This window comes from Bacillus sp. NEAU-242-2 (genome assembly GCF_027853835.1).
Lineage (GTDB): Bacteria > Bacillota > Bacilli > Bacillales > Bacillaceae > Bacillus > Bacillus velezensis.
Map to the genome: position 1 here is coordinate 167782 of NZ_JAPNNY010000006.1, position 57671 is coordinate 225452.

Annotated in this window: 45 protein-coding genes and 1 pseudogene (2 of these 46 only partly in view); 17 read left to right on the top strand and 29 right to left on the bottom strand. The window is 49.6% G+C overall.

The features are described from left to right. Positions 1–859, top strand: the 3' portion of a protein-coding gene (gabR, locus tag OWN49_RS17220; RefSeq protein WP_077721799.1) for a MocR-like transcriptional regulator GabR. The gene continues 551 nt to the left of window position 1, outside the view; 859 of the gene's 1410 nt are visible here — the last part of the coding sequence; its start codon lies beyond the left edge, outside the window; the stop codon is at positions 857–859. A gap of 27 nt (positions 860–886) precedes the next feature. Here the strand turns inward: gabR and OWN49_RS17225 are convergent, their stop codons facing one another. Continuing rightward, positions 887–1201: an ArsR/SmtB family transcription factor gene (locus OWN49_RS17225; protein ID WP_003156322.1), complete on the bottom strand. Its 315-nt coding sequence runs from the start codon at positions 1199–1201 to the stop codon at positions 887–889. Between the two features lie 141 nt (positions 1202–1342). Here OWN49_RS17225 and OWN49_RS17230 point away from each other — a divergent pair, with 141 nt between their 5' ends. The 4 genes from OWN49_RS17230 to OWN49_RS17245 all read left to right on the top strand — a co-directional run bounded on the left by OWN49_RS17230 (position 1343) and on the right by OWN49_RS17245 (position 4871). Beyond that, positions 1343–1630, top strand: coding sequence for a putative quinol monooxygenase (locus OWN49_RS17230; protein ID WP_003156323.1), 288 nt, complete (start codon positions 1343–1345; stop codon positions 1628–1630). A 16-nt stretch (positions 1631–1646) separates the two neighbouring features. Continuing rightward, positions 1647–2393: an oxygen-insensitive NADPH nitroreductase gene (gene nfsA, locus OWN49_RS17235; protein ID WP_016937252.1), complete on the top strand. Its 747-nt coding sequence runs from the start codon at positions 1647–1649 to the stop codon at positions 2391–2393. A gap of 160 nt (positions 2394–2553) precedes the next feature. Next, positions 2554–3429 carry a TetR/AcrR family transcriptional regulator gene (locus OWN49_RS17240; protein ID WP_003156326.1) on the top strand — a complete coding sequence of 292 codons (876 nt, stop codon included), beginning with the start codon at positions 2554–2556 and terminating at the stop codon, positions 3427–3429. A 17-nt stretch (positions 3430–3446) separates the two neighbouring features. Next, positions 3447–4871, top strand: a complete 1425-nt coding sequence (locus OWN49_RS17245; protein ID WP_063636989.1) for an MDR family MFS transporter — start codon at positions 3447–3449, stop codon at positions 4869–4871. A 41-nt stretch (positions 4872–4912) separates the two neighbouring features. Here OWN49_RS17245 and OWN49_RS17250 read toward each other — a convergent pair whose 3' ends face one another. Genes OWN49_RS17250 through OWN49_RS17265 form a run of 4 tightly spaced genes read right to left on the bottom strand, consistent with a single transcriptional unit; the run spans position 4913 to position 8521 of the window. After that, the gene (locus OWN49_RS17250) at positions 4913–5857 is read right to left on the bottom strand and encodes a siderophore ABC transporter substrate-binding protein (protein ID WP_003156329.1); all 945 of its coding nucleotides are present in this window, start codon (positions 5855–5857) and stop codon (positions 4913–4915) included. A 21-nt stretch (positions 5858–5878) separates the two neighbouring features. Further along, positions 5879–6637: an iron ABC transporter ATP-binding protein gene (locus OWN49_RS17255; RefSeq protein WP_022552588.1), complete on the bottom strand. Its 759-nt coding sequence runs from the start codon at positions 6635–6637 to the stop codon at positions 5879–5881. Further along, positions 6631–7578 (bottom strand): iron chelate uptake ABC transporter family permease subunit, encoded by a 948-nt coding sequence (locus OWN49_RS17260; protein ID WP_007410274.1) that lies wholly within the window; start codon positions 7576–7578, stop codon positions 6631–6633. The genes OWN49_RS17255 and OWN49_RS17260 overlap by 7 nt, the downstream gene beginning before the upstream one ends. Further along, complete coding sequence (locus OWN49_RS17265; RefSeq protein ID WP_003156332.1) at positions 7568–8521, bottom strand: ABC transporter permease; 954 nt, start codon at positions 8519–8521, stop codon at positions 7568–7570. The genes OWN49_RS17260 and OWN49_RS17265 overlap by 11 nt, the downstream gene beginning before the upstream one ends. A gap of 414 nt (positions 8522–8935) precedes the next feature. Here OWN49_RS17265 and OWN49_RS17270 point away from each other — a divergent pair, with 414 nt between their 5' ends. Continuing rightward, positions 8936–10300 (top strand): aspartate kinase, encoded by a 1365-nt coding sequence (locus OWN49_RS17270; protein WP_176283117.1) that lies wholly within the window; start codon positions 8936–8938, stop codon positions 10298–10300. Positions 10301–10379: 79 nt separating this feature from the next. After that, the gene (locus tag OWN49_RS17275) at positions 10380–10490 is read left to right on the top strand and encodes a YjcZ family sporulation protein (protein ID WP_369719092.1); all 111 of its coding nucleotides are present in this window, start codon (positions 10380–10382) and stop codon (positions 10488–10490) included. A gap of 149 nt (positions 10491–10639) precedes the next feature. Here the strand turns inward: OWN49_RS17275 and OWN49_RS17280 are convergent, their stop codons facing one another. The 4 genes from OWN49_RS17280 to OWN49_RS17295 form a co-directional block, all read right to left on the bottom strand. Continuing rightward, positions 10640–10759, bottom strand: a complete 120-nt coding sequence (locus OWN49_RS17280) for a PhrC/PhrF family phosphatase-inhibitory pheromone (protein ID WP_003156334.1) — start codon at positions 10757–10759, stop codon at positions 10640–10642. Beyond that, positions 10743–11891, bottom strand: coding sequence for a Rap family tetratricopeptide repeat protein (locus tag OWN49_RS17285; RefSeq protein WP_003156336.1), 1149 nt, complete (start codon positions 11889–11891; stop codon positions 10743–10745). The genes OWN49_RS17280 and OWN49_RS17285 overlap by 17 nt, the downstream gene beginning before the upstream one ends. A gap of 152 nt (positions 11892–12043) precedes the next feature. After that, positions 12044–13477, bottom strand: a complete 1434-nt coding sequence (locus OWN49_RS17290) for a sensor histidine kinase (RefSeq protein WP_161941456.1) — start codon at positions 13475–13477, stop codon at positions 12044–12046. Then, positions 13464–14147 carry a response regulator transcription factor gene (locus OWN49_RS17295; protein ID WP_094247243.1) on the bottom strand — a complete coding sequence of 228 codons (684 nt, stop codon included), beginning with the start codon at positions 14145–14147 and terminating at the stop codon, positions 13464–13466. Before OWN49_RS17295 ends, OWN49_RS17290 begins: the two co-directional genes overlap by 14 nt. A gap of 212 nt (positions 14148–14359) precedes the next feature. Between OWN49_RS17295 and OWN49_RS17300 the strand changes: the two genes are divergently transcribed. After that, a complete protein-coding gene (locus tag OWN49_RS17300; RefSeq protein ID WP_176283116.1) occupies positions 14360–15796 on the top strand; it encodes an ABC transporter permease in 1437 nt (478 codons plus the stop codon). Positions 15797–15810: 14 nt separating this feature from the next. After that, positions 15811–16494 (top strand): ABC transporter ATP-binding protein, encoded by a 684-nt coding sequence (locus tag OWN49_RS17305; protein WP_176283115.1) that lies wholly within the window; start codon positions 15811–15813, stop codon positions 16492–16494. 103 nt (positions 16495–16597) lie between these two features. On the opposite strand, the gene OWN49_RS17310 is transcribed toward OWN49_RS17305, so the two are convergent. The 10 genes from OWN49_RS17310 to gerKA form a co-directional block, all read right to left on the bottom strand. Further along, a complete protein-coding gene (locus tag OWN49_RS17310) occupies positions 16598–17944 on the bottom strand; it encodes an MmgE/PrpD family protein (RefSeq protein WP_176283114.1) in 1347 nt (448 codons plus the stop codon). Next, the gene (locus tag OWN49_RS17315) at positions 17941–19092 is read right to left on the bottom strand and encodes a M20 peptidase aminoacylase family protein (protein ID WP_176283113.1); all 1152 of its coding nucleotides are present in this window, start codon (positions 19090–19092) and stop codon (positions 17941–17943) included. Before OWN49_RS17315 ends, OWN49_RS17310 begins: the two co-directional genes overlap by 4 nt. Before the next feature lie 17 nt (positions 19093–19109). Next, complete coding sequence (locus OWN49_RS17320) at positions 19110–19859, bottom strand: amino acid ABC transporter ATP-binding protein (protein WP_003156349.1); 750 nt, start codon at positions 19857–19859, stop codon at positions 19110–19112. 13 nt (positions 19860–19872) lie between these two features. Continuing rightward, on the bottom strand, positions 19873–20547 hold the full coding sequence (locus OWN49_RS17325; RefSeq protein ID WP_003156350.1) for an amino acid ABC transporter permease: 675 nt from the start codon (positions 20545–20547) through the stop codon (positions 19873–19875). Positions 20548–20569: 22 nt separating this feature from the next. Beyond that, positions 20570–21361 carry an amino acid ABC transporter substrate-binding protein gene (locus tag OWN49_RS17330; RefSeq protein WP_024084882.1) on the bottom strand — a complete coding sequence of 264 codons (792 nt, stop codon included), beginning with the start codon at positions 21359–21361 and terminating at the stop codon, positions 20570–20572. 28 nt (positions 21362–21389) lie between these two features. Further along, the gene (locus OWN49_RS17335) at positions 21390–21881 is read right to left on the bottom strand and encodes a GNAT family N-acetyltransferase (protein WP_115996110.1); all 492 of its coding nucleotides are present in this window, start codon (positions 21879–21881) and stop codon (positions 21390–21392) included. A gap of 13 nt (positions 21882–21894) precedes the next feature. Further along, positions 21895–23220 carry an LLM class flavin-dependent oxidoreductase gene (locus OWN49_RS17340; protein ID WP_102422332.1) on the bottom strand — a complete coding sequence of 442 codons (1326 nt, stop codon included), beginning with the start codon at positions 23218–23220 and terminating at the stop codon, positions 21895–21897. Between the two features lie 168 nt (positions 23221–23388). Further along, a complete protein-coding gene (locus tag OWN49_RS17345) occupies positions 23389–24507 on the bottom strand; it encodes a GerAB/ArcD/ProY family transporter (protein ID WP_025853768.1) in 1119 nt (372 codons plus the stop codon). Positions 24508–24531: 24 nt separating this feature from the next. Then, positions 24532–25758, bottom strand: a complete 1227-nt coding sequence (locus OWN49_RS17350; RefSeq protein ID WP_103527155.1) for a Ger(x)C family spore germination protein — start codon at positions 25756–25758, stop codon at positions 24532–24534. Next, positions 25745–27385 (bottom strand): spore germination protein GerKA, encoded by a 1641-nt coding sequence (gene gerKA, locus OWN49_RS17355; RefSeq protein WP_025853770.1) that lies wholly within the window; start codon positions 27383–27385, stop codon positions 25745–25747. The genes OWN49_RS17350 and gerKA overlap by 14 nt, the downstream gene beginning before the upstream one ends. A 121-nt stretch (positions 27386–27506) precedes the next feature. Between gerKA and OWN49_RS17360 the strand changes: the two genes are divergently transcribed. Next, complete coding sequence (locus tag OWN49_RS17360; RefSeq protein ID WP_063174352.1) at positions 27507–27728, top strand: hypothetical protein; 222 nt, start codon at positions 27507–27509, stop codon at positions 27726–27728. 92 nt (positions 27729–27820) lie between these two features. On the opposite strand, the gene OWN49_RS17365 is transcribed toward OWN49_RS17360, so the two are convergent. After that, on the bottom strand, positions 27821–29566 hold the full coding sequence (locus tag OWN49_RS17365) for a right-handed parallel beta-helix repeat-containing protein (RefSeq protein WP_176283112.1): 1746 nt from the start codon (positions 29564–29566) through the stop codon (positions 27821–27823). Positions 29567–29844: 278 nt separating this feature from the next. Between OWN49_RS17365 and OWN49_RS17370 the strand changes: the two genes are divergently transcribed. After that, entirely contained in the window at positions 29845–31323 is a 1479-nt protein-coding gene (locus tag OWN49_RS17370) for a peptide MFS transporter (protein WP_003156366.1), read from the top strand. A 42-nt stretch (positions 31324–31365) separates the two neighbouring features. Here the strand turns inward: OWN49_RS17370 and OWN49_RS17375 are convergent, their stop codons facing one another. Genes OWN49_RS17375 through OWN49_RS17390 form a run of 4 tightly spaced genes read right to left on the bottom strand, consistent with a single transcriptional unit; the run spans position 31366 to position 34110 of the window. After that, complete coding sequence (locus tag OWN49_RS17375) at positions 31366–31827, bottom strand: hypothetical protein (RefSeq protein ID WP_025853774.1); 462 nt, start codon at positions 31825–31827, stop codon at positions 31366–31368. Continuing rightward, positions 31827–32054 carry a non-oxidative hydroxyarylic acid decarboxylases subunit D gene (locus OWN49_RS17380; RefSeq protein WP_016937281.1) on the bottom strand — a complete coding sequence of 76 codons (228 nt, stop codon included), beginning with the start codon at positions 32052–32054 and terminating at the stop codon, positions 31827–31829. The genes OWN49_RS17375 and OWN49_RS17380 overlap by 1 nt, the downstream gene beginning before the upstream one ends. Before the next feature lie 17 nt (positions 32055–32071). Then, entirely contained in the window at positions 32072–33493 is a 1422-nt protein-coding gene (gene bsdC / locus OWN49_RS17385; protein ID WP_003156369.1) for a phenolic acid decarboxylase BsdC, read from the bottom strand. Positions 33494–33495: 2 nt separating this feature from the next. Continuing rightward, a complete protein-coding gene (locus tag OWN49_RS17390) occupies positions 33496–34110 on the bottom strand; it encodes a non-oxidative hydroxyarylic acid decarboxylases subunit B (RefSeq protein WP_088005476.1) in 615 nt (204 codons plus the stop codon). 93 nt (positions 34111–34203) lie between these two features. Here OWN49_RS17390 and OWN49_RS17395 point away from each other — a divergent pair, with 93 nt between their 5' ends. From OWN49_RS17395 to OWN49_RS17420, 6 genes are all read left to right on the top strand, one after another. After that, complete coding sequence (locus OWN49_RS17395; protein ID WP_063174349.1) at positions 34204–35076, top strand: LysR family transcriptional regulator; 873 nt, start codon at positions 34204–34206, stop codon at positions 35074–35076. A gap of 128 nt (positions 35077–35204) precedes the next feature. Beyond that, entirely contained in the window at positions 35205–36002 is a 798-nt protein-coding gene (gene tcyA / locus OWN49_RS17400) for a cystine ABC transporter substrate-binding lipoprotein TcyA (protein WP_003156373.1), read from the top strand. Next, positions 35989–36693 carry an amino acid ABC transporter permease gene (locus OWN49_RS17405; RefSeq protein WP_003156375.1) on the top strand — a complete coding sequence of 235 codons (705 nt, stop codon included), beginning with the start codon at positions 35989–35991 and terminating at the stop codon, positions 36691–36693. Before tcyA ends, OWN49_RS17405 begins: the two co-directional genes overlap by 14 nt. Before the next feature lie 12 nt (positions 36694–36705). After that, complete coding sequence (gene tcyC, locus OWN49_RS17410; protein ID WP_129092000.1) at positions 36706–37449, top strand: cystine ABC transporter ATP-binding protein TcyC; 744 nt, start codon at positions 36706–36708, stop codon at positions 37447–37449. Positions 37450–37530: 81 nt separating this feature from the next. Beyond that, on the top strand, positions 37531–38178 hold the full coding sequence (locus tag OWN49_RS17415) for a YczE/YyaS/YitT family protein (RefSeq protein ID WP_077723128.1): 648 nt from the start codon (positions 37531–37533) through the stop codon (positions 38176–38178). A gap of 98 nt (positions 38179–38276) precedes the next feature. Then, positions 38277–38951 carry a 4'-phosphopantetheinyl transferase family protein gene (locus tag OWN49_RS17420; RefSeq protein WP_146276099.1) on the top strand — a complete coding sequence of 225 codons (675 nt, stop codon included), beginning with the start codon at positions 38277–38279 and terminating at the stop codon, positions 38949–38951. Between the two features lie 35 nt (positions 38952–38986). Here the strand turns inward: OWN49_RS17420 and OWN49_RS17425 are convergent, their stop codons facing one another. The 5 genes and pseudogenes from OWN49_RS17425 to srfAA form a co-directional block, all read right to left on the bottom strand. After that, positions 38987–40297, bottom strand: a complete 1311-nt coding sequence (locus OWN49_RS17425) for an aminotransferase class I/II-fold pyridoxal phosphate-dependent enzyme (RefSeq protein WP_176283111.1) — start codon at positions 40295–40297, stop codon at positions 38987–38989. A 121-nt stretch (positions 40298–40418) separates the two neighbouring features. Continuing rightward, on the bottom strand, positions 40419–41150 hold the full coding sequence (gene srfAD / locus OWN49_RS17430; protein ID WP_077721776.1) for a surfactin biosynthesis thioesterase SrfAD: 732 nt from the start codon (positions 41148–41150) through the stop codon (positions 40419–40421). A 19-nt stretch (positions 41151–41169) separates the two neighbouring features. After that, on the bottom strand, positions 41170–45006 hold the full coding sequence (gene srfAC, locus OWN49_RS17435) for a surfactin non-ribosomal peptide synthetase SrfAC (RefSeq protein ID WP_172614437.1): 3837 nt from the start codon (positions 45004–45006) through the stop codon (positions 41170–41172). A 34-nt stretch (positions 45007–45040) separates the two neighbouring features. Then, positions 45041–55804 (bottom strand): surfactin non-ribosomal peptide synthetase SrfAB, encoded by a 10764-nt coding sequence (gene srfAB, locus OWN49_RS17440; RefSeq protein WP_212102596.1) that lies wholly within the window; start codon positions 55802–55804, stop codon positions 45041–45043. A 21-nt stretch (positions 55805–55825) separates the two neighbouring features. After that, a pseudogene (srfAA, locus tag OWN49_RS17455) lies at positions 55826–57671 on the bottom strand (surfactin non-ribosomal peptide synthetase SrfAA) (its annotated part continues 1237 nt past the right edge of the window); the annotation flags it as partial.

Below are 57671 nucleotides of genomic sequence, written 5' to 3' on the forward strand. Positions count from 1 at the left end.
GCAGCTGCTGACGGAACTGCTGCCAAAAGACGCGCTGTACGCCATGGAGAACCCGGGATATATGAGGATGTACCGGCTGCTGCAAAACCTCGGGAAAAAGGTTGCGACGATCAGCCTTGATGAAAAAGGCATGTCCATGGCCGAAATCGAAAAACGCCGGCCCTGTGTATTGATCACCACGCCTTCCCATCAATTCCCCTCAGGCGTGATCATGCCCGCTTCCCGGCGGATTCAGCTTTTAAACTGGGCCGCCGAACAGAACGGCCGCTTCATCATTGAAGATGATTATGACAGTGAATTTAAATATGACGCCGATACGATACCGGCGCTTCAAAGCCTTGACCGGTTTCAAAATGTCATCTACATGGGGACCTTTTCAAAATCCCTTTTCCCAGGTCTGCGCATCAGCTATATGGTTCTGCCGCCCGGGCTTTTGCGGACGTTCAAAGAGAGAACGTATGACCTGCATACGTGCAGCACGCTTGCCCAGCTCGCGCTGAAAGAATTTATCGACTCAGGTGAATATCAGAAACATATTAAAAAGATGAAGCAGCATTATAAGAACATGCGGGAACGCCTCATTTCGGCTTTGGAAGAAACATTCGGAGAAAGAATCAGTGTAAAGGGCGCCAATGCGGGGCTTCATTTTGTCACTGAGTTTGACTGCGCCCGTTCAGAAAAAGAGATATTGGCACGGGCGGATGCAGAACAGCTCGATCTGTTTGCGATGAGCCGGTTCCGTCTGAAAACGGGAGGCGATTCAAATAAGCCGCAGCTCATTCTGGGGTTCGCCCGCCTGAAGGAGAGCGATATTCAAGAAGGCGTCCTCAGGCTTTACCGGGCGGTTTTCGGCGCATAAAAAAACCCCCGGAATTCGGGGACTTATTTACCAGCGGTCCGGTTCTGTCTGCAAAATCGCCTCCAGCAGGCCGGGAAACGCCGCTTGTAAATCATCTTTGCGCAGGGAATAATAACGGTGCTTCCCGTCTATGCGCACTTGGGCGATCCCCGCTTCCCGCAGCACTTTGAAGTGATGGGACAGCGTTGATTTAGCGACCCGGACATCAGCGCAGGTACCGCACGTTTTTTCTGTTGTTTCCGCCAATTGTTTGACCAGCTCTAAGCGGAGCGGATCACTCAGAGCATGAAGAACCTTTGTCAGCTGTAAGCGGTCGGTTTCAGGATGGTTTGGAATGTTCATGAGTCAAATGTAACACATAAAAGCGGCGGGTGACAATTTAGGCGGTGAGGGTTTTTCCTTTACCATTCACTGCGAAACATGTTACAGTTAGTTCGATAATATTCGAACTATAACAAATAAACCCAATCAGGAGGAATAACAATGATCGTCTTACAGGCTTACATGAAAGTAAAAGCGGATAAACGCGAGGAATTTTTAGGAGAAGCGCAATCACTTGTTCAGCATTCACGCGCGGAAGAAGGAAATGTGCAATACGATCTTTTCGAAAAAGTCGGTGAGGAAAATACATTCGTTATGCTTGAGCAATGGAAAGATGAAGAAGCGATGAAATTCCACAACGCAACTGACCATTTCCAAGGATTCGTGGCAAAAGCAAAAGAAGTGCTGAGTGCGCCGCTTGACGTCGTCCGCACAGAACTGTCAGAGTAACGAAAGGATGAATGACATGAACGAAGTCCTTCAAATATTAACAGACCACCGTTCCATCCGCAGCTACACAGATGAACCCGTATCGGATGAGCAGCTGGACCTTATCATCCAAGCAACTCAGGCAGCGCCGACTTCCATTAATGGCCAGCAATTTACCGTTATTGCGGTGAAAGATAAGGAGCGGAAGAAAAAAATATCCGAATTGGCCGGCGGCCAGCCGTGGATTGACCAAGCGCCGGTTTTCCTTTTATTCTGCGCTGATTTTAACCGCGCCAAAATTGCGCTGGAAGAATATAATGATACACCGCTTGAGATCACGAACGGTTTAGAGTCCGTTCTAGTCGGAGCCGTAGATGTCGGGATTGCGCTGGGTACGGCAACGGCTGCGGCTGAATCAATGGGACTCGGCACTGTGCCGATCGGCGCCGTGCGCGGCAAGCCTGACGAACTCATTGAATTGCTGAAACTTCCGAAATACGTTTTCCCGGTTTCCGGTCTCGTCATCGGCCATCCGGCAGACCGCTCCGCGAAAAAACCGCGTCTGCCGCAAGCAGCCGTTCTGCATCATGAAACGTATCAAGAAGAAGATTTAAGAACCCATATCGAGGCCTATGACAAGCAGATGTCCGAATACATGAAAAAACGCACCGACGGACAGGAAACAAGAAACTGGTCACAAGGCATCACTTCCTACTATAAGCAGGTTTATTATCCTCACATTCGTGAAATGCTTGAAAAACAAGGATTTAAGACGGATAAATAAACGTATCAGCCTGCCGGAACACTCCGGCAGGTTTTTTCTATTTCTCAAACAAAAGCGTTGACACTATGTAAAAATTTTTGTTAATATTTTCATCATATACTCATTGGTTTTCTGTGAACCGATGGGTTTTCTATTGTGACGAAAGAAGGAATCTGGGCTTATGAATGATAAGAAAACGGATATTCTGCTGGCGGCAAGGAAGCTTTTTTCCGGGAAAAGCTTTTCGTCGGTTTCGATGCAGGCGATCGCAGAGGAGTGCAAAGTCTCCAAAGCATCTTTATATAAGCTGTTTGAATCAAAGGAAGACCTGCTCCTGGAGCTGCTCGATTTTAACCAGAAACAGATGGTAGCGGCCGCTTCATTATTGAATGAAGAAACGAGCCTCTCCCCTGAGGAACGGTTTGCCAAAAAACTGATGGCTGAGCTTGAAGGCTTCAGGCGCAATCAGCAGTTTTTTAATATGCTGATGTACGGAAGCCCCTCTTCCATTAATGAGCGGGTAAAACGGCATATTCACAGGGCCCGCTCCACCTTTATCTGCTGGCATCGCGATTCACTGATTCAGACGTACGGCGAAGACATTATTCCTTATGTATGGGAGCTGGTGATCGTCCTGCAGGGGCTCCTGAGAGAATGCATCACGCTGATTAAGCTGGAAAAAGAACCGCTCGCTCTGGAGCCGCTCACGGACTTTATCATCCGCCATCTCAATCTCATCGTCGAAAACAGGAAAACCGAAACGGCTTTGCCTCAGGAGATGATTGACCTTTATACCGCCTCCGCTTCCTCATTTGAGCCGAAAGACAAAACCGTATTGCTGGCTGAAAGCCTGAAGGAACTGAAAGAAGCCGTCTCAGCCCTTCCGGAGGAAAAATATGATGCCGCAGGACTCGCTTCCGCGGCGGTTATGCTGGAGAAAGAATCAGCGGACAAACAGCCGCGGGATTTTCTTATAAAAGCGCTCATCGGTTATTTGGAGCAGGCCGGACCGCTGCACCAGCCGCTTGCAGCCGTTAAAACATTGCTCAAACTATAAAGAAAGAAGGAATCAGCTTGAATAAGAGTATTGAAACTGCACCATACAACCGCTCTGTCATTGTCGGGATTCTTTTGGCGGGAGCGTTCGTCGCCATTTTGAACCAGACACTGCTTATCACGGCGCTGCCGCACATTATGAATGACTTCAATATAGACGCCAACAAAGCGCAATGGCTGACAACATCGTTTATGCTGACGAACGGGATTTTAATCCCGATTACCGCATTTTTAATAGAGAAATTTACGAGCCGCACCCTCCTGATTTCCGCTATGAGTATTTTCACGGCGGGCACCATTGTCGGCGCATTCGCCCCGAACTTTCCGGTGCTCTTAACGGCCCGGATTATTCAGGCGGCCGGCGCCGGAATTATGCTGCCGCTCATGCAGACGGTATTTCTCACGATTTTCCCGATGGAAAAGCGCGGCCGCGCCATGGGTATGGTCGGCTTGGTTATTTCGTTCGCGCCGGCGATCGGCCCGACGCTTTCCGGATGGGCGGTCGAAGCATTCTCTTGGCGGTCTTTGTTTTACATCATCTTCCCGATCGCAGTCATCGATTTGCTTTTAGCGATTATTCTGATGAAAAACGTCACGACATTACGAGAAACACAGATTGATATTTTATCCGTGATCTTATCGACCCTCGGATTCGGCGGGCTGCTTTACGGCTTCTCAAGCGCCGGTTCCTCAGGATGGACCAGTACTGAAGTGCTGACTTCGCTGCTTGTCGGAGCGGCCGCGCTGATTTTCTTTATCGCAAGACAGATGAAGCTCAAAAAACCGATGCTGGAATTCCGTGTGTTTTCTTTCGGGATTTTCAGCCTGACCACCCTGCTCGGAACGCTTGTTTTCGCGCTGCTGATCGGAACGGAAACCATTCTCCCGCTTTACACGCAAAAGGTCCGGGGCGTATCCGCGTTTGATACCGGATTAATGCTTTTGCCGGGCGCGATTGTGATGGGGATGATGTCTCCGTTTATCGGCCGGGTGTTTGACAGAATCGGAGGAAAAGGCCTTGCGATGACCGGATTCTTCATCATCCTGCTCACGTCCCTGCCGTTTATGAATCTGACGGACTCGACGTCTCTCATTTGGATTGTCGTCGTTTATACCGCGCGGCTTTTGGGAACAGCCATGATTATGATGCCGGTGACGACCGCGGGAATCAATGCCCTGCCGCGCCACTTAATTCCGCACGGCACAGCTATGAACAATACCGTCCGCCAAGTCGGCGGTTCTATCGGTACGGCGCTGCTGGTTTCCGTGATGAGCAGCCAGGCCGCGCACGCCAATGCGTCAACTCCGGCAAACGCTGCCCTGCACGGCATGAATGCGGCATTTGTCGTAGCCGCCTGCATCGCGCTGGCCGGCTTCCTCCTATCTTTTACATTGAAGAAAAAACCGCGTCAGCCCGAGCAGCAGCAGGCCGTGACGCGGTAAACCAAAAAGAACCCGATCACGTATGTGACCGGGTTCTTTTTTTACTTCTCGATTCCGTCTTTTACTTCTTTCACCATTTGCGCCATGGATTCCAGGCCGCCTCCTGATAAATACCATGTAGCTGAATCAAGGTAGACAACATGGTTGTTTTTCACGGCTTTCACCGATTTTACATAATCATTTTCAACCACTTGTTTTGTTGAAGATTTTGTGCCGATCGCTGTTCCGCGGTCAACGACAAACATGTAATCAGGGTTTGTTTTGGCGATATATTCATAGGAAATGCTTTGTCCGTGCAGTGAGGCTTCGATGTTTTTGTCAGCCGGTTTGACGCCGAACACATCATGAATGAAGCCGTATCTTGATTTAGATCCGAACGCGCTGATTTTGCCGTCGTTCGCCATCACCACTAACCCGTTTTTATCCGTGCTGCTTGTCTTTTTCTTCAGATCGGCAATGGATTTGTCGATTTTCGCAAGCTTATCTTTCACTTCATTTTCTTTGTTAAAGATTTTGCCGATCACTTCAGTGTTTTGCTTGAATCTGTCAACGTAGTTTGTATAGTCATCATCAAGATAAATCGTCGGCGCGATTTTTGAGAACTCTTTATAAGAATCAGATTGTCTGTGGGCGATAATGATTAAATCCGGATCAATATCCGCGACTTTTTCAAAATCCGGTTCTTTTAAACCGCCGGTATTGGCGTATTTATCACTATTATATGAAGATAAGTATTTTGGAAGGTTTTGTTTCGGAAGTCCCGCCACGTGATCCTGTAAACCGAGTTCATCCATCGTGTCCAGCATTCCGAAGTTGAATACGACGACTTTTTTCGGATTCTTCGGCACTTTGACTCCTTCTTTGTTCAGATCATCTTTGATTGTGATTGTTTCTTTTGATTTGCCTGATGTTTTGTCCCCGTTTCCGCATGCAGAAACAACAAAAATCGTAACTAGCGCAATGAATAGCAATGCGAATTTTTTCATGACTTTCACCTCATCTGGTTTTTAAGAAAAGTACACACCGATCCGCTGACTGTCAATCTCTTGAATCGGGATGGTCATATCATAAATATCTTCAAGCACGGAGGTTTCAATGATCTCCTCCGCCGGCCCTTCTTTGACGATCCGGCCGTTTTTCAGTGCGACGATATGGTCTGAATATACGGATGCGAAGTTGATATCGTGAATCACTACGACGACCGTTTTTCCGAAGTCTTCCACAAGCCGCTTCAACAGCTTCATCATTTCAACGGAATGCTTCATATCTAAATTGTTCAGCGGCTCATCGAGAAAAATATAGTCCGTATCCTGAGCGATGATCATCGCGATAAACGCCCTCTGACACTGGCCTCCGCTGAGCTGATCGAGGTATTTATCCTTTAAGTCATCCAGCTTCATATAACTGAGGGCCTGATTGATATGCACCCAATCTTCATCCGTCAGTTTCCCCTGGGAATACGGAAATCTGCCGAAGCTGACCAGGTCTTTAATCGTCAGTCTTATATTGATTTGGTTCGTCTGCTTCAGGATGCTGATTTTTTTCGCCAGATCGTTGCTTTTACAGGCCCCGATCTCTTGCCCGTCGACCGTGATTTCTCCGGAATCCGTCTTAATCAGCCGGCTCATGATAGACAGCAGCGTGCTTTTTCCCGCGCCGTTCGGACCGATAAACGAGGTGAGCCTGCCCTTTTGAATGGATAGAGACGTTTTCTCAAGGACGACTTTCCCTCCGTATTGTTTGCTTACATTTTTGACCTCTACCATGATTTATTCTCCTTTAACAGCAGATAGATAAAATAAATCCCGCCGGCAAAATTAATGATGACGCTCAGCGTCGTGGAAAACGTGAACACTTTCTCCACGACGAACTGACCCCCGACGAGCGCGACGATGCTGATCAGGACGGAACCCGCGATTAAATACGTGTGCCTGTAGGTTTTTAAAAACTCTCTCGCCAGATTGACGACAAGCAGTCCTAAAAACATAATCGGCCCGACAAGAGCTGTAGAGACAGACACAAGAATGGCAACGACGATGAGCATCTGTTTCACAAGCTTATCGTAATCAATCCCAAGGTTGACGGCGTGCTCCCTGCCGAGCGACAGCACGTCAAAAAACCGCGTGAACCGCCAGACATAAATGCCTGTCAGAAGAAAGACAGCACCGGCAAATCCTAAAAGATCGGTGTTGATATTGTTAAAGCTGGCAAACATTTTGTCCTGAACAACCTGGAACTCATTCGGATCAATCAGCATCTGCATAAAGGATGACAGACTGTTGAACAGCGTGCCGAACACGACGCCGACAAGCAGAAGGAAAAACACGTTCCGCCCCTCGCCTTTAAACATGAGCTGATACAAAACGAGTGACAAGAGCACCATCAGCCCGACGGAGATGACGAAATTAAGATTTTTGTTCATCATGACGATATTCATTGAACCGAACAGGAACACGATGACGGTCTGAATGAGCATATACAGGGAATCGAGGCCTAAAATGCCCGGTGTCAGTATGCGGTTATTTGTAATCGTCTGGAAGATGACCGTTGAAAACGCGATCGCTCCCCCTGTGAGCATCATGGCAAGCACTTTGAAGCATCGTCTCGGCAGGGAGTATTCCCAATTGCCCAGTCCGTAGAACAGAAAGAATCCGATACATATCATGGCGAGCGCCGCCAGCAGCGTAATTTTTTTATTATGACTCATATGCTTTTCTCCTTAACAGCATATACAGGAAGATGCCGCTGCCGATAACACCGACCATCAGGCCGATGGAAATTTCGTACGGGAAGATGATCACCCTTCCCAAAATGTCGCAAAACAGCACAAAAACAGCGCCCAAGAGAGCTGTGTGAGGCAGGCTGCTCCTCAGGTTGTCCCCTTTGTAAATCGACACCATATTGGGAATGATCAAACCGAGAAACGGCAGCATCCCGACGGTCAGGATCACCAGTGAAGCGATGAGCGACACGATAATCAGACCGATATTGACGACGCGTTTGTATTTCAGGCCGAGATTGACGGAAAAGCTCTCTCCCATTCCCGCCACCGTAAATTTATCCGCATAGACATAAGCGATGATCACCAGCGGGATACTCAGATATAAAAGCTCATACCTGCCTTTGACAACCAGTGAGAAATCTCCCTGCAGCCAAGATGACAGGTTTTGGATCAGGTCGTATTTATATGCGATAAACGTGGCGATTGAGCTGACGATATTCCCAAGCATTAAACCGACGAGAGGAATAAAAATCGCATCATTGAACTTGATTCTCTCGAGGATTTTCATGAAAAGGAAATTTCCCGCCAACGCAAAAATAAAAGCGATAGACATTTTCACAAGCGGACTCGCTGACGTAAAAAGCATTAATGAAATCAAAATTCCGAGCCTTGCCCAGTCCATCGTTCCCGCAGTCGTCGGCGATACAAATTTATTCCGGCTGATCTGCTGCATGATTAATCCGCAGATGCTCAGGCTCATGCCGGCGATGATAATGCTCACCAAACGCGGCAGCCGGCTGTCAAACAATGTACCTGCCTGTTCTTTATTTAAATGAAAAATATCCAGCGGCGACAAATCTTCTACACCGATAAATATAGAAGTACACGCCAAAACCGCCAGTAGCAAAAGTAAGTAACGTAGCTTCATGCTGCCTCCCTGCACCCATCACAAACGGTATGACTGATTGCCAAACAACTCCCATATATCCCCACTCGTAATGATTATCATTATCAACGACAACTATAATCTTATCATCTTTCCAAGCGCAGTCAATACAGTTTTGCTTTCAAAAGCGGTCATCCGCGGGCCGTACACTAAATTGTTTTACAATCAGTCTATCAAGAATTTGCAGGATTTTCTATAACCTTCATTTGGCTGCTTATCATTTTTTGCACATGATGACACGCTTGAGGGAAAAAAATCTGACAAACAGCGGCAAAATTCCTCCAGGAAAATACAAATGTTCTCCCTACGTAGAAAAAATCCTTGATTTACATGTTTGAAAGAGAGATAATAAAAATTAAATTTGTGAGAAAATTTAAATATTAGGGGATGTAAATCATGAAAGTTGTAAAATTCGGAGGCAGCTCTCTTGCGTCAGGAGCCCAGCTTGAGAAAGTGTTTCAAATCGTGACGGCTGATCCCTCGCGGAAAGCCGTCGTCGTATCGGCGCCGGGAAAACGCTTCTCGGACGATACAAAGGTGACGGATCTGTTAATCCGCTGTGCGGAGCATTATTTGCAAAAAGGTGCAGCGCCCGAGCTTGCCGAACCGGTCATTGAACGGTACGCCGCCATCGCGCGTGAGCTGAACCTGGATTTCTCTATTATAGAAAGAATCCGCAGTGACCTATTCGCTCTCTTAAACAGCAGCAAAGCCAATCCCGATCAGTATATGGATGCGGTGAAAGCGAGCGGTGAGGACAACAACGCGAAGCTGATCGCGGCCTACTTCCGCCGGCAGGGCGTGAAAGCCGAATACGTAAGCCCGAAAGAAGCGGGGCTGTTTGTGACGAATGAACCCGGAAGCGCGCAGGTGCTCCCTGAATCTTATGATCATTTGTACCGTCTGAGAAACCGTGAAGGCTTGATCATTTTTCCGGGATTTTTCGGTTACACGAAGGAGCATGAGATTGTGACGTTTTCCCGGAGCGGTTCTGATATTACCGGCTCCATTCTCGCCAGCGGCTTAAAAGCCGACCTGTACGAAAACTTTACTGATGTGGACGCCGTCTATTCCGTCAACCCGTCGATCGTGCGGCACCCGAAAGAAATTAACGAACTGACGTATCGGGAAATGCGTGAGCTCTCCTATGCCGGGTTTTCCGTTTTTCATGATGAAGCGCTGATTCCCGCTTTTCGGGCCGGCATCCCCGTTCAGATTAAGAATACGAATAATCCGGATGCGAAAGGAACGCGCGTCGTCAGCAGCCGTGACAATACGAACGGGCCAGTCATCGGCATCGCAAGCGACACGGGCTTTTGCAGCATTTACATAAGCAAATATTTAATGAACCGGGAAATCGGTTTCGGCCGCAAAGCCCTTCACATTTTGGAGGAAGAAGGATTGACGTATGAACATGTTCCATCCGGCATTGACGACATCACGATCATCCTTCGGCACGATCAGATGGACTCAGAACTGGAACACAGGCTCGTCACCCGTCTGAAGCAGGAACTTCAAGCAGATGAAGTCACAGTCAGGCACAACCTGGCGCTGATTATGGTCGTCGGGGAAGCGATGCGCCATAATGTCGGCACAACCGCCAGGGCATCCAAAGCACTGTCCGAAGCCGGCGTCAACATCGAGATGATCAATCAGGGGTCATCGGAAGTCAGCATGATGTTCGGGGTGAAAGAAGAACAGGAAAAACACGCGGTGCGGGCGCTGTATGACGAGTTTTTTGCCGGAGTCTTACTCTCATAGGACACCGCCTCTTTTTTCTCTTGTCCACTAATATCCCTTACAAAGCAGCTTCTTTTACATATTGTATGGTATAGACAATATGGAGGTGAAGCTCATGTCAGGATATTCTGGAATCAGCTCTTTCGCTTTGATCGTTGTTTTATTTATCCTGTTGGTTATTGTAGGTACTGCCTATGTTGGCGGTTTCTAAGCATCACTCCGTCTATATGAGGACGCTGCGGGTTTTGACCTGCGGCGTTTTCTTTTGTTTTCCGCCGCTGTCCAAGTCCGGCCGCGCAAAAAAAAGACTGCCGGGAACATTCCCGGGCAGTCTTTTCCTTTGTTCAGGTTATTTTCTTCTCACGTCATTCCTCTTTCAGCTACATGGAATTCAGCCTGATCTGTCTGGCCTGCACCTGTCACTGTAAAAATCGCGGCGGCTGCTAAACAAATAACAAACCATTTAGATTTCAATTTCATACAAACCCTCACTCCTTTGTATTTGTTTCCTTGCCTCTTCGACTTTCAGAAAATAGTCAGAAGAAATCTTAAAGCAATTTTGTTCATAGTAATATTTAGCTGCTTCTAGTGCTAAATCCTCTATATCGGCGTATAAATTTTTATCTTCCAGGTAACGGAAACATGCGCTGATTTTTTCCTCATCCGGTTTCGCCTGATACAGAGCCTGCAGCCATTCGAATTTTACCGTGTAAACGGGATCGTCTGTTTCTTTAGCATATTCATATCCCCGCTTGTGATATTCCGACGCTTTTTCTTTTTTTCCGAGTTTAAAGTAAATGAGTGTGATTAGGAAATATGCTTGAGGAAGAGAATTGACGATTCTTTGTGATTCAAATGTATCAACCGCCCGTTCAAAGTACGGAATCGCTTCGCCGATGCGGTCCTGATTGTAGTAGCACAGTCCGAGGTTATACAGCGCCCTCCCGACAAGCTGCGCTTTTTGTTCTTTTTCGGCCATTTGCAGAGCGTGCTGAAAATGTTTGGCCGCCTGTTCAAAGCGCCTTTCATCCATTAAATTGACGCCGAATACAAAATGGCATTGAATGATCCGGACGTTATATGTGTCTTGCTCTACGTAAATTTCATAAGCGTTTTTTATATGTATCAAAGAAAAATACGTTTGTTTCATATGATAATAAGCTTCGGCCACTTTAAAATAAAACTCCGCCCGTTCCACGTGGTCCGATACGAAGGCCAGTTTTTTCTCAGCTTGTTTATAATACGTAATCGCTGAGATAAATTCTCTTTTATCAAATTCAAACATGCCTTTGAAAAAGTTGACGTAATAATCGAGAAGCCCTTTGAGGCCGGCCTGGCTGTTATCAATGTTATCAAGAATTTCCGACAGGGTCGGCTGGTCTTCTATCTTCAGTTTTTCCAGCGGCTCCAAGTAGTCCAGCATCAGCTGATGGCGAAATTCCATGAGGGAATAATAAAGCACTAAGTTTGAATCAGGCTCCATACGGTCAAGCTCTTGTTTGATCTCGGCCTTCAAGATCTCCGCATCCGGCACGCTGAATGTTCTGATGTATCGATACCACTCGTTAATTTTCTGCCCGACTGCTGAAGAAGGAATTAACCCGCTCTTCATTCCTTCACCCTCCCCATCCAAGACCTGTTTACCAGTTATTTTATCACGTTTCCGTGTCTTTCCATCCCGAAAAACACGCAAACTTTGTTTCGGCAGAGCGCAATTTTCCGAGTGAAGATAAAACAGCCGGCAGCCAGACGGGACTGCCGGTTTCAAGATGATTCATGTTTCGTATTCAGCGGAAGGCGGATTGTAAAGGTCGTGCCTTTTCCTTTTTCGCTGTCAATATCTATCGTGCCCTTGTGCATTTCGACGAGCTGCCTGACGATGGACAGGCCGAGTCCGTATTCGCCGTATGCCGTATTCGTCCGGGACACGTCCGCCTTATAAAACCGCTCCCATATATGCTCAATTTCCTCTTTGGAGATGCCGATTCCGGTGTCTTCGATCTCAATCACCGTTTCTTTATAGCCTTCATACCCGCGCAGCGTGATGTCTCCGTTTTGCGTAAATTGAATGCTGTTTTTCGTGATATTGACGAGAATCTGGATCAGCCTGTCATAATCGGCGAACACTTTGACGCCGTCCTCCGCCTGAATCCGCAGCTGATTTTGTTTTTCCTCCGCCTGCTGATTGAGATGCTCTTTAATAATTTCAAACACCTCGATGAGCGGCAGACTGAGCTTGTCCAGTTTGATTTGCTGGGATCTGATTTTTTCATAATCCAGGTTTTCTTTCACGAGCCTGAGCATCCGCTTCGTTTCTTCGCTGATCAGAGAGAAGCATTTCTCTTTATCTTTTTCCGGGATGGTGTTGCTGTTAAGCCCCTCCACAAGTCCGTTAATGGTCGTCAAAGGCGTTCTCAGCTCATGGGAGACATCGGCGATAAATTGGCGCCTCCGTTTTTCCAGGCGGTCAATCTGCTCTCTCGATTGCTTCAGATTTTTGGCCATGATGTTGAAGTCGGACGCCAGCATGCCGATTTCATCGCCGCCGCTGTTCTTGAGCGAAATATCGTAATCACCGGACGCCACTTTTCCGGTCGCATCCCGCAATGTCTGAATCCGCTTGACGTGAAATTTAGATAAAAGCCAGCTCAGCAGAATCGTGATGATAAGGGTGCTGATGATCGCGTAAATCATATAGCGGTTGACCTGGCTGATCATCTGCTCGACCCCTCTGACGGGAGACACGAGCAGCACCGCGCCTTTAAATTGATTGTTGATCAAAAGCGGTTTTGCGACAAGCGACACTTCCAAGCCTTCCGTATTAAAACGGTTCATCTCCGCTCTGATCTGAACGGTTTTCCCTTGCTTCAGCAAGTGCCACTCTTTACTTTTCAGCTTCTCGCGCGGCGGCATATCGTCAGGAAAAAAGTACGGCCGCTGATGTTCATCAAAAATAATAAACCTGGTCTCGCGCGTTTTTAACATGTCCTGATACGGATACAGGCGGCGCAGATCAAGATCGCGTCCGTTCAGCTCACTTGTGATCTGCTGGGCATAAGAAGACAGCTCATCCACTTTATTTTGATACGCAAAATCTTTCACAAAATGCGAAAACAGGGAAATGATGATGAAAAAGGCCAAAATCAAAATGCTGACATGGCTTAACAGCAGCTGATATAAGTATTTAATCCTCATCAAATTTGTATCCTACCCCCCACACCGTGTATAAAAACGGTTTTTCCTCACTGGACAGTTTTTTGCGCAGCCGTTTAATATGAACATCAACCGTACGTTCATCGCCGTAAAATTGATACCCCCACACCTGCTCAAGCAGCTGCTCTCTCGAAAAGACCTGGCGCGGATTTTGTGCGAGATAAAAGAGCAGATCGAATTCCTTCGGCGTCAGATTCTCGACAGGCTTTCCGTGCAGAAACACTTCCCGCGTCTTCTTATTGATTGAAAAACACGCCGTTTCGATCAAGTCGTCGCTTTTTACGGTCTGCCCCGTCGCCCGGTATCTTCTGATCACCGCTTTAATCCGCGCTACTAGCGTCAGCGGGCTGAACGGCTTGGTGACATAGTCGTCGGCCCCCATTTCAAACCCGATCACCTGATCAGACTCCGTGTCCTTTGCGGTCAGCATAATAATCGGCACACTGCTCGTCTCTCTTATTTTCCGGCAGATCGTCACTCCGTCCATAGATGGAAGCATAATATCCAGAATGACCAAATCCCAGTCCTCTTCCGTGAACCGCTGATAGCCTTCCACTCCGTCATGGACAAATTCGGCTTCAAATCCTTCTTTAAAAAAGAACATTTCCGTCATGGTGCATACGCTTATATTGTCTTCTATCATTAATATCTTCATTGGTTCCTCCGCTTATCTTGACGCTTTTACTTATAATAGCACCATTTTACCCGGATATTTTCGGGTTTCACAATTGTTAGTTTTTATTTCATCACCCGGAAATAGTTTGTTCATATTTTTTTCACACATTTCTCCTACTATATACATATCGGATAACCGGTTCTAAAGAAGGTCGGTTTTACAAGATCTGACACCCACACGGAGGAACAGACATGAACTTTATAAAAAGAGCCTTTTGGAGCATGAAGGCAAAAAAGGGAAAAACGTTTTTGCAGCTGGTTGTGTTTTCAGTGATTTGCATTTTTGTCCTGTCCGGTCTTACGATCCAGTCAGCGGCAAAGAAATCAAGCGAACTGGCAAGGCAGCAGCTCGGCGGGAGCGTCACACTCCAGGCTGACCGCCAAAAGCAAATGGCGCAGCAGCAAAAAGACGGTGAAAAGAGGACGTTTGAATCAGCGCCGATTTCCGTCTCGGATGCCAAGAAACTTACATCTTTACAGCACGTTAAAAATTACAACTTCCTCACGACAGCGTCAGCAAACGCAGAAAGCTTTGACGCGATAAAAAGCTCAGGCGACTCAGCCGATAACAGTTCCGGCGGAAGCCGTTTTCAAGGCGGCGGAAGACAGATGATTTCAGCGGACATTTCGGTCGAAGGCGTGCTCTCTACGGCGCTGCTTGATGATTTCACAGGCGGAAGCTCAAAAATCACTGACGGCCGCGCCATCACAAAAACAGATTCGGACGCAAAAGTCGCAGTGATCAATGAAACGCTGGCAGATCAAAACAAGCTGAAGGTCGGCGGCTCCATTACGGTTTCCTCAGCAGCGGATGATTCAGTGAAAACGAAGCTTAAGATTGTGGGAATTTATAAAACAACATCATCAGGAGACGATCAGGCAGAGCATTTTTCATTCTTAAATCCTGACAATAAAATCTATACGCCTTACACCGCCGCGGCGGCGTTAAAAGGGTCTGATAACAAAAACAAAATCAGCTCAGCCGTTTATTATATGGATGATGCAAAATATATTGACTCATTCGTTGCGGCTGCGAAAAAAACATCTATAGATGATAAAACCTACACGCTGACGACAAATGATCAGGTGTATCAGCAAATGGTCGGCCCGATTGAAAATGTCGCGTCATTTTCTAAAAACGTGGTGTACCTTGTATCCATCGCGGGGGCGGTCATTCTCGGGTTGATCGTGATGATGTCGATCAGGGAACGCAAGTATGAAATGGGTGTCTTAATGGCGATCGGCGAAAAGCGCTGGAAGCTCATCGGACAATTCTTAACGGAAATTCTGATTGTCGCGGTTATCGCCATCGGGATCGCATCCGTCACGGGCAGCCTTGTGGCGAATCAGCTCGGAAATCAGCTTCTTTCCCAGCAGGTCAGCTCAGCCGATGATTCACAGCAGCAAACAAGCGGCTGGGGCGGAGGAGAAATGCCGCGGGGAGGCGGCATGTTCGGTCAGCATTCATCCGGTGCAGATGTCATCAGTACAATGCAGGTAAACGTTTCGCTGAATGACCTTCTGATTCTCGGCGGGATCGGCGTCGCAATTGCCGTCATCGCCACATTACTGCCGTCTGTATCAGTCATGCGGCTTCACCCTAAAACGATCCTGACCAAGCAGGAATAAGAGGAGGCAGCATAATGAGCCTATTAACCTTTCAACAGACCGGCTACTGGTACCAAGATAAATCACAGCCGCTGTTTCAGGATATAACGATCAGCTTTGAAAAAGGGAAGTTTTATACAATTGCCGGCGCCTCCGGGACGGGGAAAACCACGTTTCTGTCTCTGGCGGGCGGTCTTGACACACCTAAAGAGGGAAGCATCCTTTATAACGGAGAAGACATCTCCAAAATCGGATTAACCAAATTCAGAAATCAATATGTCTCTATCGTCTTTCAATCTTATCATCTGATCCCGTATATGACGGCGCTCCAGAATGTCACAACGGCGATGGAGATTACCGGATCTAAGGAGAACAACAAAGATGCGTTCGCGCTCAGCATGCTGGATAAAGTCGGCATCACCGAACAGCAGGCCCGTCAGCGGGTGCTGACATTAAGCGGCGGACAGCAGCAGCGCGTTTCAATTGCGCGGGCTTTCTGCTGTGACACGGATTTGATTTGCGCGGACGAGCCGACGGGAAATCTCGACGAGGATACGTCAAAGGAAATCGTCCGGCTCTTTCAGGATCTGGCGCATAAAGACGGCAAATGCGTCATCATGGTTACGCACGACGAACAAATTGCCAAAGTGTCTGATATCAACATCCGCTTATCAAGAGGAAGTTTCACGGTCAAAGAAAACGGCACGGCCGTTTCCTGATACCGCGCCCCTGCCAGCGCAGACAGGGGCGCACCCTATATCCCCCTATTCAATAGAAGTGAACGTAAAAAGAGCGTGGGCTGCATCCCCTCGCTCTTTTTATTTATATCAGCTGTAAATAACGGTCCATATTTGATTGTCCGGCTGCTTTGATCAATTCTTCCGCCTTTTTCTCTTCTCCCGGCAAAGCGAGCCGGAGCTTGTCTTCAATGTCTTTTTCAGAAAGACCGTTTCCCGGCGCTCCCTTCGGACAGTCGATACGTGCTTCATAGACATGACCGCCGGAAGCCGTGACCCGTACAATTGTAAAACGGCCCTTCGGAACGGCGTTGTCAGCTGGCTGAATTTGGTCATCGCAGCTACGGTGAATCCGCTCAAATCCTTTTTGAAGGGATTCCGGAATCGGCTCGGATGTGAAATGTTCAACTGAAAAATCCTTACCGTGCAAAGCCAAGGTGATCACATATTCTACGCTGAACCGGCCCGCTTCGCCTGTTTTCGGACGCTGTTCTGTCAATGCGGCGTCCCCTCCCGGCGGATAAATCACGTCAATCCGTTCCGTTTGGCCGAAAGTGAGACCATGTTCGGCCTTCAGCTTGAGAATGGCGTCCGCCGCATGATGGGCCGCCGAGCAAAACGGATAAACCTTAAACCAAAGTCCCGGGCTCACGATCCGCCAAGGGTTTCCCCACCCATTTACAAGCAGGGTTTCTGCCCGTTCAAGATCGCCGTACAGTCCGAAAAAACCTTTCTCCCCGTCGAGCGCATGAGCTGAGCCGCCGAAACCGGCCTTTGCAAGCTTTACGGCGAACACCCCGGCTTGAGCGGCCAGGCCGGCGTGGAGCGGCTTCATTTCTGTCCCGAATTGCATTCTCATGCCTCCGGAACGGGCAGCCGCAAACCCGATTGCTTTCTGCAATTGGGTTTGATTCAGATTCTCCGCGAATCCGACGGCGCATGCGGCCGCAATGGCACCTAACGTTCCTGTATTGTGCCAGCCTTTCTCGTAATGATGCCTTCCAGCTGACTCGCCGAGCCGCGCCATCACTTCGATTCCCGTCACATAAGCACCGAGAAAACGGCTCTTGTCTATCCGGCCGGCTGATGCGGCTGCAATCAAAGCCGGAAGGATGACCGCGCTCGGATGTCCTCTTACATCAGAATGAACATCGTCAAAATCAAGCGCATGGGCAATGAATCCGTTAATGAGCGCGGATTGGGAAGGCGTGGTTTTTTGATTTCTGCCGATAAGCGGCGCTATCGGCACCCCGCCTTCTTCTTCGGCCAGTTTTACCAGCTTTTCAACGCCTTTATCCCGTCTCCCCGCAAAAGCCGCCGCTGTAAAATCAAGCAGTCCTTTGCGCGCTTCTTTCATCGCTTCAGCGGATGTTTCCGGCACAGACGACATGACGGCCTGAGCAAGTCCGGCCGTCAGATGTTCCGTATTCATTCCGTCTGCTCCAATACATTGACGGCAAGCCGGGCGAAAAACTCAGCCGCTTTCGAAAGCGCTTTTTCGTCGAGTGTAAAGGCGGGATGGTGCCATTCTTCTGTTCCGTTTGTTCCCATCCAGACGAAGAAGCCGGGGATTTTTTCTTGATATAATGCGAAGTCTTCGCCGCCGGGCGACTGTTCTGCCCGAACGGTTTGAAGTCCGAGGCTTTCAGCCGTTTGTTCCGCCGCCTGTATGAAACGGGCGTCGTTCATCACTGACGGCAGGTAAGGATACCAGCGGAAGTCAGCCTCTGCCCCGAATCCGGCCGCGATTCCTTCGGCAACCCGCTTCATATGTTTCGGAACAGCGTCCCGCGCTTCCTTTTGAAACGTCCGGACGGTTCCTTCCATTTCAACATGGTCCGGGATGACATTCCAAGAGCTGCCCCCTTGAACTCTTGTGATGCTGACGACGGCATTATGAAGTGAGCTGATGTTTCTGCTGACAACCGATTGCAGGCCGCCGATGATCTGTCCTGCCGCCTGAATCGGGTCAATGCTGTTGTCGGGGATTCCGGCGTGGCCGCCTTTTCCTTTCACGGTGATTTCAAAGCGGTCGACACTCGCCATAAGCGGGCCTTCTTTCAGACCGACCGTGCCGACGGGGAGGTCAGGTTTGTTATGCATGCCGAATATCGCCGATACACCGTCAAGCGCGCCGGCTTCAATGACCTGTCTTGCTCCGGCGGCGATTTCTTCCGCGGGCTGAAAAATAAACCGCACCGTTCCTTTCAGCTCATGCTTTCTCTCATTTAATAAGAAAGCCGTGCCGAGAATAGATGCCGTATGGAAATCATGGCCGCATGCGTGCATCACGCCGCTGTTTCGCGAAGCAAACGGAAGGTTTGTTTTCTCTTCGATCGGCAGTGCGTCGATGTCCGCTCTGACGGCGATGACAGGGCCGCTTTTATCTCCTTTGATTTCAGCGATCACTCCGGTTTGAAGTTTCGGCACATCAAGAACCGTGATTCCTTCTTCCTCCAGCCAGCGGCGGATTTTATTCGTCGTTTCGAATTCCTCGCCTGACAGCTCAGGGTGTTCATGAAGGTCGCGGCGGATATTGATTAAACGTTTGTTTAATGATTCATACGTTTCATTTGCCATTTCTTCTTCTTCCCTTCTTAGACAAGTTCGGCAGGCTCTCCCACTTGCTTAATGAATTTTTTCGTCCGTTCGTTCTGCGGATTGTCAAACAGCTCCTCCGGCGTTCCCTGTTCGATGATGCGTCCGTCCGCCATAAAAATAACTTTGTCGGCTACTTCACGCGCAAAAGCCATCTCATGCGTGACGATGATCATGGTTGTCTGTTTTTCGGCAATTGATTTGATGACTTGGAGCACCCCGGCTACAAGCTCAGGGTCAAGGGCTGAAGTCGGTTCATCGAGTAAAATCGCGTGAGGATCAACGGCCAAGGCTCTCGCAATCCCGATCCGCTGCTGCTGCCCGCCTGACATCGTAATCGGGTAGCTGTCCGCTTTGTGTTCTAAACCGACTTGCCGCAGCAGGTCCATACCGATCTGTTCCGCTTCTTTTTTCGGTTTCTTTTGCGCGGTGATCAGCGCCTCTGTCACATTTTGCAGGGCGGTTTTGTTTTTGAACAGGTTGTAATTCTGAAACACCATCGCCGTCTGCTGGCGAAGCTTGTGTACGTCTTTGCGCGAATAGGACGCTGCATTCAGCTTTGCATCGCCGATTTCAATGATGCCGTCATCCGGGCGCTCCAGCAGATTCAGACAGCGGAGGAGCGTTGATTTTCCCGAGCCTGACGGGCCGATGATGGCCGTGACTTCGCCGCTTTTGATCTCAAGATCGATCCCGTCAAGTACGGTAAGGTCTTTAAATGCTTTTCGAATATGTCTGACTTGTATCATCCTGAGCCTCCTCCTATGTGCGATAAGGCTTGCTGATCGCCCGTTCGAGCAGATCCTGCAGCACACTGTAAATAATCGTAAGAATCCAGTACATGACCGCGACGGCTAAATACGTCTCAAAATATTTGAGGTTGCCTGATGCGTACATTTTTCCTTGGGCGAACATCTCCATCACACCTAATGTAAAAGCGAGCGATGTTTCTTTTAACAGGCCGATAAACGTATTTCCCGTCGCGGGAAGCGCGTTTCTGACGGCTTGCGGGAAAATGATCCGTCTGTACGCCTGGGATTTTGTCATCCCGACAGACAGACAGGCTTCAAGCTGCCCCTCATCGACTGAGTTGAGCGCAGCGCGGAAGATTTCAGCCAGGTAGGCGGCATTTTTCAGGCTTAACCCGATAATCGCCGCAGTTAACGCCGTCATCTTGCTCATCCCGGGAAAGAGCTGAGGCAGGCCGTAATAAATTAAGAAAAGCTGCACGAGCGTCGGCACGCCCCGGAAAAATGAAATATACACCTTTGACAGCTGGTGAAGCACAGGAATACGATTTTTTGTGATAAGCGCTAATATAAGGCCGCCGATCACGGCAAATACCATGGCCGCGACGGCCATTAGTAATGTGATCGGCAAGGCTTCGATTAACGCGGGAAAAGCTGAAAACATAAATCCCCAATCAATGCTGTTCATTCTCGATTTTCACCGCCGTTTCTTATTGCTTTGCTTCCTTTGTGATATCTTCGTTAAAGTACTTTTCAGACAGCTTTTTCAGCGTGCCGTCTTTCCGCAGGTCTTCAATGGCTTTGTTTACTTTTTTGCGGATTTTATCGTGAGCCGCATCTTTCGCAAACGGGAAAGCGACTTTTTCATAAACAATCGGGTCTCCTGCTAATTTCAGAGGCAGACCGGTCTTTTTGATCTGGGCGATCAGGACGCTGCGGCTGTTTACATAAGCGTCAACCCGTCCGTAAGCCACGTCTTTCAGCGTACCTTCTTGTGTTTCATATGTTTTTATGTTGATTTTTTTATCCGGGTCCTTGCTCTCAAGGTTTTTCGCGTGGTTTGAGCCCAGAACGGCCGCCACTGTTTTTCCTTTCAGATCATTGACTGATTTGATGTCTTTGTTATCGTTTTTGACGACGATTTGAGTGCCCGCATACGAATACGGTTCTGTGAAGTTATACGTTTTCTTGCGTTCGTCCGTGACAGCGACCTGGTTTGAAATGGTGTCGAGTTTGCCGGTCTGGAGCTCGCCCATCAGTCCGCTGAATTCAAGCAGCTTCCAGTCCAGTTTCATGTTGATTTTTTTCGCAACGGCTTCCATGACATCCACGTCAAAGCCTGTCAGCTTGCCGTTTTCTTTATATGCGAACGGATAGCTTTGTCCCGTGGCGCCGACATGCAGCACGTTATCGCCGCCTTCGCTTTCTTTTCCGTTTCCGCATGCTGTTAAGACCGCCAAAAGCGCGGCAGACAGCAGCAAAGCCCATGTTTTCTTCTTCATTGAAATCCCGCCTTTTCCTATTAAAATGTTAATCCTGCAATTGTTTTTTTAAATAGATGGTGATGTGCCCTTTTCCTAAATCCTTTTCGCCTGCGCGGACGTAGCCTTTCCGCTCGTACATGCCGATCAGCCACGGATGCTTGTCCGCTGTGCCCAGTGACACGAAAGGCGCTTTTAATGTATCGCGGAGCACTGTGTTCTCCAGCCACGCCAGCATGTCTGAGCCCGTCCCTTTTTTACCGGTTTCAGGATCGACGGCGAACCACCAAATATGAGGGACACCGTACGGCCCGGGATTCGGCCCCCACGGCATCCGCAGAGAAATCGTCGCCAGAATCCGTCCGTCTTCCTCCAAAACGTAACAGGCGTTTTTTTGTATGTTAGTTAATACGAGTTCTTTATCCGCCGTGGCAGCGGCAAAATTGATGCCGAGCTTGCGGATCGGTTCATACGCCCTCAGTGTCAGTGAAAGCAGCTCATCAGCGTCTGCCTCCGTTGCGAGCCGGTATTGTCTTGACATGATGAGCCCTCCTTTAGTCGGCATATCGGTTTGCCGGTTTTTCCAGTCCGAAATGTTCTCTGAGCGTCGTTCCTTCATACTCTTTTCTGAACACGCCCCGTTCTTGTAAAATCGGAATCACTTTGTCTACAAAAAGAGTGAGACCTTCAGGCAAAAGCGGCGGCATGATGTTGAAACCGTCACAAGCTTGTTTTCCGACCCATTCTTCCATCTTATCGGCAAGCTGTTCAGGCGTTCCGACAAAGATATGATGGCCTCTTGACCCCGCCACATATTTGTACAGCTCGCGGATGGTCATGTTATCGCGTTTGGCCATCTCCTGAACGAGCTTGAACCGGCTTTTAACGGCATTCGACGCATCCGCATCCAATTCAGGCAGCGGGCCGTCAAGCGGGCAGGCGGAAAGGTCGACGCCGCCCAGATAGTTTTGCAGAATGTTCAGGCCGACAGACGGAATGATGAGGTCTTGGAGCTCTTCATATTTTGCCTGCGCTTCTTCTTCGGTATCGGCGATAACGGGAAAGATCCCCGGCATGATCGCGATTTTTTCAGGATCACGGCCGAAAGAAGCCGCTTGTTCTTTAATAGATTGATAGAATTCCTGCGCGGACTCCAAATGATTTTGCGCGGTGAAAATGACCTCCGCCGTTTTGGCGGCCAGCGCTTTTCCGTCTCCTGATGATCCGGCCTGAATAATGACCGGGCGCCCTTGAGGTGTGCGGGCGACATTTAACGGCCCTCTCACGGAGAAATATGTTCCTTTATGGTTCAATTCATGCATTTTGTCTTTATCGAAAAATGCTCCTGACTCTTTGTCACGGATAAAGGCGTCTTCCTCCCACGAATCCCATAATCCTTTGACGACTTCCACGAATTCTTCCGCGCGCTGATATCTGAGATGGTGCTCAAGATGCTTTTCGCCGCTGAAATTAAGCGCGGTCGATTCAATCGAAGATGTGACGACATTCCAGCCCGCGCGGCCGTTGGAAAGATGATCAAGCGATGCAAATTGTCTCGCGATATGGAACGGTTCGCTGTATGTGGTAGACGCGGTCGCCGCCAGACCGATGCGGGATGTGACCTGAGCGAGCGCCGACAGCAGCGTAAACGGCTCAAAGCGCGTCAGCACATTCGGATGTGATTTGCCGTCTATTGATAAACTGTCCGCCAAAAACAGCATGTCCAATTTCCCCCGCTCAGCCGTTTTCGCCAGTTCTTTGAAATAATCCAAATTCATGCTCGCGTCCGCCGGTGCCTGAGGATGTCTCCAAGAAGCGACATGATGGCCGGTGCCCGCGAGAAACACACCGAGTTTGATTTCTTTTTTCTTTGTCATGATGGATCTCCTTCTATTCTGAAATACGGTTCAGAAAATATTAACACCACTAAACCTATATTTCCTAGTAATTTTATAAGAATAAATCAAAATGTACAATTGTCACGCAAGTTTGTCAATGCATTAAGACAAAAATCATGATTTTTAAAATAACCCGGCGCACCGGCCGGGTTATTTCTTCGAAACTGTATAGACGGTCCCTTTGACCTTTTTCTTAATAACAGCAATGATAAGCAGCAAAACGGGGAACAGCACTTGAAACGGAAGATGAATATAGATCGGCACAATGTTTAAGCCTTCATTCATGTGTTCCGAAAAATTGCTTGCGATGCTGATGGAGAGAATCAGCACCCCCAATCCGACTGGAAAGGCCAGCTGGGACGGGTTTTTTTCTTTAAACAGCGTGGACACGCCCACGACAACCGCATATGTAAAAAGGCTGACTTTGAAAAAACCGCCGATGACAAGCACGAGCATGAAAAAGACATCCAGCCGGTCTAAAAACTCTTCTACTTTAATCGTCTGTATAGTGCTCAGCAGCGGAAATTGAGAGCGGAGCATTAAGTTGACGTCCAGCACACAAATATTAATCGCCACTGACATCGCCAAAAACAGCCCGCTGATGATAATCGCCAGAAATCCGGTTTTCTTCACCTTTTTCCGATCTTTTAAATAAGGGAAAATCATGACAAACACGATTAATTCACCGAATGGGATGAACATCGTCTGTTTAAACACGGAATAAATGACCGTTCCTGCACCCTCAGCTAAAACGGGCTGGAGAAATCTGAGGTTGATCGTGCCTGAGCTGATAATGAGGATCAGCCCGACGGCTGTCAGAAAATACATAATGCCAAACAGCAGCTCGCCGGCCCTCGCTATCACTTCAATTCCCTTTCTGACCGCAAATATCGCGGCGATCATCAGCATGGCATTCACAATTAAAAGCGGCGTGTCCTGGTAGGCGAAGGTGACAAGCATTTCGCCAAAATCCCGCAATACGCGGGCCGCGATATAAGAAAAATAGAGAATATAAAGAAGCGAGACCGCCCAGCTCAGATGTCTGCCGATCAGTTCGTTCATGTAATCTCTCGGTGAAGACTCAGGAAAAAATTGATACAGGGCCTGATAAACGTAGAAAAGTCCGAGACCGGTAACGCACCCGAGAAGCACGGACAGCCACGCATCCCGCCCGGCCATCGTGCCCGGCGGGATCAATAACGAACTGCCCAATTCAAACAAAATGATCATAATAAACAGCTGACGCGTGCCGATTTTCGCATTTTCCATACGCTTCGCTCCTTTCCCCTCACATCAATCATGCTCAAGCTTGTCTGAGAGAGGATTATTCCGCAAGCCCGTTCTTCTGATAATGACTTCCGTTTTGACATCTACGGGGAGATTGGGGAAATATTCTTCCTCCCACTTCCCTTTGAACTTTTTCCATTTGTCCGGATGCTTCCGATAGATCAGGTCTCCGAAGCCGACGAAGTCATTCTTACGGGCTTTTATATCTTCAATTGATTTGGTGATATCTTTGTCAAGCTGCACGCTGAGCGCCTTTTGCATCGTCATCAGCACTTGCGGATCAGACAGATGGAAAGGGTATCTGACAGCGTCCACCAGCCCCTCGACCTGAGCATGCACGTGAATATGCGGTTTTCCGTTCGGAAAAGTGGCCGTCACCTTTGTATTCTGGCGGGTGACCTGCAGACTGATTGCATGCTTCACGTTCTTCCAATCCGCATTGATGAACGTATGCTTGATCCTATTGAGCAGCCATACAGCCCCCACACTGTCGTCATCCTCAATCCAGTAATCCAGCCTCCCATCCTTTTTGAACACCGCCAATCCGTCCGCTGACAGCACTGCTTTCGGTTCAGTCGTCTGCGTATTTTCCATTGTAGGGCCGGCTTTTTCGTCTCCGTGCATTTCATAACCCGGTATAAACGGCGACCCGGTCGGAGAAGCGAGATCAATCAGAACGTCCTGAAGGCTGGTTTTAATGACTCTGCCGTATTGTTCCTGCGTGAAGCTGAGCGTCTTGTTCACTTTATTGGAAGGGATTTTATCAATCGGCGTCAGCACTTTAATAATGTCTTCAGCCTTGCAATTATGCGCGATAACCGCGGTTGCGGTCGTCCTGAATTCGGTGTCGCGGTCAAGATTGTCCAGAATAAAACTGAGCCCTTCCTCTTTCGCCAGTTTTTCACTGAACACCACGAGATTCGTATGCGCAAAATAGAGCCTTCTGGACACTTTCATCGAGCCTTTTCTCAAAGCTTCCGTCATATTGTCTCCGGACACCGAATAGACGGAAACCGGAGGCCGGTCTCCCGCTCCGCCGCCCTGCAGACCGCCGGCCACGTTTCCCGGATTGATAATTTGCAAGTGAAGGACGTATTTTCCCGTTTCGGTCCGGTCAATACCGATGGCGGAGATCACAGCCAAATCAGTCAGCTCCCTTTTATCCCAGCATCCGGATACAAACATAAGGGAAACCATCGTACAAAGGATAAGCATCCATTTACGTCTTTTCATTACCGTCGCCCTCTTCTACATCTTTATTAACCATTCCTCTGGATGTCTCCGGTTTCGGTCTTTGATGTTCCCCTTCGCGCCTGTTGTTTTCCTGCACGAGCAGTTCCGGCCTTTTTTCATCCGCCCATAACGGAGCGCGGAGGATGGAATCCTTCAGCCCGCCCGGGGTCAAAGGAGCGAGCGGGGACATATACGGAAAACCGAATGAACGCAGGCCGCACAGATGGACGAACATCATGATAATGCCCAGAATCAGCCCGTAAAATCCCATGACCGCCGCTGACAGAATAAAGAGAAACCGGATCAGCCGCGCGGATATCGCCATGTCAAAAGCCGGGGTCGCAAAGCTGGCAATCGCCGTCAGCGCGACGACGATAACCATGGCCGGGGAGACGATGCCGGCCTGTACGGCGGCCTGGCCGATGACAAGCGCTCCGACTATGGAAACGGCGGAGCCGACAACTCTCGGAAGCCGGACACCCGCCTCCCTGAGAATCTCAAAGGCCACTTCCATCGTCAGCGCTTCAATCACGGCCGGGAACGGCACCGTCTCCCGCTGAGCCGCGATGACAATCAGCAGCTGCGTCGGAATCATTTCCTGGTGAAAGGTCGTCGCCGCCACATAAATCCCCGGCGCCACCAGTGAAATGAAGAAAATCAAAACCCGCAGCACCCTGATGCTTGTGGCGATATCAAATCGTGAATAATAATCCTCAACGGATTGAAAAAATTGAATAAATAAGGCCGGCGCGATGAGAACGAACGGCGTTCCGTCCACGATAATCGCAAATCGTCCTTCCAGCAGATTCCCCGCCACGACGTCCGGCCGCTCCGTATGATATACGGTGGGGAACACAGAAAACGGCGCGTCTTCAATGAGCTGTTCAATGTAGCCGGATTCCAGAATGCTGTCGATGTCAATGTGCTTCAGCCGCTTGCGGACTTCCTTAATCAGCTTTTTATCGCAAATTCCGTTAATATACATCAGCGCGACATCCGTATTCGTTTCGTGTCCGATCTCCATTTTTTCAACCCATACATCAGGCGTTTTTACATACCTGCGGATCATGGAAATATTGGTTTGCAGAGATTCAGTGAATCCCTGCCGCGGGCCGCGGAAAGAGACCTGAGTGCTCGGCTCTTGAATGGACCGGTGCTCGCCCCCTTCCGTGCTGGCGATCAGCGCCTTGTCAGCACCGTCGACAAAAATGAGCGTGCTGCCCGCCACCAGCCCGGCATAAAGGCTTTTCCATTTTTCTTCCTCTTTCACCCCGCCGATCGCAAGCGTTTTATCGTATATCAGGCAGACCGCTTGTTCCGGCTGAACGGACGGGATGTCGATTAAATCCTCCAGAAGGGATTGGCTGACAAGCTGTTCGTCTACCAAACCGGCGATATACACAATTGCGGCCGGAAGCTCTTCTTTTCCGATTTTCAGCCGGCGGATGACGACATCGGCACTGTTGCCGAACCTCTCAGACAGCTTCTTCATATTTTGCTTTAAGCTGAGGGAGATCGGCTCATCCCGCTCTTTGTCCGGCTGGCTGTCCGCTTCTTTTCTGCCTTCATTGTCACGGTCGTTTTGATCGGCTTTTTTTTGTTTCCTCTGCTTAAAAAATGGCGGCATATCGCAAAAAACCTTTCCTCGTTTTTTTCATATTCTTCCTGTACGGCAAAAGATTATGCACGGCGGAAAGCCTGCATAAGTTCTGCGTAATCGAAAAGGATAAAAAGGGAGAGTGATGCGCATGAAAATATTGGGGGTTTCATTTTTTTTGCTGACTGCCTGTCTGATCATTTCAGTAACGATGGATATGCTGCAAGGTTTCAGTTTCTATGGAGCGGTCCAAAACAACCTGTCCGCTTTTAAATTGACCACCTTCTCAGAATGGCTGATGCTGTTTTTATTCGCCCTCTTTTTAATCAGAGAAATGATCGCTTTATATAAATCAGGTAAAAAAGATGCCTGACAGGCGCACGGCTGTATTGTGTCAAAAAAGAACACATCCCTCCTTCTCTCGGAGTTCATGTGTTCTTTTTATTTTTCCGGCGCAGATTGTTCTCAGATGACGATATTTCCGCTTTCCGTATCTGTCGCGTGTTTCACAATGACGCCTTTGATAATGCGGTTGCCGATGATTTTAGTACTTGCGGAGGAGCTGGTTTGGATGGCGGAAGCAGAAGCGGCGGAAAGGTTGTTGATGGTATTGCCCGAAACGAGGGAATTGGAGGCTCCGTTCAGATAGATGCCGATCGGGCTGCCCGCTGTTCGGTTGATCGTGAGCGTATTGTCTATGACTTCATGCGTGCCTGAGTTCAGATACACGGTAACGATAAGCGGTGATGATTCAAAGCGGTTGCTGATGACAGAGGTTCCCGAGGATGTTGAACTGAATACGGGATAGTTTTTATAGTTCTTAAAGAGATTGCCTTTGATGACAGCCCTGGCGTCATTTGTCACAGATACGGCATAGGACTCCGCGGCGCCCTGATACGCATTCGGAAGGAGCGTATTTCCTTCAATAACGGCATTTCCGCCTGTGACCCATATGCCCCGGCTGAACGATGTCAGCACATTTTGTTTTACAATGATACTGCCGGCCGACATGCTGATTCCGTCTGTCACCTGATTCAGAGTGTTATTCGTAAAGACGGCGTTCTCCGACAGCGTCGCCCGCATCCCCGTGCTTCGTCTCGTTTCGGAACGTCCGTTTTTAATGACATTGCCGTCAACGGTCACATCTTCTGCCTGATAGACGGAAATGCCCGTATTTTCAAATTGATTGATTTTGTTGTGGGTGACGAGGACGCTTTTTCCCCTTACATCTATTCCGGTGGAAAACCCGGTAATCAGATTGTTGGAAATGACGGCATTGCTGCTGTCCTGTCCTTGTGACACACCTTGTCCGGCGACTGCGGTCCTTGAGCCGCCGTCTGACCGAAAGAAGACATTCCCCGAAATGACGGTATGTGCCCCGTACCCGTAGCTGATTGTGTTATCGGAATGATTTCCTTCAATTAACACATTATATCCGTTAAAATTGGTGACTGAGCTTGCGGCGTTTCCGGAAAAGAAGTTGTTGCGGACCGTAATATGAAGAGCTTCTTCATAATCAATATCGCCTTCTCCGTACGATTCAATATCGATTCCGAATTTCGGAGCCGTTCCGTTCCCTTGCCCGGCGTCTTCAATCACGCATTCTTCCACCGTAACGGTATTGCAGCCGGTGATTGAAATGTTGTTCCGCCTTGACTGCCTGATCTCACAGCGGCGGATGGTCACCTGTTCTGAAGTTTCGTAATCACTGTTTGTTTTTAACCCGAGCGGGCTGACAATTATGCCGTCTCCCGTAAAATCCGAAATCTTCACATTTTCGATCAGCACATTGCTGCTGCCTTCAATACAGATTCCAAACCCCCATTCATGGGTCGACCGCAAAGGGACATTGGTATACGTGTGTTCATCCCGTTCCCCGATGATCCGGCCGCCGGTGATGGTGACATTTTCACGCCTGCCTATATAGAAAGCCGAGTAGCCCCAGGAGCTGTTCGGCGCCACTTTAATCGTGCATTCCGGATCTAAAACGATGGTGAGATGGCTCGGCACGTTAATCCCGGCGTTCCGAAACGGCTGACTTCTGTCCCCGCCAAGCGTGCCGTTGATTTTATACGTTCCGGGCGGAAAAAACACCGTATGACAGCCTTCGCTGACGGCCCTGGCCAAGCATTGGTTGATGGCGCCCGTCACATCGGTTTTTCCGTCCGCCGCCACACCGCAATCCGTAATATCCAATATACGATTCGGCAAGTGATAATCTCCTCCTTCCTCTCTTATTGTCATCTTATTCCGCCATATCCCGCTCCGCCTGTACATACTTTAAATTTTATTAAAAAAGTTTATAAAGATAGTTTAGTCAGATAATATAACAAAATAAGTCATTGGAATCAGGAAAATTCGTCTATATTAAACGTTTTAATATCTTTTCATTCTGGAATTTTTTGAATTCAGTATAAATTATATTGACACAAGTATTATATAAGAATATGATTTTTGTAATACACTTTTTTAAGAAAGGGTTGGCTCAGGTGGCATCTATTGATAAGGAATCTATAACAGAAACTGTGCCGCAACGAGGCTTTTTCGGTCATCCCCGCGGCTTGTTCACACTGTTTTTCACCGAATTTTGGGAGCGTTTCTCCTACTATGGTATGAGAGCCATATTGCTTTACTATTTATACACGGAAGTCGCTCATGGCGGTCTCGGCTTTGATAAAACGACCGCAGTTGCCATCATGTCCATATACGGATCTCTCGTATATATGTCGAGCGTCATCGGCGGATGGCTGGCCGACCGGGTATTCGGCACGGCAAACACCGTATTTTACGGCGGAATTTTAATTATGTTCGGGCACATCGCTCTTGCCTTCCCCGGCAGCACGGCGGCGTTTTTTACCAGCATGGCTCTGATCATTATCGGAACCGGCCTGCTTAAACCAAACGTATCCAGCGTTGTCGGAGATTTATATACGAAGGAAGACGAGCGCCGCGACTCAGGTTTCAGCATCTTTTACATGGGGATCAACCTCGGCGGATTGCTTGCGCCGCTAATTGTCGGAACACTCGGACAGAAGTACAACTACCACTTAGGCTTCGGATGCGCCGCGGCCGGTATGTTCCTCGGACTGATTGTTTTCGCTCTTACGAGAAAGAAATACCTCGGCAAAGCAGGCTCCAATGTACCGAATCCGATTTCTAAATCATCAGTGATCGGCACGGGAATCGGAGTGGTCATCGCAGCAGCCGTTATTATCGTTCTGATTCAAACCGGCTGGCTGACGATCCAGCGTGTGATTGACACCGTCAGTATCCTCGGCATTGTCATTCCGGTTATTTACTTTATCGTGATGTTCACAAGCAAAAAAGCGACGAAAACGGAAAAATCACGGCTTGCGGCTTATGTTCCGCTGTTTATTGCAGCGGCAATGTTCTGGGCGATTCAGGAGCAGGGCGCGACGATTCTTGCTTTATATGCGGATCAGCGCACGAGACTTTCCTTTGCGGGCATGCATCTTGAGTCTTCATGGTTCCAGTCTCTGAACCCGTTATTCATCGTTATTTTCGCGCCGGTGTTCGCATGGATCTGGATGAAGCTCGGCAAACGCCAGCCTTCAACACCGATTAAATTCGCGATCGGCATTATCCTTGCCGGATTATCATTTTTAGTCATGGTGCTTCCGGTTATGGGCGGAAGCGGGGAGCTTGTGAGCCCGCTTTGGCTTGTGCTCAGCTTCCTTTTGGTTGTGCTTGGTGAGCTTTGCCTTTCACCGGTCGGTTTATCCGTCACAACGAAACTTGCGCCTGCAGCTTTCTCAGCGCAGACGATGAGTATGTGGTTTTTAACAAACGCCTGCGGTCAAGCCCTGAACGCAAAAGTAGTCGGTTTGTTTGATAAGATTTCTGAAGCGGCCTACTTCGGCTCAATCGGTCTTGTTTCGATCATTCTCGGTATTATTTTAATTCTTCTGTCTCCCGTCATTAAACGGGCGATGAAAGGCGTACAATAAAAGAAAAGCCTGCGGAATCGTCCGCAGGCTTTTTTTGTGCGTCTATCGTTTTAACTCCTCAAGTGTTTCTCTCCATCTTTTCAGGACAACTTCCGGTTCGTGGAGCTGAATGGCCGGTCCGGATGTCAGATCCGCGTATTTCGCCCGATCTTCCTTGACGGTGATCACGCGGCAGCTGAACCGTTCCCGCTCGTGTTTCGCCTCTTTCAGCGGCGGAAGCGCCTTACATTCCAATGTGACGTAATATGCGGCTCCTCCGTGCCAGGCGATGAAAAGAGCTTGTCCCGAATGCAGAAGGCTTTTTACGGTCGTCGTGTTTTTCCATAAGGCGAGCCGGAGATTTGTTCTGCTCACGGCCGCGATTTCACCGGCGCTGATCATGGCCGCGTGCGGACGGCCTTCTTTTGTCACGGATTGGAGCACAAATGCGTCGTGCTGCTTTTTTTCAAGCTCCGTTCCGTCTAAAAGCGTGTAAAGCGCCTCCGGCAAGTGCTCCGTCAGCATTACGCTTTTCTTTCCGGGACAGCGGGAACATGTGTGGCCGTCTCTGTTTCTTTCGGATCGATTTTAAATGCCGGGTTGAATGCCGCCGGATTCGTGATGCTTTCCGGTTCACAGGATCTCCATGTGAAAAAGCAGGTTTGGCATTGGTATATTTCCCAAGCGCCTTTGACCGGCGATTGGCTGACGGTTTCTCCTTTTTTCGATTCACAGCGCGGGCATGTTTTCATAGTAACCTCATCCTTTCTTATTGATTCATTAAGTCCATCAGTTTTTGTTCCCACTCTTTCGTTGTCAGCGGGGAATCAAGCGGCTGCGAATAATGGCCTCTTGTTTCCGGCGCGACAGGCGTCGTGGCGTCAAGAATCATTTTGTGTGTCATCCCTGCCGGATCAGACCCCGGGTCAAGCGGAAGGACGGACAGATCAGGAATGATGACTGCATCGTGTTTCGGATGCATTTTCGTTGAGAGCGCCCACATGACTTGCGGCAGGTTAAACGGATCGACATCCTCATCCACGACAATGACCATTTTGCAGTAGCCGAGTCCGTGCGGCGTCGTCAGGGCGCGCATGCCGACCGCCTTGGCAAATCCGCCGTAGCGCGTTTTCGTGGAAATAATGGCGATCAGCCCGTGCGTATACATCGCATTCACGGCGACGATTTCGTTCGGATAGGCTTCCTTCAGCTGCTGGTAAAGCGGCACGCACGTATTAATGCCGATCATATAGTCGCACTCCGTCCACGGCATGCCTAAGTATAAATGTTCAAAAATCGGATTGTTTCTATGATATACCCGTTTGATTTTGATGACCGGCATGCTGCGGCCGCCTGAATAATGGCCCGTGAACTCACCGAAAGGTCCTTCGTATTCCCGTTCTCCCGCAAGGATCTCTCCTTCCAGAACGACTTCAGCGCCCCAAGGGATGTCTAAATCAGACAATTTAGATTTAACGATTCTGTAGGGCTCCCCTTGAATCGCGCCGGCCATTTCATACTCGGATTGATCGTATAACAGCGGAGTTGATGCAGCCGTCGTAATCACCGGCTCACAGCCGAGCGCGATCGTAACGGGAAGATTCACGCCGCGTTCTTCAGCTTGGCGAAGATGAATCGCAATATCATGCTGAGGCACGGGCTGAATGCCGAGGCGGTCTTTTCCCTTTACCTGCATTCTGTAAATGCCGACATTCTGCTTGCCGAAATTGTCCGGATCTTCAAGATCGCGGGAAATGACGCACGCTTTATCCAAATAGTAGCCGCCGTCCCCCTGGTTGATTCTGAATAGCGGAAGGATGTCAAAAAGATTGATATCTTCCGTTATTTCATTTTCATGAAACGGCGCGGTTTCTTCCCGTTTGACCGGCACCGGAAATGCATCGTACCGTTTGGCAAACTCAAAGAATTGTTCTTTTACAGGCGTATCTTTCGGCATGCCGAGCATCATCGCGTGATTCGGCCACGAGCCGATGACATTCAGAGCCACCTGCGCATCGTGATGTCCGTAAATATTGTTAAACAAAAGCGCAGGGGTTTTATCCCCGAGATTGCTGGCTGCACGCGCGGCGGCGCCCAGGTCCGGCTCCGGTTTTACCTCTTCGTTGACGGTTAAGAGCTGCCCTTCTTTTTCAAGAGCGGCGAGAAATTCCCTAAAATCCTGATAGGCCATTATCAGATTCCTCCTTTTTGTTTTTCAATTCCGTACCACCGTTTCGCTTCCGGCAGACGGATGCCGAACTGATCGAGCGTCCGGAACACAATATGGTCTATCAATTCATCCATGTCAGCCGGCTTGTTATAGAATGCCGGCATCGGCGGAAGAATGACGGAACCCATTTTTGTAAGCGCTAGCATATTTTCTAAATGGATTTGGCTGAGCGGCGTTTCTCTTGTCAGCAGCACAAGTTTTTTCCGCTCCTTCAGGATGACGTCAGCCGCCCTTGTCAGCAGATTGTCAGCCATTCCGGTGCGGATGCTTGCCAGTGATTTCATACTGCACGGAGCGATGATCATCCCGTCCGTTTCAAACGAGCCGCTTGAAATCGCCGCTGCCTGGTCTTTGTGAGAATACGTATAGGATGCGAGTTTCTCGACATCTTTTAACGTATAATCGGTTTCATGTGTAATGGTGACATTTGCCCAAGGAGAAACGACAAGATGGGTTTCGATCTCCGCGGCTTTTAAATATTCTAAAAGCCTGATCCCGAATATGGCTCCCGTTGCCCCGGTCATTCCGATGACGAGCTTCATATTGACCCCTCCTTTACGCTTGAAATGTGGTGTCAAATCCATCATACTCCTGATATATCCATATGAAAAATATTCGTTAAATCTATGTATCATACCTTAAAGGTATAAAAGAAAGGAGCGCGCATTCTCATGGATATTCGGCAATTGCGTTATTTCATCACCATTGCCCAAGAGCAGAAAATCACGACGGCCGCCAAAAAGCTTCATATGGCACAGCCGCCTTTGAGCCGACAGTTGAAACAGCTCGAAGAAGAATTGGGCGTCATTCTGTTTGACCGCAATAAAAAGAAACAAATGACCCTCACATATGAAGGAAATGTCTTTTTGAAAAGAGCGAAAGAGATTCTTCATAAGTTTGAGGACGCTATAATCGAGGTACAAGAGCTGAAGGAGGAGGTGGCCGGGACACTTGCCGTCGGGTCAACCATTTACTGCGCAGCGCTCATGCTTGAGAAAGTGTCACAGATGAAAGAGCGGTTTCCGCATCTCACCTTTAACATTTGGGAAGATGAGCCCGTCTCACTGCTCGAGCTTCTGGAAACCCGGCAGATTGACGCCGCCGTCACCACCACCTTGATTAAAAACGACGGCATTGAATCGAAGGAGCTTGAAGACATTCCGTGTGTATTGGTGCTGTCCGAGCATTCAAAACGACTGTGCGGAGAAACGATTAAACTGAGTGACATCGCCTCTTTGCCTCTGATCCTTTTGCGCACCGTCAATGGAAGAGGTGTGTATGACCAAGTCCTCCATGTTTGTGAACAGTACAGTCTCGATCTCCAGGTTGTTTGTGAATGCCATGACTCCGCGACGCTCTTGAGCCTCGTATCATCAGGATTCGGTGCCACGATTCTGCCTTTGACGATGATTCCCGTCCATATGCGCTCACATGTCAAAACGGTTATCATCGAAGACAACCCGTTTGTCATGACACCGGCCGTCATCTGGAGAAAAGACAGCTACCTGCCGAAGCCTGTCAGACAGTTTTTGGAATTATTTTGATCCGGAACACGATGAATTCCCGCTTATGAAAACCAATTACTTGACTCATACTAAAAAAAAGTTATCCTTTACAATTGGGAGCTATTTTTTCTCAATAAAACTACTCAGAAAAGTGGGGAATAAAGAAGATGAAAAAAGCATTATTCGCTTTGTTCATGATGGTCAGCATCGCAATGCTTGCAGCCTGCGGAAACTCACAGGACAGCGGATCTAAGTCAAAAGACGGCGATCTTTGGGCTTCTGTCAAGAAAAAAGGCGTACTGACCGTCGGTACAGAAGGAACGTACGAACCGTTTACCTTCCATGATAAAAAGACTGACAAACTGACCGGATATGATGTTGAAGTGATTCAAGAAGTCGCGAAACGCCTCGGTCTGAAAGCTGACTTTAAAGAAACACAATGGGACAGCATGTTTGCCGGTTTAAACGCGAAACGGTTTGACGTCGTCGCCAACCAAGTCGGCAAAACAGGCCGTGAGAACCAATATGATTTTTCTGATAAATACACAACGTCAAATGCAGTCGTCGTGACGAAAAAAGACAGCACGATTGCGAAAGAGGCTGATGTCAAAGGAAAAACAGCGGCTCAGTCATTAACAAGCAATTACAATAAATTAGCGAAAGAAGCCGGCGCGAAAATTGAAGGCGTTGAAGGCATGGCGCAATCCCTTCAGCTCATTCAGCAGGGCCGCGCTGATCTGACTTACAACGATAAGCTTGCCGTACTGAACTACTTAAAAACGTCCGGCAATAAAAACGTGAAAATCGCGTTTGAAGCAGGCCAGCCGCAGCAGACGTATTTCGCATTCCGAAAAGGAAGCGGCGAACTTGTGACTCACGTCAACAAAGCGTTAAAAGAAATGAAAGAGGACGGGACTCTTTCTAAAATAGCTAAAAAATGGTTCGGCGAAGATGTTTCTAAGTAACATGCCGGAGCCCGTGATTGCAACAGCCATTCCGTGGGATTTGGTGCAGCAGTCATTCTGGCCGATTCTTTCCGGGGGAATCTATTATTCGATTCCCCTTACCATTCTTTCCTTTATTTTCGGAATGATCATCGCGCTGATTACGGCGCTCGCCAGAATGTCAAATATGAAACCATTGAGATGGGTGTTCAGCGTATACGTATCAGCGGTGCGCGGCACTCCTCTTCTCGTTCAATTGTTCATCATTTTTTATCTGTTCCCGACATTTAATATTACGCTGGACCCTTTCCCAAGCGCAGTCATCGCGTTTTCATTAAACGTGGGCGCCTATGCTTCTGAAATCATCCGGGCATCTATTTCATCCGTGCCGAAAGGGCAATGGGAAGCCGGTTATACGATCGGCATGACCTATCGCAAGACATTGTTCCGCGTGATCCTGCCGCAGGCGTTTCGCGTGTCCATTCCGCCATTATCAAATACATTTATCAGCCTGATCAAGGATACATCTCTCGCGTCACAGATTCTCGTCGCGGAGCTGTTCAGAAAAGCGCAGGAAATCGGCGCGCAAAACCTTGATCAAATCTTGGTCATCTATATTGAAGCCGCCTTTATTTATTGGATCATCTGCTTCTTGCTGTCAATCGTACAGCATGTGATCGAACGGCGTCTCGACCGTTATGTGGCCAAATAAGGAGGTTTCGATATGCTTTCCGTCAAAGGATTAAATAAATCATTCGGACAGAATGAAATTTTAAAAAAGATAGATATGGAGATAGAAAAAGGGAAAGTCATCGCCATTCTGGGACCGTCCGGTTCTGGAAAAACGACGCTTCTGCGCTGTCTGAACGCGCTTGAGATCCCCAATCGCGGCGAGCTGGCATTCTCCGATTTTTCAATAGATTTCTCTAAAAAAGTGAAGCAGGCTGATATTCTCCGCCTCCGCCGCAAATCAGGCATGGTCTTCCAGGCGTATCATCTGTTTCCTCACCGCACGGCGCTTGAAAACGTCATGGAAGGACCCGTTCAAGTGCAAAAGCGCGACAAGGAGCAAGTCAGAAAAGAAGCGATGGAGCTTCTGGAAAAAGTCGGACTGAAAGACAAAATGGATTTATATCCGTTCCAGCTTTCCGGCGGTCAGCAGCAGCGGGTCGGCATCGCCCGCGCGCTTGCGATTCAGCCCGAGCTGATGCTGTTTGACGAACCGACGTCAGCACTTGATCCGGAGCTGGTCGGCGAGGTGCTCAAAGTGATTAAGGATTTGGCGAACGAAGGCTGGACGATGGTCGTCGTCACCCATGAAATCAAATTCGCGCAGGAAGTGGCTGATGAAGTCATCTTCATTGACGGCGGCGTCATTGTGGAACAAGGACCGCCGGCCCAGATTTTTTCCGCGCCGAAAGAAGAACGCACGCAGCGGTTTTTAAACCGTATACTGAATCCTTTGTAGGAGCCGGAGAAGAAGCGAAACACTGATTTCGCTTCTTCTTTTTTTTGGCGGTTATGCTACAATGACAATTAATGAAATTTTATGAAAGAAGGGACCTCTTTGAAGCGGGAATTCTTGATGCGCTGGACGTTTTATTTTGCCGGTCTGTTGATTTTGTCTTTCGGGGTATCGTTAACCATTAAAGGAAAAGCTCTCGGCATCAGCCCTTGGGATGCCTTTCATTATGGGCTTTTTCAGCATTTCGGGCTATCTGTCGGCCAATGGTCCATCTTGGTCGGCGCGGTCATCGTGGCTTTAACCTGCCTGTTCACGAGGACACTCCCGAAAATCGGCGCTATCTTAAACATGGTGCTGATGGGAATGTTTATTGATTTCTTCTCGTTTCTGCTTCCTGAGGCGCACGCTTTTTCCTTAGCGGCCGTGTTTTTTTCTATCGGATTGCTGCTGATCGGCTGCGGCGTCGGTATTTACGTATCGGCTGGGCTCGGCGCGGGCCCCCGGGACTCTCTGATGATGCTGATATCTGAAAAAACGGGCTGGAACGTGCAATGGGTGCGGAACGGCATTGAGCTGACGATTCTTGCCGCAGCCTGGGTGATGGGCGGACCGATCGGCGCCGGAACCATTATTACGGCTGTTTTGACGGGGCTGATTCTGCGTTTTTCTTTGCCGCAGTCCTCTAAACTGTTAACATACGCGATCTCCGGGCGGGCAACGTCCGTGCATTAAAAACAAAGCCGAAACGGTTTTGTTTTTTTATTTTCGGACAGCTTTCGTTTGATATGATAGGATGGTTTTGACAATATTTTCAGACGGAGGATCTGGACATGAAGATTTACGGAGTATATATGGACCGCCCGCTTTCTGCAGGGGAAGAGGATCGGATGATGACGGCCGTGTCCGCTGAAAAGCGGGAAAAATGCCGGCGCTTTTACCATAAGGAGGATGCTCACCGCACCTTGATCGGCGACATGCTGATCCGCACCGCTGCGGCGAAAGCTTACGGACTTGATCCGGCCGCGATTTCATTCAGCGTCCAGGAATACGGAAAGCCGTACATACCCGCGCTTCCGGACATGCACTTTAATATTTCCCACTCCGGGCGCTGGATCGTGTGTGCCGTTGATTCAAAACCGATCGGCATTGATATTGAAAAAATGAAGCCCGGCACGATTGATATCGCCAAACGTTTTTTTTCGCCGACGGAATACAGTGATCTGCAAGCGAAACACCCCGATCAGCAGACCGATTATTTTTACCACCTGTGGTCGATGAAAGAAAGCTTTATCAAGCAGGCCGGAAAAGGGCTTTCCCTGCCGCTTGATTCATTCAGCGTCCGCCTCAAAGACGACGGCCATGTGTCCATTGAGCTCCCGGACGGACATGAACCATGTTTCATCCGCACATATGATGCGGACGAGGAATATAAGCTGGCCGTTTGTGCGGCGCATCCCGATTTTTGTGACGGGATTGCGATGAAAACGTATGAAGAGCTGCTGTAAGCATAGAAAAAGGAGGGTCTCCCCCTCCTTTTTTGTCAGCTTGATATTTCCGCCTGTTTCTGCAGCTGCTTTGCTTCTTGATAAATTTCTTCGAACAGATCCGCGATGTGTTCTTCTTCAACACATGAAAATGCGATTCGCAAATCGGTTTCATTAATGGATATCGTCCCGATTCCTCTCTTTTCAAGCAACGACACTCTCAATTCGCCGGCGTTTATGTCTTTCAGCCGGACACACATGAAATAACCCGAGTTAAACGGATAAGGTGTCCATACGTCTTCATAGTGCTTGTTTTCTGCAAGAACGGCTTTCACTTTGTCAGCCCGTTTTTTCATGATGTTATATTTCAGCGATTTTTCTTTCTCGTATTCCGGTGACTGCATCGCCCGCAGCATAAACGTTTGGGACGGATGCGGGGCGCTTGAAATCGTTCCCCTGATAATCCCTTTTGTTTTTTCCTCGAGCACGCGCAGCGCTTTTTCGCTTTTTGTGCTGTACGTAATAAAACCGACGCGGAAGCCCCACGCGTAATTTTCCTTCGTCGCGCCGTCTATTTTCACGCAAAGCACCCGGTCGTGCACTTGGGCGAGTTTGCTGAAGATGGATTCCTGAATGGCTGTTTCATCGTAAAACAGATTGTAATACGCATCGTCTACGAGCACGACAATCTCTTTGCCGGCCTCCGCCGCCTCCAGGATCACGCTGACGATTTCTGCCGCTTCCTCTTCTCCCGGCGTATAGCCTGTCGGATTATTCGGGAAATTCAGCACGACAATCGCCTTTTCTTCCTGCTTTTTCAGCAGCTCGGACAGCCCCGCCGCATTAAAACGCCCATCCTGCTGAAAAAGCGGGTACGTCTCAATGGATGCCTTGCGCCGGACACCGAAAATGAAATTGTAATTTCCCCAATATTTATCAGGCAGAAGCAGCGCATCCCCTTCATTGACGAACAAGTCGGCGGCAATGCTCAGCCCGTGTGTTAAAGCGTTTGTCACGATCGGCGTGCTGATATCTTTGCCGGCTAATGAAGGATTTTCGAGACGCATTTTTTTCAGCCATTCCTGTCTGAGCGGCTCTTTTCCCTGCGGCGGAGCATAATCGTAGATATCATCGGGGTTATAGGCGGACAATGTCTCTTGAATATGGGAAAAGTGCATGGACTCGCCTTGTGAGGTGGCAATCCCGATCGTGGCATTATACTTTCCGGCCTTGGCTTTCGCTTCCGCCGATTGTGTCAGCACCCCTTTCGGATAAAACAACTCTCTGCCCAAATCAGAAAGCATATGAAGCACGTGCGGGTTTTCTTCAGATAATGTTCTGTTCAGCTCTTTTGCTGCATCATTCATGTACGACAATCCCTTCAAAATTATATTCCATCAAATCATAACATAAAATTTTTGATAAATGAGAAAACTCACGGGCAGATTTTGTTACAAAAAACAGACAGCGAATGCTGTCTGTCATCTCCTATAACAATTGGCCTGCAGTGCTCCTGTTAATAATCTCATATATTCGTTCCGCCACTTTTTCAGTTTCACTTAATATGAACATGTGGCCGTCCGAAAACTCATGAAATACGGGATTGTCGGCCCATTTTTTCCATCCGTCCGCATCTTTGATACATTTTTTATCTTTCCGCCCGTTAAAAATATGGACGGGTGATTGAATCATGTGAGAATCAGACGGACGGAAGCTTTCAAGCGCGCGGTAGTCGGATCTGAAAGAAGGCAGGAAAAATGACATGACCTCCTTATTCTCCACTAACTCCTGCGGCATTCCGCCCAGCTCGATAATATGGGCGAGAAATTTTTCATCATCAAGATGAGACACTTTTTTCCTTTCAATATGCGGCGGCTGAATGGCTGAGATGATCACGGCCTGCGGGTAAATCCCCTCCCGCTCCAGCTTTTGAGCCAGCCTGAAAGCGACCATGCCTCCCATACTGTGGCCGAACAGGACAAACGGGCGGTCAGGATGGAGATTCAACTCCTGCTTGTACAAGCTGACAAGCTGTTCAAAATCTTCAACGGGGGACATTTGATTTGTTCCGTGTCCCGGCGGTTCCGCGGCGAGCATCTCACACTCACCTTGAAGATAGGTGTGGAGCGGGCGGAATGATGCGGAATAGCCTCCTGCGAACGGAAAACAGATGAGCTGCGTTTTTTCTGTGGTATCGAACGATTTAAAGAGCTGGACCATTAGCGGGCTTCCTCCTTTTCTATCGTGAAGCTGTCAGCTTCGGATGTTCCTTCCTTAGGAATTCGAGCAAATATGCCGCATTCCTTTCGAGACATTCTCCCTGAAGCATTTCTGCGTGACTGCCGCAGCCTTTTTTCACACGGTATTCACCTGTCGTGGCTTCCTCCCACGAAGCGAGCCACGGCGGCATCGCAAAGTCCGGTTCTGACGTTAATAGATCTATATCCGCATTGACCGTGCCGGTGCTGACGGTATGCACGAAATAAGAATAAAACGCGTTTGTTTTTTTGGCGAGACCTTCTTTGACGGTTTCGTCATTCAGCGCTTCGTTATCCCGGTTTACCTTCATCAGCGCCTGGACATCGCTTTCTACGGTGCGGCCTTCCAAGTCGCTGACGCCTTGTTTTTTATAAGAATCAACCATGATCAGCCGCTCCACTTTACGTCCTTCGGCTTCAAGCCGTTTGGCCGTTTCAAAGGCGAGCGTGCAGCCTGCCGAGTATCCGAACAGCTTGACCGGTCCTTCCGGCTGGAGCTGATTGATCAGCTCTGTGTAGCGTTCGATGCGGTTGTCTTCCTCGATAAAATCAAACGCACAGATTCTATAGCCGGACAGCTGTTTTGCCAGCGGCTGGTACATCAGCCCGTAACCGAGAACCGGCGGGAACGCAAACAGTGTGTCAGACTGATTTTTATTCATGATGGTGAGATCTTTCATTCCTTTTTCTTCACCGTGAAGCAGATAACCGGCAATGTCTGCGATTGTCGTCGCTTCGAATAACAGCTGCACCGGGATGTCCGTACCGAGCTCTTTTTTAATGCGCGACGCTGCCGTCATCGCTTTTAAGGAATGGCCTCCGAGCGCGAAGAAATCATCATGAATCCCGATCTGCTGTCTGCCGAGAATCTCGGACCAGATGTGTGCAATCGTTTCTTCCGTCGCGTTTCGAGGCCCGATCCATTCTTTCGCCGCCTGAGCCTGATCCGGTTTCGGCAGCTGCCGTTTATTGACCTTCCCGTTTGTCGTTAAAGGAAGCTCTTCTAAGAAAGTAAAGGTTTGCGGCACCATGTAAGCAGGAAGCTGTTTTTTCAAGTGCCTCTTTACGTCTTCAGCTGAAAGCGGCGTCCGGTTCACGAGATAGGCGTTGATTGATGCATCTCCGGACTCATGGCGGTCTGCAACAACGACCGCATCTTTCACACCCGGGTATTCCTGAAGCTGCTTTTCGATTTCTTCAAGTTCAATCCGGTGACCGCGTATTTTGACCTGGTCGTCAATACGCCCGGCGTATTCAATTGTTCCATCCGGCAGCCAGCGTGCTAAATCCCCTGTGCGGTAAAGCGTTTCTCCCGGCTTGAACGGATTTGGGATAAACGTTTGCTTCGTCAGGTCGTGACGGTTCAGATACCCTTTTGATACACCCATTCCGCTGATGCACAGTTCACCGACAGCTCCGAACGGCTGAAGCTGGTTTTGCCCGTTAAGAATATAAATACTTGCATTGCTGATCGGCTTTCCGATCGGCAATGAGGAAATGGAATCCGGTATATCATGCACGATGTGAGCTGTCGCAAACACCGTTCCCTCAGTCGGCCCGTAGCAATTAATCAGCTTGCCAGGCCCCATGATCTCAAGCGCCTTTCTGACGTGAGGCACAGACGCGCGCTCACCCCCGAATAACACACAGCGGAGCCCCTTCAGCCACTCCTCTCCCGCATCGGTGAGAAGATTAAAAAGTGCGGTTGTCGCAAACATGACATTGACATTCTCCTGCCGGATCAGATCAGTGAGCCGTTCTGTATCAAGCAGTGTATGTTCATCTGCGATAATGAGCCGTGCCGCATTCAGTATTGATGCGTAGAAATCAAAAGTAAATGCGTCAAAGGCGTAATTCGAAACAGATAAGAACGTATCTTGTTCAGAAAATGCCATATAGTCTACATGCTTGACCAATCCTTGTATATTGGCATGAGTGGTGATATTGCCCTTCGGCTTTCCGGTTGTGCCGGACGTATACATAATATACGCCGGATCATCGGGATCAATTACGGCTGCAGGATCGCTTGCCTGTTCCTCAAACCGTGCTTGATCATCGATGATGAGTGTTGTTCCTGTATACGGCAGCTGAGCCGCTTTTTCTTTCATCTCCTGATGTGTCAGCAGACAGGCTGCCGCACTGTCAGTCAGCATGTACGAGATTCGGTCCTCCGGCAGCTTCGGATCAACCGGCAGATAAGCCGCTCCTGCTTTTAATACGCCGAGAATGCCGATCACCAGTTCAAGCGAGCGCTTCGTGTACAACGCGACAACGGTGTCTTTACCCGCACCTTGCTTTTGCAAACGGTGCGCAAGACGGTTCGCTTCCTCATCTAATTCGCGATAGGAAAGAGTCTGGCCGGAATACGTAAGCGCCGGTGCATCAGGATTTACATTCACCGCTTCCTTGAACCAATCCGTCAGAGGCTTCGCCTGATGAGTCTCAGCCGGCGGGTTTAAGCCGGTAAGCAGAAGCTCTCTTTCCTTTTCATCAACAAGTCTGATCGTATTGACAGGGTGATCCGGCTTCTGGATGAGCTGCTGAATCGCTGTGAGAAGCTGAGATTTTAAGCGCAGGATAAACGCCTCATCAAACACATTCCCGTTATAGGCAAGCTTAATCAGCATCTCATCACCTGGAGAAGCCATCAGGTTGAGATCATAATTCGATTTCTCAAAAACATGGACGTCCTCCATATCAAAGCCGTTTTCACTGTTCTCTTCTTTTTTTGCATCCTGAAGCGGATAATTTTCAAACACAATAATATGATCAATCAGCTTTGGCTGATCGGCCTGGCTTTGGATGTCATAGAGCGGCACATATTGATGAGGCTCAGACTGCAGCGATTGCTCCTGCAGCTGCTTGAGCAAGCCGTTAAATGTGGTATCCTCAGACAGCTTCACCCGCCTCGGGACAGCATTGATAAACAGCCCGACCATATGTTCAACGCCTTTGATTTCTGCGGGACGCCCGGAAACGACTGTGCCGAAGATCAAATCGCCGGACTGCTGGTAGCGGCTGATTAATACACTCCAAACCGCCTGCAGCGCCGTACTCAAAGTGGTATGCTGCGATTTTGCAAGCTCGGTAAATGCTTTTGTTTCCGCCTCCGGCAGTGAGAAGAGCAGCTCTTTCGGCTCATAGCCGTCCTTTTGTTTCTTTCTTTGCTCCGCAAATGTCGTTTGTCCTTCAAAATCTTCTAAGTACCCGCGCCAGTAATGCAGTGATGCTTGTTTATCCTGCTTTTCAAGCCACTTGATATAGTCTTTATACGGTTTGACCGGCGGCAGGCTGTACGGCTTTTGTTCGCGCAGGGCATTGTACACCTTAAACAGATCCTGCACGACGATGCCGAAGCACCAGCCGTCCAAAATGATGTGGTGGTAGCTCCACACCCATTCAAAGCTTTCTTCCGCTTTTTTGAATATGGCCGCCCGCATCGGAATATCCCGCGTCAAATCAAAGCCCTTGATCTTATCCTGTTCTTTGTATTCATTAATTTTGGATGCTTGCTCGCTGCCCGTTAAGTGTGTCAGATCGATTTCTTCTATCTGAAACTGCCGTTTTTTCAATACGACTTGGACCGGCCTTTTTACTTTTTCGTGAATGAACACGGTACGAAATACATCGTACCGGTCCATGATCACATTCATGCTTTCTTCAAGGCATTTAATATTCAAGCTGCCTTTTACTTTCATTGTCATTTGTTCGATGTAAAAGCTTTGGCCGGGATTCAGGAGAGTATGAAACAGCATTCCCTCCTGCATCGGCGACAAATAATACATGTCCTGAACTTGATCTTTTTTGAACTGGCTCATCTGCTCCGCTCCCCCCTTCTGTTAACTGTTTTTGTCACGTTAAATTCTCCTCAAGCATGTCAAAGATGTCTCCCATTTCATCCATCTCAAGATCCTGCGCGCTGAAATCGCTCGGCGTAAATTCTTTCTCCTCTTTGGCCGTGCAATGGCGGATGATCATTAAAAGATTGTCTTTAAACCGCTGCATCTGTGTTTCGACGGTGCTTCTTTCATATTCTTCCTGATTGTATGAGCAGGAAATGACGAAGCGGCCGCCTGTAACCATCCCGCTGAAGCTCAGTGCGTATAACGCCTCTGACTCTTCGCTGACTTGACGTCCCATATCATATGGAGACGGCTCAAACCATTCCGTTTTCACTTCATTGTCAAACTGCCCCAAGTAGTTAAAACTGATTTCAGGCGTGACGCCTTTTTCTGTTTCATCGGATGACAGATACCGGAGAATCCCGTATCCTACACCTTTATCAGGAACGCGCCGCACTGTCTCTTTTACCGTTTTAATGACGGAAGAGACGCCGTCTTCCTTGCTGATCTGCAGAATCAACGGATATTGGGCCGTAAACCAGCCGACCGTCCGTGAAATATTGACATTCGGTATGATTTCTTCCCGGCCGTGTCCTTCTAAGTTGATGCCGACTTTTCCGTTTTCCGTCCATTCACCGATCGTTAAGCCGAGCGCGCTGAGCAGAATGTCGTTGATTTCCGTTCCGTACGGATGATGAACATCTGTCAGCAGCTGTGCCGTTTCTTCCTCAGTTAATTCACATTTCACGGCCGCCGTATGTTTGACGAGCCGTTTGTCCGGATCATGGTCTTTCGGCAGCGGCCGGAGTTCTTCCGCATCTGCCTGCGCCCAATAAGCCGCCTGCTTTTTCAGCTCTTCTGATTGCGCAAACGTGTTCAGCGCCTCCGCCCAATCTTTAAAGGAGTGGGTTTTTTGCGGGAGAACGATGCTGTTTTGCTGCTGCGCCTGTTTATAACCTGAAGCGAAATCCTCCAACAGAATTCTCCATGAAACCCCGTCCACGACGAGATGGTGAACCGCGATTAACAGATGATCGCCTTGTTCTGTCCGGTATTGCTCCGCTTTTAACAGCGGGCCGTTCTCCAGATCAAAACTTCCCTGAAGATGATCGGCAAGCCGCTGAATCTGGCTTTTCAGCATATCCTCGTCCGTTCCGTACAGATCAACGATTTCAAAGCTTGCCTTGCATTCTGTGACAGGGAGGTATGTCTGAATGATGCCTTCCCTTGCTTCACGGTAAACCATGCGGAGCGCATCATGGTGTTCAATCAATGCTTGCAGGGTTTTTTCCACCAGGTCCGGATCAAAGCCGTCTTTCGCATGAAGCATGACGGATTGGTTCCAGTGGTGTTTGTCGGTGAAGTTTTTCTCAAAGAACCAGCGCTGGATCGGCGTTAAGTCCGCTTCGCCTTCGACAGGTCCCTGGTCGGCCTGCTTGCCTTCCGTCCGCTCCACGTAAGAGACGAGCTCTTCAATGGTCGGATGCTGGAAGAGATCTTTCATCTCCAGCTTGTAGCCGTGCTGATTCAGACGGCTCGCCATTTGAATGCCTTTGATCGAGTCGCCGCCGAGCGTGAAGAAATTATCGCTTACGCCGATCTGATCAAGACCGAGCACTTCGTGCCAAATGTCAGAAAGCAGCGTCTCCATCTCCGTTTCCGGCGCTTTGTAAGCGGCGCTTCCCGCTTCAATGTCCGGTTCCGGCAGGGCTTTTTTGTCAATCTTTCCGTTTGCGGTGACCGGAAGCTCGTCCATCTCCACCCAGAACGCCGGCACCATGTAGTCAGGCAGCGTGTCTTTCAGCGCGGCTTTGAGCGCTTCAATATCGTCCTGCCGAGGCGCGACATAGGCGCAAAGCGCGGTGTTGCCCGCTTTGTCTTCCACAGCCGTCACCGCTGCGTCATGAACGTCCGCAAGCTGGGCGAGGCGGACTTCGATTTCTGAAAGCTCGATCCGGTAGCCCCGCACTTTGACCTGCTGGTCGATACGGCCGATGTATTCGATGCCGCTCTGCGCGTTCCATTTGACGAGGTCGCCGGTCCGGTACATGCGCTCGCCGGGCACGAACGGATCTGCGGTAAACCGCTTCGCCGTTTCTTCTTCACGGTTCAGGTATCCGCGTGCCAGACCGCGGCCGGCCACGCACAATTCACCGGCAATGCCTTCCGGCTGCACCTGATAGCCGTCGCCGAGAATATAAGCTCTCGTATTGGCAATCGCCCGTCCGATCGAAAGCGATCCTTCCTCAGGATTGATGACGCCGCTTGTCGCGACGACGGTGTTTTCCGTCGGGCCGTAGTTGTTGACGATCGTGTACGGCTGTTTCACCGCCCGCTTCAGCTTGTCGCCGCCGACGAGAAGCATGCGGAGAGAGGTATTTTCCAGCTCCATAAATTGTTCGGCCAGCTGCGTCGGCAGGAAGGTGATGGTCACGCCGTTCTCCTCGAAATAGTGATTTAAGCGGGTGATATCCAGCCGGATCGCCTCGTCAATGACGTGAAGCTCCGCGCCGATGGTCCATGTCGGGAACATCTCCCAGATGGAGGCGTCAAAACCGAAGCCCGCGTATTTGGCGCTTTTATCATCCGCCGTCATGGCGAATGCGTCGTGGTGCCAGAAGCACAGGTTCACAAGCGCATGGTGTTCGACCATGACACCCTTCGGCTGTCCGGTCGTTCCTGACGTGTAAATCATATAAGCGAGATGATCCGCCGTTGTTTCCGTCTGCGGGTTCGCTTCATCGTTTTCATCAAGCGGCAGGCTCAGAATGGAGCGTCCGCCGTCAAGCAGAATCGTTTCTCCTTTGTAGCCATCCGGCACGTCCAGCGCTTCCTGTGTGAGAAGCAGCTTGGCGCCGCTGTCCTGCAGAATGTAGCTGATGCGCTCTTCCGGGTAGTCGGGGTCAATCGGCACAAATGCCGCGCCCGCTTTTAAGACGCCGAGTACGCCCGCGGCCATTTCCAAGGACGGTTTCGTTAAAATGCCGACACGTTCGTCAGCCGTGACACCGCAATCCATAAGAATGCGCGCGATCCGGTTCGCCCTTGCGTTCAGCTCGCCGTACGTCCATTTCGCGCCGTTGTATGCCGCGGCCGGCCGGTTCGCGTAGCGGGCGGCCGTTTCTTCAAAGAGACGATGAACCGTTTTGTCCCGCGGCACAGAAATTGTTTTTCCTTTCCATGCGTCAAGAAGGGCTTGTTTTTCAGCATCGCTGATCAGTGAAATCTCAGGCAGCTTTCTGTCCGGGCTTTCCGCCGCTTGCTTCAGAATCCGCAGGAACCCGGCGCTCCACTTTTCAATGGTTTCTTTTTTAAACAGATCAGTCGCATATTCAAACTGAAGGCCGAGACCTTCTTGATCCGTAAAGCCGCCGAGTGTCAGATCGAATTTCGCCGTGCCTTGGTTTGACTCATACGGAGTGATGCGCAGGTTCTCCAGTTCCAGTGTTTCTTTATCCGGATCTTCTGTCGTCACCATCACCTGGAACAACGGGTTGCGGCTCATATCTCTCGGCAGGTCAAGCTTTCCGATCAGATCCTCAAACGGATAATCCTGATGCGCCAGCGCGTCGAGATTGGTTTGTTTCACCCGTTCGAGCAGCCCGGCGAAGGTCTGCTCTTTTCGCGTTTCATTGCGAAGCGCAAGCGTATTGACAAACATCCCCGGCATTTCCTGAACTTCGGCGCTCGTTCTTCCGGCGGTCACCGAGCCGATAATGATATCGCGCTGTCCCGTGATTTTGCTCAAAAAGACATGGAACGCGGCGTGAAGCACCATATGAAGAGTCGCTCCCGATGATTCCATTAATTCACGCACCGCTTTTTCCGTTTCACGCCCCGCTCTGAAACGGACGGATTGTCCTTTAAAACTTTGAACCGGCGGACGGGGAAAATCGGTCGGCAGATTCAATTCAGGAAGCTCGCCGGAAAATGCGGAGAGCCAATAACGCTCATGGTCTTTCATCCGTTCGGCCTGCCCGGGTTCATTCTGCCAGACGGCGAAGTCTTTATAGTGCAGGTTCGGCGACGGCAGACTTCCGCCTTTGTAAAGGTGAGCGAGCTCTTTGACCAGCATGCTTCTGGACACGCCGTCGGCAATAATATGATGCATATCCAGCAGCAGCAGGTGTTTCTTTTCATTCAGTCTGACAAGAGCGGCCCGAATGAGCGGAGCCGCGCTCAGATCAAACGGCTTAATGAATGCCTGAATGATAAGATCCGCTTTCTCCTCGTCCGCTGCTTCAAAAATGTGCAGGTCAATGTCAGCCTGTTCTGCGATCTTCTGCATCGGCTGGCCTTTTTGATCGATAAAGGACGTCCGCAAAGATTCGTGGCGATTGATCATCTGATTGAGCGCTTCCTGAAGCCTTGAAATATTGACTTCTCCTTCCATCAGAAGAACGGACGGCATATTATAGCTGATTGTCTCCCGGTCAAGCTGGTTCAGGACGTACATCCGTTTTTGGGCGGATGATAACGGGTACGCGTCTGCACTGTCTGCCGGTGTGATCATCCGATATCCCTCAGATACCGCCGATTTTTCGATATATGCGGCAAGCAGGCGGACAGTCGGCTGTTCGAACAGCGCTTTTAACGGAACCGTTTTGTCCAGTTCAGCCTGAATATTGGCGAGGAGCATCATGCCTTTTAAAGAGTGCCCGCCGTAATCGAAGAAATTATCGTCGATGCCGAGCGTATCCGTACCGAGTGTCTGTTTCCAAATGCGGCACAGCTTTTCCTCCAATTCCGTTTCCGGCAAGGCTGAAGCTGTTTGCGCCGTTTGGCTGACGCCCGGTTTCGGGAGGGCGTTTTTATCGGTTTTTCCGTTGGCTGTGAGCGGAATGCGGTCTACCTGCACGAAATAAGCCGGAAGCATATGAGACGGCAGTGTTTCGGAAAGCCGTTTGCGAAGCTCAGAGCCTTTCAGCCCACTGTCGGCTTTATAGTACGCGCACAGTTCCGGCAGCCCGCCTTCGCTGACTGCGAGAACGACCGCCTCCTGAATGCCGTTTACGCTTAACAGCACGGTTTCAACCTCTTTTAATTCAATGCGGTAGCCCCGGATTTTCACCTGATCATCCGCACGGCCGATAAATTCAATCGTCCCGTCAGGAAGCCTGCGGACGACATCTCCCGTTTTGTACATCAGGCTGTCCGGTGAAAAAGGATTTGAGAGAAATTTCTCCGCCGTCAGCTGCGGACGGTGAAGATATCCTCTGGCAAGCCCCTTCCCGGTAATATAAAGCTCGCCGCTTGCGCCCGGAGGAACGAGCTGCATTGCTCCGTCCAATACAAGCGCGCCGGTATTTGCGATCGGGCGGCCAATGACGGGACGCTGCTCATATTGATCAAGACGCTCCATATTGATCCGTTCCGCAATGGCGCCGATCGTCGTTTCCGTCGGCCCGTAGTGATTGATGAAGTCGGTATGGGCGTATACGTCATGAAACTTGCGGACATCGGACGTGATGATCTTTTCTCCGCCGAGCACCACTAAACGAAGCGGGCTGAAACGGCGTTCTGACGTAAAACGGGCTGTGTTGACGATCATATGGAACAATGACGGCGTCAGTTTCATATACGTAATGCCGTTTTTCTGTATATACTCACCAAGCTGATCAGGTGCGGTGTACGTCTCTTTCGGCACAATGTGCAGCTCGCCGCCCGCCTGAAGAATCGGGAATATGGCCGTATAGCCGAGATCAAATGCGTAAGAAGACAGCAGCACGGATTTGTCAGCTTCGGTCAAACCGGCTTCACGGCTGAACCATGTAACATAATTGATTAGATTGCGGTGCTCCAGCTGGACGCCTTTCGGTTTGCCCGTTGTTCCCGAGGTATAAATGATATAGGCAAGCCGGTCGGCGCCGGACTCCGTTTCAAGCCGGTCGGCGCTTTCGTTCTGCCATTCTCCGTCTTCCATTACGACCGTTTTTCCTTTATAAACGGCGGCCGCGGTCATGTTTCTCTCATTGACGACCAGAAGCTTCGTTCCGCTGTCTTCGAGAGAGTAGCGGATTCTCTCTTCAGGAGTCTCCGGATCAATCGGGAGAAATGCCGCTCCGGCTTTCATGACGCCGAGAATCGCGGTAATCAAGTCGGCCGAACGATCCATCATAATGGCCACGATGTCCTCACTGCCCGTTCCGCAAGCCTGAAGGTGTCGGGCAAACCGGTTCGAGCGTTCATCAAGCTCACGATATGTCAGACTTGTTCCGCCCGCAACCGCCGTGAGATCAGGCGTTTTCTGCGCTTGCCGTTCAAACAGCGAAACAAAAGTGCCCTCAGGCAGATCCGCTTCCGTCCGTTTTTCATCAGAAAGGAGCGCTTCCCGCTCAGGAGCGGACAGCAGGCTTGCGTCGGCCAGCTGAATTTCCGGATTTTCGGCGCAGGCTTTAATCAGATTGACAAAATGAGCGCTCCAGCGGCGGATGGTTTCGTCCGCAAATAAGGCTTTCGCGTAATCAAAGCTCAATCCGACCTCTTCTCCGCGCTCAGCCGCTTCTAAGGAAAGATCAAATTTAGCGACATGATGATGCATGGAGTAAGAAGAAATCTCCAAATCTCCGAGCCGCAGGGCCGGGATCTCCATGTTCTGCATATTAAATAACACGCTGAACAGCGGACTCCGGCTTGTGTCCCTCGTTAACGGCAGTTTTTCAATTAATTCTTCAAGCGGATAGCTTTGATGCTCAAAAGCTTGAAGGCTCGCCGTTTTCACTTCATCCAGAAATTGCTTGAACGTTTTTTTGCCGGCAGGATGCGACCGAAGCGCCACGGTGTTGACAAACATGCCCGGCACGTCTTGGAGATCAGGATGCTGTCTTCCGGCCGCCGGAGACCCGACTATGATGTCTTCCTGCCCCGAATATTTGGACAGCAGCACTTGAAAAGCGGCTAACAAGAACATGTACATCGTCGTATCCGTATCAGCCAGCAGCTTCTTAATCTGCGCCGTCACCTGTTTATCAAGCCCGAAGATGACGCGTTCCCCTTCAAAACTGCGCTCGGCAGGACGCGGGAAATCAAGCGGCAGATCCAGCACCGGCAGATCGCCTTTGAACGTATCAAGCCAGTAGGCTTCGTGCTGATCGAGATTTGCTTTTTCACGCCGCCAGACTGAAAAATCCTTATAATGAATCTTTGGCAGATCAAGCTCCGTGCCTTGATAAAGCTTCGCAAGATCACCGATGAAAATGCCCATTGAGCTTCCGTCCGTAATAATGTGGTGCATGTCAATCAGCAGAAGATGCCGGTCTTCTTCAAGCCGGATCAGCTTCGAACGGACCAGCGGCGCATGATTGAGCGCAAACGGCCTGATAAAGGCTTTTGTCAGCTCTTCTGCATCTTCTTCCCGGCCCTCGGCGGTTTCAAGCTCAAACGACACATTTTTATGAATGGTCTGCACGACTTTTCCATCTGCCATGTCAAACGACGTACGCAGTGTCTCATGACGGTTGATTAATGCCTGCATGGCCTCTTCAAGACGCTTTTTGTCTACTGATCCTTCCAGCAGAAGTACAGCAGGGACGTTGTAGCTCGTGCTGGCCTGTCCGAGCTGATTAAGGATATACATCCTGCGCTGTGCTGAGGAAACAGGATAATGCTTCTGATAAGGCGCTTGTCGGATCGGTTCAAACTGCTGTTCCTCCTCGCTCTCATGCTCCAAATAATGCGCAAGCTCCTGAATGGTCGGCTTTTCAAATAACACTTTAATCGGCACTTCTTTTTGAAAGTGCTCCTGGATTTTAGCGGTCATCATCATAGCTTTTAAAGAATGTCCGCCAATCGTGAAGAAATTGTCAGTCACACCCGCTTTTACACCGAGAATGCCTTCCCAAATGTCCGCGAGTTTCTGCTCCGCTTCCGTTTTCGGCGCTTCGTATTCTTTTTGAACGGCTTCAGCCTGAGGCTCAGGCAGCGCTTTTTTATCAATCTTTCCGTTCGCCGTCAGCGGAAACTGATTCATCTGGATGAAGTGCGCGGGAATCATGTATTCCGGAAGTGATTCCGAAAGCGTTTTGCGCAGGTCTTCCGGTGAAAGGTCCCGGTCTGCGGTAAAGTAAGCGCAGATTTCATTTTCATCCGCTTTATTTTTCCGGATCACAGCCGCAGATTCCGTCACATTCTCCGCCTGGCTGATTTTCGCCTCGATTTCGCCGAGCTCGATTCTGAAACCGCGGACCTTTACTTGGTTGTCAATTCTGCCGAGAAACTCGATCGTGCCGTCCGGAAGCCACTTCGCCAAGTCCCCCGTCCGGTATATCATTTCATCCGGTCTGAACGGATCGCGGACAAACTGCTTCTCCGTTAATTCAGGCAGATTCACATAGCCTCTTGCCACTCCGCTTCCGCCGACGCACAGCTCACCGGGCGCGCCGATCGGCTGGAGGTTGCGGTTTTCGTCCATAATGTACGCAGTGGAATTTCCGATCGGCTTCCCGATCGGGATCGAGCCGTCGTAGTCCTGATCAATGAGAAAACTCGTCGAAAACGTCGTATTCTCCGTCGGCCCGTAGCCGTTCCAAAGCGACAGCTCCGGTGATGCCTTCCTCACTTTGCTGACGATATGCGGCACAAGCGCGTCACCGCCGATGATGAGGTGCCGGAGCGTGTTAAACATGCCGGCATCCTTTTGGGCAAGCTGATTAAACAGCGGAGACGTCAGCCACATGGTCGTGATCCGCTGCTCTTTCAGAAATTGGGCGAAGCGTCCGGCGTCAAGCAGCGTCTCTTTTTTCACCGGGTGCAATGCCGCTCCGTTCAGCAATGCGCCGAAGACTTCGAAGGTTCCGGCATCAAAGCTGACGGCTCCCGTTTGCGCCATCCGGTCTTCTTCATGAACCGGCACGTAATTCGAATGTTTGACGAGCCTGATGATATTTCTGTGTTCAATCATGACGCCTTTCGGTTTTCCGGTCGACCCGGATGTATACATGATATACGCCAAGTCGTTGCCGCCGGCCGGAAGATTCAAGTCTGTTCCGCTTACCGTTTCATCCTCGCTTTCATCCAGCATGACAATCGGGACTTGCAATGTGCCCGCTTGTTCTTGATAGTCCTGAACTGTCAGCACAAGCCGAATCGAGCTGTCTTCCGCCATAAAGCGGAGACGGTCCTCCGGAAAAGCCGGATCAATCGGCACATAGGCGCCGCCTGCTTTTAGGACGGCAAGCATTCCGATAACGGTTTCCGCAGACCGGTCGTTCATAATAGCGGCGGTCCGGCCTTTTTCCAGCCCGCTCTTCACAAGGTGTCTCGCCAGGCGGTTGGCCGCTTCGTTCACTTCACGGTAGGTCCATTCGCGTCCCGCTTCTTTTATCGCGATGCTTGCAGGCGTCCGGTTTGCCTGTGCTTCAAACAAACGGTGAACGGCCTCCTCTTCCGGAAGCGCCGTTTTTGTATCATTGAATATCTCAACAATCTGCCGCTCTTCTTCGCCTGAAACAAGGCCGAGTTCCCGCACGGGCGCATCAGGCGTTCCGACCGCCGCTTTCATCATGCGGGTCAGATGATGCGCCGTTCGTTCGATGGCATCATGAGCGAAAGCCGCTCCGTTGTATTTGATTTTGACAGTCCACGTTTTTCCCGGATACACGATGAGATTGAAATCAAAGCTCGTCTGCTCAAAAGCATGTTCAACTTTAATGGAAAAGCCGAGTCTTTCCTCCATGCCCCCGTTTTCCAGCTCTTTGTCCAGCGGATAGTTTTCAAACGCGACCAAATGATTCAAGAGGCTGCCGTCCAGAGCGGAGCGCTTTTGAATGTCATAGAGCGGCACATAATCATAGCGCTCGGCTTCCACGGCGTTTTTCTGAACTGCCGCCATCACGTCAGAAAAGGCTGCATCTTTGTCAATCTTGATTCTGACGGGAATCGTATTGATGAACAGCCCCGCCATCGTTTCAATGCCGTTGATTTCTGAAGGACGGCCTGATACGACGGTGCCGAACACCACATCGTCTGTATAGTTGTATTTGCTGAGCACCGCACCCCAAACGGCCTGAAACAGGTTAGGCCCCGTGACTTGATGCCGGTTGGCGGTCTGCTGAATCTGCGCGACCAGCTCTTCATCCCAGACAAAAGAATATTCTTCATTTTGGTAGTAGTCTTTCTTTTCTGATGCCAGACGGCCCGGGAGCAGGATCGGCTGTTCGAAATCCGCCAGGCGGCTGCTCCAATATTGTTCCGCCTCCTCATAATCCCGGCCTCCGAGCCATTTGATATAGTCAGAGTAAGGTTTGCCCTGGCTTCCCCCGGCGGGCCGGCCGGCACGAAGCGCTTCATAGTTTTGAAACAGGCTTTTCATCAAAACGCCCATACTCCAGCCGTCCATGACAATATGATGATTGCTCCAGACGAGATACAGCTCCTTCTCACTGAGCCTGAACACCGCCGCTTTAAAGAGAATATCCTTCGCCAGATGAAAGCCCTGCTGCTGCACATCGCGTTTATAGCGTTCAATATATTCGGTTTGGCGCGCTTCATCTAATTGACTGATATCTTCATAGTGCACCTTCGTCTTCCGCTCTGCTAATACGACTTGGCGCGGTTTTTGAAGCTGCTGGTGCACGAATACCGTACGCAGGATGTCATATGTCCGGATCAGCTCATTGACGCTTTTTTCAAAAAGCTCAAGCTGAAAGCTTCCGTGAATCCTAAGCTCTAATTGTGTGAAGTAGGAGGAAGAATGCGGATCAAGCAGCGCATGATACAGCATTCCCTCCTGCATCGGTGTGAGTGCATACACCTTTTGAATCGATTTTTTGCTCATATGTCACCTCTGTCTTTTCTGTTAGAGAATTTCCATTAATTTATCAAGTTCATCAAGCGTCAGATCATCATCGCCAAGATCGCTAGGCGTAAGCTCAGGTCCGTCTTGGGCCAGGCAGTGATCTATGATTTTCAAGAGGTGCCCTTTAAAGCTGTCACTGAACGATTGAATGGTTTTTTCATGAAATTCGAGAGAATGATAGGCAAACGTCATCGTCATCTGCCCATTTTCTATAAATCCGACAATATCAAGCGCATTCGGCTTCTCTGTGTCAGGGCTCAGCGATTGTCCTGACGGCATCCCGGATCTTGTAAATAAGCCGGAATCCGACATCTCATTAAACTGGCCTAAGTAGTTAAAGCTGATATCCGGATCAATCTTAAATGAAAGATTCTCTTTATGCTCAGGCGCCGTTACATAACGCAGAATGCCGTAGCCGACTCCTTTGTTCGGGATGTGTCTGATGTCTTCTTTCATTTGTTTCAGCTGATATGAAAGATCGTCGGCGTGCTTCATCTCAAGGATCATCGGATACATGCTCGTAAACCATCCGACCGTCCGGGTGATATTCAGGCCGTCAAGAATGTCTTCGCGCCCGTGGCCTTCCAAATGAACGCCGATCGTGTCTTCACCCGTCCACTCTTTCAGCGCCAGTCCGAGCGCCGTGAGCAGGATGTCGTTCATTTCCGTATGGTAGGCTTCATGTACGTTTGTCGTCAGCTGTTCAGTTTGTTCAGGCGTCAGAGAGAAGCTGACCGTTCTCGTATGTCTCATGCGCTGATCACCAGACTGCCTGTCTTTCGGAAGCTGAGTGCATACCTCTTTTTCCTCAAGCTCTCTCCAGTAATCCGCTTCTTTCAGAAACGCCTTCGTATTTGCGTATTCTTTGATTCTCTCAGCAAATTCGGCGAATGAATGTGTTTTCGGAGGCAGCGCCGGTTCATTGCCTTGCTTCAGCTGCGTATAAACGGACGTGAAGTCCTCCAGTAAAATCCGCCAAGATACACCATCCACGACTAAGTGATGGATTGCGAGAAGAAGGTGGTCTCCATCTTCAGCCCGGAAGAGCCCGGCCTTCAGCAGATGTCCTGTTTCCAGTGAAATACTGCTTTGAAGACGGTCTGCTTCTCGTTCGATACGGTCCTCATGGTCTTCAGCAGGTCCGTTCAGCTCAAAGACGTTCAGTTCAACAGACGCATCCTCAAGCCCTCTGTAATACGGTTTTTGTTCACGATAAATCATCCGGAGCGCATCATGGTGCACCGTCAGGACATGTAATGTTTTTTCTGTTATCTCCGGATCAAAGCCGTCTTTCGCGTGAAGCATGACGGATTGGTTCCAGTGGTGTTTGTCCGTGAAGTTTTTCTCAAAGAACCAGCGCTGGATCGGCGTTAAGTCCGCTTCGCCTTCGAGAGGTCCCTGGTCGGCCTGCTTGCCTTCCGTCCGCTCCACATAAGAGACGAGCTCTTCGATGGTCGGGTGCTGGAAGAGATCTTTCATCTCCAGCTTGTAGCCGTGCTGGTTCAGGCGGCTCGCCATTTGGATGCCTTTGATCGAGTCACCGCCGAGCGTGAAGAAATTATCGCTTACGCCGATCTGATCAAGACCGAGCACTTCCTGCCAAATGTCAGAAAGCAGCGTCTCCATTTCCGTTTCCGGTGCTTTATACGCGGCGCTTCCCGCTTCAATGTCCGGTTCCGGCAGGGCTTTTTTGTCAATCTTTCCGTTTGCGGTGACCGGAAGCTCGGCCAGCTCCACCCAGAACGCCGGCACCATGTAGTCAGGCAGCGTGTCTTTCAGCGCGGCTTTGAGCGCTTCAATATCGTTCTGCTGAGGCGCGACATAGGCGCAAAGCGCGGTATTGCCC

Bases quoted from the DNA above. Each gene is read 5' to 3' on its own strand.
- OWN49_RS17415 (WP_077723128.1), top strand. From the start codon at position 37,531: ATGAAAGAAGGGACCTCTTTGAAGCGGGAATTCTTGATGCGCTGGACG.
- OWN49_RS17420 (WP_146276099.1), top strand. From the start codon at position 38,277: ATGAAGATTTACGGAGTATATATGGACCGCCCGCTTTCTGCAGGGGAA.
- tcyA (WP_003156373.1), top strand. From the start codon at position 35,205: ATGAAAAAAGCATTATTCGCTTTGTTCATGATGGTCAGCATCGCAATG.
- OWN49_RS17375 (WP_025853774.1), bottom strand. From the start codon at position 31,827: ATGCTGACGGAGCACTTGCCGGAGGCGCTTTACACGCTTTTAGACGGA.
- OWN49_RS17305 (WP_176283115.1), top strand. From the start codon at position 15,811: ATGAGCCTATTAACCTTTCAACAGACCGGCTACTGGTACCAAGATAAA.
- OWN49_RS17335 (WP_115996110.1), bottom strand. From the start codon at position 21,881: ATGTCAAGACAATACCGGCTCGCAACGGAGGCAGACGCTGATGAGCTG.
- srfAD (WP_077721776.1), bottom strand. From the start codon at position 41,150: ATGGTCCAGCTCTTTAAATCGTTCGATACCACAGAAAAAACGCAGCTC.
- OWN49_RS17330 (WP_024084882.1), bottom strand. From the start codon at position 21,361: ATGAAGAAGAAAACATGGGCTTTGCTGCTGTCTGCCGCGCTTTTGGCG.
- OWN49_RS17405 (WP_003156375.1), top strand. From the start codon at position 35,989: ATGTTTCTAAGTAACATGCCGGAGCCCGTGATTGCAACAGCCATTCCG.
- OWN49_RS17350 (WP_103527155.1), bottom strand. From the start codon at position 25,758: ATGAAAAGACGTAAATGGATGCTTATCCTTTGTACGATGGTTTCCCTT.
- OWN49_RS17345 (WP_025853768.1), bottom strand. From the start codon at position 24,507: ATGGAAAATGCGAAAATCGGCACGCGTCAGCTGTTTATTATGATCATT.
- OWN49_RS17240 (WP_003156326.1), top strand. From the start codon at position 2,554: ATGAATGATAAGAAAACGGATATTCTGCTGGCGGCAAGGAAGCTTTTT.
- OWN49_RS17395 (WP_063174349.1), top strand. From the start codon at position 34,204: ATGGATATTCGGCAATTGCGTTATTTCATCACCATTGCCCAAGAGCAG.
- OWN49_RS17285 (WP_003156336.1), bottom strand. From the start codon at position 11,891: ATGAAGAGCGGGTTAATTCCTTCTTCAGCAGTCGGGCAGAAAATTAAC.
- nfsA (WP_016937252.1), top strand. From the start codon at position 1,647: ATGAACGAAGTCCTTCAAATATTAACAGACCACCGTTCCATCCGCAGC.
- OWN49_RS17295 (WP_094247243.1), bottom strand. From the start codon at position 14,147: ATGAAGATATTAATGATAGAAGACAATATAAGCGTATGCACCATGACG.
- OWN49_RS17275 (WP_369719092.1), top strand. From the start codon at position 10,380: ATGGAGGTGAAGCTCATGTCAGGATATTCTGGAATCAGCTCTTTCGCT.
- srfAB (WP_212102596.1), bottom strand. From the start codon at position 55,804: ATGAGCAAAAAATCGATTCAAAAGGTGTATGCACTCACACCGATGCAG.
- OWN49_RS17255 (WP_022552588.1), bottom strand. From the start codon at position 6,637: ATGGTAGAGGTCAAAAATGTAAGCAAACAATACGGAGGGAAAGTCGTC.
- gerKA (WP_025853770.1), bottom strand. From the start codon at position 27,385: ATGCCGCCATTTTTTAAGCAGAGGAAACAAAAAAAAGCCGATCAAAAC.
- OWN49_RS17425 (WP_176283111.1), bottom strand. From the start codon at position 40,297: ATGAATGATGCAGCAAAAGAGCTGAACAGAACATTATCTGAAGAAAAC.
- OWN49_RS17225 (WP_003156322.1), bottom strand. From the start codon at position 1,201: ATGAACATTCCAAACCATCCTGAAACCGACCGCTTACAGCTGACAAAG.
- OWN49_RS17270 (WP_176283117.1), top strand. From the start codon at position 8,936: ATGAAAGTTGTAAAATTCGGAGGCAGCTCTCTTGCGTCAGGAGCCCAG.
- OWN49_RS17325 (WP_003156350.1), bottom strand. From the start codon at position 20,547: ATGAACAGCATTGATTGGGGATTTATGTTTTCAGCTTTTCCCGCGTTA.
- OWN49_RS17380 (WP_016937281.1), bottom strand. From the start codon at position 32,054: ATGAAAACATGCCCGCGCTGTGAATCGAAAAAAGGAGAAACCGTCAGC.
- bsdC (WP_003156369.1), bottom strand. From the start codon at position 33,493: ATGGCCTATCAGGATTTTAGGGAATTTCTCGCCGCTCTTGAAAAAGAA.
- OWN49_RS17230 (WP_003156323.1), top strand. From the start codon at position 1,343: ATGATCGTCTTACAGGCTTACATGAAAGTAAAAGCGGATAAACGCGAG.
- OWN49_RS17315 (WP_176283113.1), bottom strand. From the start codon at position 19,092: ATGGCAAATGAAACGTATGAATCATTAAACAAACGTTTAATCAATATC.
- OWN49_RS17265 (WP_003156332.1), bottom strand. From the start codon at position 8,521: ATGAAGCTACGTTACTTACTTTTGCTACTGGCGGTTTTGGCGTGTACT.
- srfAC (WP_172614437.1), bottom strand. From the start codon at position 45,006: ATGAGCCAGTTCAAAAAAGATCAAGTTCAGGACATGTATTATTTGTCG.
- OWN49_RS17250 (WP_003156329.1), bottom strand. From the start codon at position 5,857: ATGAAAAAATTCGCATTGCTATTCATTGCGCTAGTTACGATTTTTGTT.
- OWN49_RS17360 (WP_063174352.1), top strand. From the start codon at position 27,507: ATGAAAATATTGGGGGTTTCATTTTTTTTGCTGACTGCCTGTCTGATC.
- OWN49_RS17260 (WP_007410274.1), bottom strand. From the start codon at position 7,578: ATGAGTCATAATAAAAAAATTACGCTGCTGGCGGCGCTCGCCATGATA.
- OWN49_RS17310 (WP_176283114.1), bottom strand. From the start codon at position 17,944: ATGAATACGGAACATCTGACGGCCGGACTTGCTCAGGCCGTCATGTCG.
- OWN49_RS17300 (WP_176283116.1), top strand. From the start codon at position 14,360: ATGAACTTTATAAAAAGAGCCTTTTGGAGCATGAAGGCAAAAAAGGGA.
- tcyC (WP_129092000.1), top strand. From the start codon at position 36,706: ATGCTTTCCGTCAAAGGATTAAATAAATCATTCGGACAGAATGAAATT.
- OWN49_RS17320 (WP_003156349.1), bottom strand. From the start codon at position 19,859: ATGATACAAGTCAGACATATTCGAAAAGCATTTAAAGACCTTACCGTA.
- OWN49_RS17280 (WP_003156334.1), bottom strand. From the start codon at position 10,759: ATGAAATTGAAATCTAAATGGTTTGTTATTTGTTTAGCAGCCGCCGCG.